Raw genomic sequence first — 57,671 nt, 5'->3', positions numbered from 1 at the left:
AGCTGAAACTGGTTTTGAAAAACAACCAGCTGGCGACATGGAAATTGATGAGCAAGAATTCTACGACCACGGTATCTTCCTAGTAGCAATGATCAAAGCCGGTGTTGAGCTTGCATTTGAAGCAATGACTGCATCAGGTATCATCGCAGAATCTGCATACTACGAGTCTCTACATGAAACGCCACTTATCGCTAACACAATCGCTCGTAAGAAACTTTACGAAATGAACGTAGTTATCTCTGATACTGCTGAATACGGTTGTTACTTATTCGACCACGCTGCTAAACCACTATTAGCAGACTTCGTTAAAGCGATGAGCCCAGAGTTCCTAGGTAAGCCATTAACAGTTAAAACTAACTCTGTTGATAACGCTCGCTTAATTGAAATTAACGACGAAATTCGTAACCACCCAGTAGAAATCGTAGGTAAGAAACTACGTGGCTACATGAAAGACATGAAAACAATCGTTGAAGCATCTAACTAATTAGAAGCATCTAACTAACCTTTAGTTAAAACGATATTGTTATTAAGCCAAGCTAAATGCTTGGCTTTTTTGTATCTGCGATTTACGAATGAAGCGACGCTTATGACCACAAGACCTAAAAAATCCTTACATCTTTTGACTTTGGGGCGCTGGCTTTAGCCTGCAGAATTTGTGTGTTGAATTTAAAAAGATAACCCTATTAAGCCAAGTATTTAGCTTGGATTTTTTGCATCTGCGATTTACGAATGAAGCGACGCTTATGACCACAAGACCTAAAAAATCCTTACATCTTTTGACTTTGGGGCGCTGGCTTTAGCCTGCAGAATTTGTGTGTTGAATTTAAAAAGATAACCCTATTAAGCCAAGAATTTAGCTTGGATTTTTTGTATCAGCTATTGATGAATAAAACGCACCTATGCTTAAAACACAAAAGATATAAAAAAATCATTACATGATTTTGACTTTGGGGCGCTGGCTTTAGCCTGCAGAATTTGTGTGTTGAACTTGGAAAGATAAACGTTATTAAGCCAAGTATTTAGCTTGGATTTTTTGTATCTGTGATTTACGAATGAAACGACATTTATGCCAAAAAGACCTAAAAAATCATCACATCTTTTGACTTTGGGGCGCTGGCTTTAGCCTGCAGAATTTGTGTGTTGAACTTGGAAAGAGATCAGAAATAAATATAAGCTTAGTGCTCAAAAAGAAAACACACTGTAAGCTAACAATAGGACTCTCAGAGATCCTCTGCATAAACGACACAAAAAAACTGCAAGCTAAAAACAGGACTCGCAAAGCTCCTCCGCTCAGAACACTAGGCTTTGCATAATTCGCCATGCACCCCGAAGTCAAAACATACAAACGAAAAGCTCAAACGTACCATAACTACATAAGTTAGCTAATCTAGTATCAAACCAACGTCGGTAATAACGAACGAATACCGTCAATAAACATTTGCACAGACATAATAAGCAATAACATTCCCATTAACCTTTCTAATGCCGTTAAGCCTTTTTCTTTTAAGAGTTTATATAAATAAGGAGAGCAAAGCAGAACAACAGCAGACATGCTCCACGCAAGTAAAAGAGAAAGAAACAATGCGCCAGAATGCTCAGCATTAGTTTTTGCTAATACTAAGAGTGTTGCTAAAGCTGCAGGACCTGCAATCATAGGCACAGCAATAGGAACGATTAATGGCTCATCACCTTTTTTCATCACAAACAGATCTCCACCATCAGCACTAGGAAAAATCATTTTTAAAGAGATAACAAAAAAGATAATCCCACCGGCAATGGTGATAGCTTGAGTTTGTAAATGAAATAAACTTAAAAATTGCTCTCCAAAAAACAGGAAAACAATCAAAATTAATAAACCGATTAACATTTCTCGAATAATTATTTTCGAATGCTTCTGCTTATCTATATTTTTTAAAATGCTTAATAACAAAGGTACATTACCAAGAGGATCTAAAATAAAAAAGATTAAAAAAGCAGTTGAGAATATCGGAAATGTTGCATCCATGGAAACAAGCCTTAACAGTTAATGTATTGGGTTCAAAAGTGCTTTATATTGTAGGCAGTAAAATAAAGAGAGCAATGGGTTTCTACTTTATCCTTTCAATATAGGAGAGAAGCGCAAAGATAAGCTTACGTTTAGTATGATGAGGTACTAAAAAATAGATAAGTAAGTTGATTTAAAGAAACTCAAATAGAGCAATAAAAAGGAAGTGGACAGAGAAATAGAAGATAAAAAAGCAGTCAAATAGTAAGTGCCTTATAAATTCATATAAGCACTTACTATTTGACTGTAAAAACTAACAAATCGTAATAAATTATTGAGAGTAAACCCTAGACCAATTAACTTAAAGTTAACTAACCTTAATTTAACTAACCTTAGTTAAATAGAAGTTAAAAGAAGTCCCCTTACCAATTTGGCTCTCAACGCTAATATCTGATTGTAATAAGCGAAGTAGTTTTTGCGTAATCGCTAACCCTAGACCACCATGCTCTTTACTATCAAAAATTGCATTACTAGCGCGATAACGAGCATCAAAAATATACGCTAATTCATTTTCGTGAATGCCTGTACCATTATCGATAACAGAAATGTTCAATCGACTATTTTCTTTCTCATTAACTTGTATCGTAATATTTCCACCAACATCTGTATGTCGAATCGCATTATCAATCAGGTTACTCAATACACGTTCTAACTTTCCAATGTCGGTATAAACCATGAACTCGCATTGCTCAGGTAAGATATTTAAAACCAGTTTCTTTTCTTGCAACCTATGTTGAAATTTAGCCACAATATCATGCAGTAACTCGGCAAGCGGAAATGTTTCAAGATCCAATGTTACCTGTCCACCATCAAGATGCGCTAACTCAAATATTTGGTCGACTAGCTTTTTAAGTTGATTGGCATTTTTAAAAGCAATATCAATAAAACGTTCATGCTGCTCTTCACTTAAGGTATTACCTTTAAGTTGAATCGTCTCAAGGTAACCTTGTAAAGCTGCAAGTGGCGTACGTAAGTCATGAGATAGATCTGTTAACATTTCACGTCTGGTTTTATCTATTGCTTGTAGCTGCACTAATTGATAATTAATTTGTTCAGCCATTTCATTAAATGCCTGACCTAGCTCATGAATTTCATTGTTTTTAGCAGCTGGCCAATCACGTAGTTGTACTTTGTTTTTTTCAAACCCTGCTTTTTTAAAAGCACGAATATTTTGAGTTAATTGTTTCAAAGGCTGCGTAAAAATGCGTAATAACGCGATTAACACTAAGAAAAAAGCAACCACAACCCCCAATAAAAACACTAACGATTGTGAAAGATGTTGATCAGACTGAACCGCTTCAAAAATTGAATCGTAAGTTTCGCCGCCAATAATGACATAAAGGTAACCTTGAAGGTTTTCATCATTATAGATAGGTGAAGCTGAGAATATTTTCTGCTCATTATTATCACGTGGATCATCACCATAAATAGGTAATGCTTTTTTTAGATTAATAAAATCAACAAGCGGTGCAATATTTACTTTTTCACGTTTCACTTTACCTGGTTCAGCAGAATAACTAAGAATATTGCCATTGGGTGCAACAAAATAGAATTCAAAACTAGGGCCTAATATCATTAAACTATGAAAAAGATTTTTGAGTGCACTTTGGTCATAGACGCCCTCTTTTAATAAAGGGTTATCTCTGCCCAAATGTTCGGCTAAATTAAGATGTAAACGTTGTTCAGCTTCGTGTCGAGATTCAACCTCTAACTTTGCAGACCACCATGAAAAGGTACAAGCGATAGCAATAAAAAGTAACACCAATGCGATTGTCATTCGCTGATATAAAGACACTCTCATTAAACAACACCTTCAGGGCTAAATTTATAACCCACACCAAACACGGTTTGAATAATATTCGGGAAGACTTTATGCGTCGAGTCAGGTTGTCCTGCCACTAATTTGTTACGTAGACGGTTGATATGAGAGTTCACAGTATGTTCATAACCACTGTGTTGATAGCCCCATACTTTATCTAATAATTGTGTACGTGAAAAAACTTGGCTAGGGTGTTGAGCCATAAAACACAATAGGTCGAATTCTGTTGAGGTAAGATCTAAACTTTGGTCACGTAACACAACTTCATGCGTGCGTTTATTTATCATCAATTGACCATGACAAACAATGCCTGTATCTGTTTCTGTTGTTTCTTGTTTATTATTTTTTAATAAATGAACACGACGAAGCAATGCATGTATACGCGCTTGTAATTCTCTCACGCTAAATGGCTTAGCCATGTAATCATCAGCACCTAATTCAAGGCCAACAACACGATCAATCTCTGATGTTCTAGCTGTTAGCATTAAAATAGCTTGTTCTGGTTTAACTTCTCTTACTTTTCGGCAAACTTCCAAACCGCTACATCCTGGTAAATTAATATCCAGCATTAATAGAGAAAAGTCATTTTCTAAACCTTGTTTAATCGCATCTTCACCATTATCACAATGGGTGACTTCAAGCCCAAGATCTTGCATGTTCACTTTTATTAACTCTGCAATATCCTGATCATCTTCAACAATTAAAATACTATCTGTCATCTTTCAGCTTCCTAAAAGGTGGCCTGTTAATAATTGTGAATTAAGGGGGTATCACAAAAAATAACAAGCCATAATGGTTTATCTGGTACGAGTAATAGTAACAGACATAACTGGGTTATCGAATTTTTGTTGATAAGTTAACACTGACGTAGTTAAGCCGTCGTCAGCACTGACAATACCAGGGTGCATAGTCACTATATCGATGTCATCACGAATTGGATTACTTGCTTCACCACCAGCTGCTGGACCAGGTACAGTCTCAGCACTTTCAGTATTAGCTTCAGTACCTGCATCATAAGCAACAGTACTAAATGTTAATGAATCATTAACCGCTAACTCACTTAAATCAACTTTGTTAAGGCCTGTAAATGCATCGTTAGAATTACCTAACATACTGGTAAATGACAAATAATTAACTTGAGCAGTATGACTAACGGTTACCGTAGCAGTTTCGCCATAAACAATACCACCAGTAGCACTTGCAGAACTTAAAAGAAAACTAGTTTCATCAAGTATACGGCTAGCATCACCAGATTCAGCTAATAGCTCTAGTGCTTCTGAAGCAGGTTCTCCTACTTCAAACAATTTACCCGTATCGTGTAATATTAGTAATGGAGCTGAAATAGGCTGTCCATTGGTTAAGTTTTTTAGTAAAACTTCATATTCAACAGGTGTGTCAATTATAGTCACTGAATCGGAGTCATTGTCTCCACATGCAACTAATGTTAGCGCTGCAGCCGTAGCAATAGCGACTTTAGAAAATTTAATCATAAAGCCTCCTTATTCAACAACGATAGTCAATTTTGCAACAGGGTTTAACCAACGATGAGCACTATTATCTAAATCACTGATGCCGCCTTCTTCGTCATCATCACCTAATACACCGGGGTGAATGTGAACATTCGGGTTACTAATTTCTTCTGTAACACCAGAAGCGCCAGTTGCTGTAATACCAATTGGATTTGGTATATTAGCAATGATTTCATCATTCGCTTCTGTACCTGCATCATATGCATTGAGGTAAACAGTATAAGTACCCGCTTCAGTTGGTATTTCCCAACTATCTAAACCAATGAAACCATCATTAGTCGGTAACATCATTGCTGCAACAGATAGATAATCATTACCGCTGTTATTACTTAGAGAAAAATTTGCAGACGTTGCAGGTGCTAACAAGCCACCAGCTGGGTTTTCATTAACATCAGCATTAGCAACAGATAACAATCCACTTACGCCAGAAATATCACCGCCTTCAGCTAAAGCTTCTAGTTCTGCACTTGCAGCTTCTGTTGTTGTAAATATAGCAGTATCAGCATCATGAGCAGCCGTAATAACCGGTGTGAAGTATATACCATGTGTTAAATTCGTTACTGTTATTGTTAAGTCTTGCGCTTGGCTAGTTGCAGAAAATAAACCGAATAGGCCTACAGCAATAAGATGTTTTTTTAACATGAAGAAACTCCCTTTAATTCGAATAATAAATAGTTGTTAATAAATTTGTTGTAATTGTTTTACAAAAAACAGTATGAACGGGAGTTATCACGAACTTATCACGTAATATTCACTATTTGGTTGTGATGCCTTTTATTTTTCATTTTTTACCTTAAATAGAGACGTTATGAGCTTAAATAAACAAGATAATGATCAAATATGTGAAAAATCATGAATAAAACAAATAATAAAAAATTAAACAAGTAAAAAAGATTGTTTTTATATTTCCTAGATTCACATAATAACAGCAAGTATAATCGCGCCTTTCAAAATGAATAAGAGTAAAACCATGAACGAACAATACGAAAACCGCTTTGGTGGTATCAAACGCTTATATGGCACTACAGCATTACAAAAATTTAAAGATAGCCATATCTGCGTTGTAGGTATTGGAGGTGTTGGCTCTTGGGTTGTTGAATCATTAGCGCGTTCAGGCATTGGCCAAATCACCCTAATTGACATGGATGACTTGTGTGTGACCAACACAAACCGTCAAGTTCATGCGTTAGCAGATACCGTCGGACAACAAAAAATAGAAGTGATGGCGGCTCGTTGTAAGCAAATAAACCCTGACATCATTGTTAACTGTGTTGATGACTTCATCGATAAAGAAAACTGTTTTGAATATCTTACAAGTGACATGGATTACATCTTTGATGCCATTGATAGTATTCATGCAAAAGTAGCGTTAGTGGCGCATTGTAAGCGCAATAAATACCCGTTGTTAACATGTGGTGGCGCAGGTGGACAACTTGATCCAACACAAATACAAGTTACTGATTTAGCAAAAACCATTCAAGATCCGCTAGCCGCAAAAGTACGATCAGAACTCCGTCGTCACTTTAATTTCAGTAAAAATCCTAAACGAAGATTCCATGTTTATTGTGTTTTTTCAACTGAGCAATTAAGTTACCCAGATTTAAACGGCGAAGTGTGTAGGGAAAAAGCTGAATCAGACGGTAATATGAAGATGGATTGTGCCAGTGGCTTTGGTGCATCGACCATGGTAACCGCAAGCTTCGCTTTTATCGGTAGCGCATTTATCCTTAATAAAATAGCCGAAAAAGCCAAAGCAGCGAGTGGTAAAGAATAAAGCTTATAAATTGATGTTTGATGTTTGATGTTTGATGTTTGATGTTTGATGTTTGATGTTTGATGTTTGATGTTTGATGTTTGATGTTTGATGTTTGATGTTTGATGTTTGATGTTTGATGTTTGATGTTTGATGTTTGATCAGCGAATTAAAAACATAAAATCTATACGCCTCAAAGTTAATTTTCATTTAGGGGCGCTGGCTTTAGCCTGCAGGATTTGTGTGTTGAATTTGGAAGAATAGAATGGGTAAAATCAAGATTCGTATCAAAACACACAAACAAAAAACTGCAAGCTGAAAACAGGACTCGCAGAGCTCCTCCGCTCATAACACTAGGCTTTGCCTAATTCGCCATGAAACCTAAACCAAAACATAATAACTTTACGCTTCGAGATTAGTTTTTTAGGGGCGCTGGCTTTAGCCTGCAGGATTTGTGTGTTGAATTTGGAAAAATAGAATGGGTAAAATCAAGATTCGTATCAAAACACACAAACAAAAAACTGCAAGCTGAAAACAGGATTCGCAGAGCTCCTCCGCTCATAACACTAGGCTTTGCCTAATTCGCTATGCGCCCCGAGGTCAAAACATAAAAAAACCAAAAAAAATAGCGATGTTGATATCAACATCGCTATTTAAAATCGAGCGTTAACGTGAGGTTTATTTAGCTTTTAGACAGATCCAATAACTCCCTTAACGCTACCTGACACATACTAAACTCAGGTAAGCTTACGGCAGATAATGACTCTGTCATCTTGTGCCAACGATCCGCTAGGCTCTGATGCTGCACTTGCCAATCTAAATACGCTTTTTCTACGTCTTTATCATGCAAGGTCAATAACACAGCTCGAGTGATACGTTTTTGCTGCCACTCTAAATCATCACGCATAGCTTCACGTGCTAATGACTGCCAATGGCTATCGACTGGCAATAGATTTAACTGCGTTGCAATATCAGCTAACTTTAATTTCTCTTCAGAGTAGAAATACACATGTGCTGCTAATTGAGGATCGACCTTCAATTTACTGGCTACATCAATGATATTTAATAAAGCATAAGACTGCTCTGTATTACTGAGTTTCTCAGCAAGTGCGATCGGTACGCCCTCTTCTTTTGCATTATCTAACTCTAATTGACGTTCCTGTAAACTACGTTCACTCAGCAACTTAGGTAGATTCGCTTTCACTGCATGTAACGAGGTTTTGTATTTCTTAATTAACGTCGCGCAATCTAACTGCTCTCTATGACTTCTAATAAACCAACGAGTCGCATGACGTACCATACGCATTAACTTATTAATTAGCTCAGTTTGAACTGCACTATTAATCTGATTATCTAATGATTCAATCTCAGCCAATAACTCAGGTAGATTAAAGATATCACGCGCAGCCACCCATGCTTTAGCTAAGTCTAAGAACGAACAACCTGTACTAGACATAATACGATAAGCAAATGTAGCGCCCATGACATTAAATAAGTCATTACTCACTTGCGTCGCAACAATTTCAGATAACAACGGATGCTCATGAATTTCAGTTTTGTAAGATTTAACTAACTCACCCGGGAATATTTTCTCCGCTTCTTTTGCTAAATAACCATCCTCAGCAATACGCGCTTTAGCCAACTCTTCTTTCATTTCATTTTTAGCATAAGAGATCATCACCGAAAGAACAGGTCGTGTCACACCTAACCCTGCATTTTTACGTTCCGTTATCTCTTCATCACTTGGAATGAATTCTAAGCTCCTATTTAACTTACCTTTCTCTTCTTGGCTATTGACTAAACCACGAAACTCTTCAATGCCTTTATGGCCTTGCAGATAAGATAAACTAATACTTTGCGCTTGACGGTAATTATTATGCAATACCAACTCAGAGACTTGTCCGGTCATATTTTGTAACCAAACATTACGCTGTTTAACGGTTAAATCACCTTTTGACACTAACTTGTCTAATAGGATTTTAATGTTAACTTCTAAATCTGAACAGTTCACACCCGCTGCATTATCAATCGCATCAGTAAAGCATTGACCGCCATGTACAGAGAACTCAATACGAGCACTTTGCGTCATGCCTAAGTTACCGCCTTCACCAATCACTTTACAACGTAATTCAGAACCATTAACGCGCAAGCTGTCATTGGCTTTATCACCCACATCAGCATGGCTCTCTTTTTCGCTTTTAACATAAGTACCGATACCGCCATTCCATAACAAATCAACAGAGGATTTCAGTAATAATGAAATAAGGTCAGTCGGTGTGACTTTCGCTTGTTTAATACCAAACGCTTTAGCCATTTGAGGCGTCACCACAATCGATTTTGCAGAACGCTCAAAAATACCGCCACCAGCTGAAATCAACTTAGCATCATAATCCTTCCAACTTGTTCTTGGTGTATCAAATAAACGCTGACGCTCTTCAAAACAAGCCTCTAAGTTTTCTGGATTCGGATCGATGAAAATATGCAGATGATTAAACGCAGCCAACAGTTTGATTTTCTTAGAACATAGCATGCCATTACCAAATACATCGCCCGCCATGTCGCCAATACCGATCACTGAAATTGGTTGTTCTTGGACATCAACGCCTAGCTCTCTAAAGTGACGCTGTACACTAATCCAGGCACCTTTAGCTGTGATCCCCATTTTCTTATGGTCGTAACCATTACTGCCGCCTGATGCAAATGCATCGTTTAGCCAGAAGTTACGATCTGTCGCTAATTCGTTAGCAATATCAGAGAACGTCGCCGTGCCTTTATCCGCAGCCACCACCAAATACGGGTCATCATTGTCGTAACGCACCACTTGCTGAGGTGGGATTAAATTACCCGCTTCAAGGTTATCGGTAATATCTAATAACGCGCTAATGAACATTTTGTAACAGGCAATACCTTCTTGCATAAAGGTATCGCGATCCATTGTTGGGTTAAGGTACTTAGCAACAAAGCCGCCTTTAGCACCAACAGGTACAATCACAGAGTTTTTAACTTGCTGTGCTTTCACCAGCCCTAGCACTTCAGTACGGTAATCTTCACCACGGTCAGACCAACGTAAGCCACCGCGAGCAACACTACCGCCACGTAAATGCACACCTTCAAAACGAGGAGAATAAACAAATACTTCGTAACTTAAGCGCGGTAATGGAATTTCGCCTATTTTTTTATGGTCGAACTTAAAGCTAATGTAATCTTTAAACTCACCCTCTTGTTGTTGGAAATAGTTACTACGAATCGTTGCCATAATCAGTTCAACGTATTTACGTAATACTCTATCTTCATTGAGGTTACTGACATCGTTAAGAGATTCTAAAATAGCGTTTTCTAGCTCTGCTTGTTTCTCTAAACTCACCTGTTTTTCGGGGTTAAAACGAGCATGGAATAAATTAACAATCTGTTTTACAAACCCACTGTGGTCTAACAAGGTTTTAGCAATAGAGAAATGACTGAAACCAAAACGAATTTGTTTTAAGTATTTGGCATAAGCACGCAACATGGCAATATCACGCCACGCAATGCCAGCCCCTAGAATCAATTTATTGAATGGGTCGTTATCTGCCTGTGCATACCAAATAGCAAGGAACGCATCAGAGAATAAATGACGGTAATTTTCAGGGTCAAAACCATCATCGTTAACGTATAACAACGTGAAATCATATAACCAAAATACACTCTCACCTGAAGGTGATACTTGGTAAGGGTATTCTTGAGCGACTTTTAACCCTAAGTTTTCTAAAATAGGAATTAAGTCTGATAATAATAAAGCCCCATCTTGATGGAATAACTTTAATTTCAATCCACTATTATTCGCTTCAATAGAACGGTAGAAACGCAAGGCCATTGAGCGATCTGGTGATAAAAACAATGATTCAATACGGTCAATATCCGTCACAGCAACACGAGAACTAAAGCTATCTTGGTAACTCGTCGGGAAAGCAGATTCATATTTACGCGCTAATTTAACAGCCGTTTCTTCACCATGATTTTCAATTAATGAATCTTGTAGATCTTCATTCCATGCTTTAGTAATTTGCTGCATACGCAATTGAATAGCATCAAGTTCTAACTCGCCTTGAAGCGGCTTATCAAGGTGAATCACCAAACGTAAACGTGCAAGGTTAGATTCACTCAAATAGGTTTGGAAGTCACTGTCTACAATGTCCATAGTGCGTGATAACAACTCAACAAACTTGAGTCTTACTTTAGTATTATAAAGATCGCGAGGTACATACAGTAAAGCAGTAACAAAACGTTTATTACCATCGGTTCTTAAAAAGAGTTTAAGCTGCTTTCTTTCCTGTGCATGTAAAACTTCTACCACATTATTAAGTAAGGTTTTTTCATCACAAAGTAATAAATCTTCAATGGCATAGGTCGATAAGATTTGCGTTAACTCTTTATAATAGTGCCCACCTAAACTCAGACCAGACTGCGCTAAAATATTATTTATTTTCTGTCTAACAACTGGAATACCTAATGGACTGCCACTATAAACAGAAGAAGTGTAAAGACCGATAAAGCGTGTACCGCCAATCAACTCACCTTGTTTATTGAACTGTTTAACATACACCACATCTGGATAAGCAATTCGATGCACCATCGCACGTTGCGACGCTTTACTGAAATGCAATAAAGACGATTCTTGTAACTCATGTAAACAATCGAATTGTGTTTTGTCATGCATAAATTCTTTATGCTTTAATAAACCTAATTGGCTTTTTTCAACAATACTAATCATGCCGTCTTTTACGGTAAATTGGTCACAGGCAAGAAAAGTAAAATGATCGTCTGCCATCCAATCTAAATAAGTTTGTTGTTCTGCAAAATCTGCTTTTGAAGTAATCGCAGTCACTTCTTTTTTACTGACTTTAATCGCATCTTTTACTTTGTCGGCCATGTGAGAATAATCATCAACAACCAAAGACACATTACCTAATGCTTTCTCTAAACTATTTTGAATTTTCAATCGTTCAGAAGAAGAACTAGTTTGATCGATTTCAATATAAAGCAATAGTTCAGTGTTCGAATCATTCGCATTAACAATATCTGAGTTAAGTGTTTTTAATTTACCAGAAGCATTACGTTCACTGTTTATTTCACTGTAGAAAATACGATGAAGTTTAGTATTATGCTTATTTAGGGTGATTTTGACTGTATCAATAATAAAAGGAATATTACGGCTTAATACACTAATAATTGAATGCGTTGATTGCCATTCATCTTGCTCAACATCAGGGTTAAATACTTTGACCTTAGCGACTTCCCCTTTCCATTGATGCACTTCACGCCATAAAGAAACCGTTAAACCTGCTAAATCGTCAGGACTAATGATCGCGAGATCAACAATACTGACATCGCGATAAATGGCATTAATAAAATTTTGTAATAAAGACTGTTCACGCACAGGAAAATGCGCTTTTAATTGAGAAAAGATTTGTTCGAGGATGTCTGATTTCTGGTTCGTTTTTATATTCATGTAATACCTACCTAGTGGTAAAAATTAACGGCTCAGCTTAAGGCTAAGTTAAAAAAATAAATAAACAATACAATAGATTAAGAAGCGCTTATTAGCACACAAAAATATTGAAAATAGAGTAATTAATCAATTGAATAAACAAATATGTTTTTCTGATAATTAAAGAGAAAGGCTAACTGTTTTTTTAATTGCTTTTAATCTGATTTTTAAACACCTCCAACAGAGATAAATTTGAATTAGGTTTTATTTGACAAAATATAATTCAAAGTCCACTATCGCAAACAAGTAAACAGATCTGTTCACCACCATTTACTTATCGTTAGTACTAACAATAGGCTGACTCAATAATCATTTTAAATAGCTATCAATTAAGCGATTAACTAAACAACCAATGTTGAGAAAATAACATGAAAATAATTTATAAGTTTCTTATTTTACTTACCGTATTCACAAGCCCTTTAACCTTTGCAGAACAAGCCGTTTGGCCTGAAACCACCTATTATCGTAACGTTAACGTCGACGGAAATAATATTTTTTATCGCGAAGCGGGTAATCCAGACAACCCTACTATTCTGTTTTTACACGGGTACCCTTCTTCTTCACACATGTATCGTCATCTGATTCCACTACTATCAGGATCGTTTCATATTGTCGTGCCAGACAACCTAGGTTCAGGTTACAGCGATAAACCCGATCCTAAGAAACACCCATACACATTTGACCTATTGGCAGATGTGATGGACGGGTTTGTTAAAGCACTTGGCATTAAAAATTACACCGTATACATGCAAGACTTTGGCGCACCCGTTGGCTTTCGCTTAATGATGCAACAACCAGATCGCGTGACAGCGTTGATCACACAAAATGGGAATGCTTATTTAGAAGGGTTAACACCACCACGCCAAGCATTTTTCAAAAAAGCACATGAAGATACATCTCCAGAAATGTTTAAAAAGCTTTATGACTTTACTGGCGTACAAGGTATTAAAGATAAGCAATATTTACGTGATGTTAAAGGTAAAGAAGAGATCATGAGCCCTGATAGCTGGACTCACGCACTGCACTTTTTAGAGACCGAACAACAACGCGTTATCCAAGTACAGTTGCTGCAAGATTATTACAATAACTTATTAGCTTACCCAAAATGGCAAGCATTTTTACGTGAGAAACAACTACCGACGTTATTGGTTTGGGGCAAAAATGATCCCGCCTTTATATCAGCAGGCGCAGAAGCTTACTTAAAAGATCTACCCAATGCAGAGCTTCATTTAATCGATGCAGGTCATTTTGCGATGGAAGAAAAACCAGTTGAAATTGCAAAATATATTATGCATTTCATGAAAGAACTTAATAAATAATTAGCATTACAAAGCTCGCGAAGACTTTCAATAAAGAAAGTCAGATCAACAATGTGAGTTTAAAAACACAATATCAGTAAGCTATTAACTATCAGTAATCTACTTGTACTAGCTTACTGATAATTAGCAACTTACTGATTTTTTATTGCAACAAAATCGCCTCATCATTCACAAAGCGTAACGCCAAACAATCACTGTCTTTACTAATAATCATCGACGAATCCACTCGCAAACAACTACCTGCATACTTACCTGCTGCAGTGAACGTACAAACTTGAACGTAATAACCATCAACCAACGGTAATGGAAATAGCGATTGGTAAATATTGTCTTGATGGGCAAACTGTCCGTCCGTTGCATCCAACACATCTTGCGCGTAGTCAACTAACTGAATATTCGCTCCACAACGGCCAACAATCGGCTTGCTAACATAACCGCTGGCTTGTAAATCTTCATTTAATTCAAAGTCAGCATGTAACAATAATGGGTGATTCGGAAATAATGACCACAACACCGGTAATATCGCTTTATTGCTTGGAATTAATGTCCATAACGGCTCAAAAATCATAATGTTTTTATGCAGTAACACATCAGCAAGTCGTGGCGTTTTACCTTTTTTAGATAAAGGCTCAAAGCTCTCGGGCGACGCATCATCTGATTCACATTCTAAGCGAATTTGGTCCAGAGCTGTTTCCCATGACCAAGTTTTCCAAACCCAATGCAATACCTCGCCTTGTGCATCAACCACATTGCCTGATTCATCCCAAATTAAAGAATCAATTCCTTCAATCAAACGACTATCAATACCTGCCGCTTTTAAGGTCTGTTGAATAAATAAAGCATGATACTTCTCTTCAGGATCATCATCATGAAGAATATGTATCAACCCTTTTACCTGACTTTTTTGCCATGCTTTCACCAGCTGATTAAACAGATCTTTACCTGCATCTTCACCTTCATGAACGCCATAATGATCTGCCCATTTTCCCTGAATTTTAGCCCCTTCCATATAACATGACGCAGAGTCACAGTTATATTCATAAACCTTCAAACCTTGCGTTGTCATCGCGAAATCAAAACGACTGGTGATCAACTGGTTTAAACGGTTATCCCAGGATTGGCGGATCTTAGCTAATAAAGCACGTGGTAAATTAAATTTGTCTAATAGATGTTCGTTATCAAGCACATAATCCGTGGCATGCATAAATAAACCATGCAGCTCATTGGTCGCTCGGCGTAAAGCATCTTCCGCTGTTTCAGACAAAACATAATAGCGATATTCATCAGCAAACGCGGCACTTAACTTATGCCCCTGCAATGCTTTGACATAAGCCGCTTCATCTTTGTTGGCGACATTTAACCAAGACTTCTTTTGCCCTGAGACAGGCTTGACATGATGGCTAGATAAAGAAAACAACTGCTTATCAGTTTCTTCACGTATTTCCGCATCAGTGTCATCGTCAGTTTGTATCATCCACCCTAAAATCAACGCATCATTAAATGAACAAGCCACCCAATATTCGCCATCTTCACTGATCGTCGCCGCTAATTCACGGCTATAGTTCTGCCCCTCAGGCCACTTAACATGGTCAAGGTTTTGCTCTGCAATACGGATTTTATCGGCGAACACTTCAGTGACAATGGCAACATGCCCTGTTTCTTCAAACTCGCCACCTTGCTCCCAAATTAACAAACAACCCGGTTGCGGGTGACGTTGACTGCCATTGCCAAAAGCTTGTAGTGGCAAACGTGTATTAGACGCAATATCGCGTACCGAACGTAAATTGAATATTTCATAAGCCATCGAAACATCATCAAAAATATAACCACAGTTTTGATACATCCAACGACGTGCAAATTCAACGCATTGCCACTTATAGCCCATATAAATGCCATCCACATAACTACGGAAAGCACTACGTTTAGGATACTCAACATCACTAGCACTATCATAGTCACTAGAATACGCAGCAACACCACCTGGTGCATAGCCAAGTAAGGTACCAAAAGAACAAGAGATTGATTTATTAGACAAGATTGTCATCCAATTAAAGGGAAAAGAACGATTTCAATATAGACAAGAATATAGCGATTAGCAATGACTGTATTTAATAAAAAGATAAATAAATAATGCTTATAAAAGAGGGACTAATAGCGATAATTTAAAGTTGGTATTTGAGGAAAAAAGGCATCAAAATAAAAGAATGACACTTGGCTTTTATTGGATTTAGTTTGGTAAAGACTAAGAGAATTTTTATAATCGCCAGTGTTTATTTCTGCTTAGGTGTAACAGTTTAATAACGAAAAGTATCAGGTTTATTATGTGAGATTGGGGCTAAAGCCGTGAGTCACTTTCGCCCCCAAAGCGACTTAGAAATGTATATCATTGATCATAATTTAAAAGTCCGCTGTGAGCCTAAAGCCGACGTTAGATATTGTGAAGCGATGACAATTATTGGGTGCATATTCTCCAGATTTTTCTGCTAGCTGTGAGGCAGTTTTAAGCTCATTCCTGCCATTGTTAATACTTTTAATGAGCGCTAACTACGGTTCTATAGTCATCATATAACCATCTCTTGTCTATCTTACTTGGGGGCGTGGGCGTTTTCGACTTAGCTTTGTAAGTCGCTTTACATCAAAAAGCGCCCTAGGAAAATGATCCATTTCTCTCTGAATTATTGACCAAAATCACTGGCCGCTACACTGACAGAAGCTTCCTTTATAAATATGTACCCATAATACATTTTATTATCAACGTTTGTTGCATATTGATACTTTTACAAATGCACATTTAGACTTCACCTGCGACTAAAACTATTTCCTAACTAAGTGAAATCACTGAACAAACTGCTTTATCAGTGCATTTGTGTTATATAAATAAAAGATGAAACGTCAGTGTTCCCTTAAGATGGACTTCCTATTTATATTATTGATAAAAGGTGAAAGTAGTTTGAGTTTAAATAATGCACATGAAGGGTATGATTACCAAGATTTGATAACAAGCTACTTTATTTTAAAAGAAATTTTAGATGGTAATCTCGATAGTATTTTTTCAATAGATAAAAAGAACACGACAGGTAGTATCCCTGATAGGTTTGATGACTTAGTCATTACTAATGGTGCCGAAATACAGCGGAAGCAGATTAAGTACAGTAATGACACAGTATCAAAAATACTAATAAAAGATTACCTTTCAGGTGATACTCATTACAAAATAGCAATCCATAAATTATTTGAAACGTGGAAAAACCTTAAAACCCCTAATACTGAATTTAGATTATGCTTGGCTTGGGACGAACCAGTTGACCAAGACATTACAAGAATTTTAGAGGTACAGCTTGACAGGTCATCATTCAATAATTTTCCAACAAAAGTTTTCAAAATTAACCTTGACCAATTATGGGAAGAAAATCAAGAAAATTTTAATCGCTGGAATAGCCTAAAAACTTATGTAAAAGATAACGATATAAATAGGGCCGACTTTAATTATTTTTGTAATGATTTACTTATTGAGGTCAACTTACCTAAAGCAAGTTTAAAATTTAATAGACCAAGTCAGTTAGAAGAAATACTAATAGAACAAGCTCAAAAATTAGGTATAGAACAATATCCAAATGATGATATTTACATCTCTGATTTTCTAGAACGATTAGCTAAATTAACAGGAGTGTGTAGAACACGCTCAGCTCAAATTTCAGCAAAAGATATACTTATTGAACTACGAGTAAGAACCGATTTTGGTCGAATAGAGCAAAAATTCGAAGTTGACCAAAATAAAAACATTACATCAGATGAAAAAAATAGTTTATTTCTTGAAAATGCTATTACTAACAATAAAACGTTATTGCTCGGTGAGCCCGGTGCAGGAAAGTCATGGTTCTTAACCAACTTAATAGAGTATTTGACACGAAATAACCATGCTGTAATACGACACTATTGCTTCACGAGTACAGAAGATCCCTTGTTTGATAAGAGAGTTAGTTTAGATGTTTTTTTTGGTAACCTAATAAGTGAGATTGGGCAAAAATTTCCTGAATTAAAAAAAGAAAAAAATAATGTACTAGCAGCTAACTTAGAAGAGTTAAATCTATTACTTTCTGCTATTGAGGAGCCAATCATAATCATAGTAGATGGTTTAGATCATATTAATAGAGTTTTGAAAAATTCAGTTACTTTATCTAAAGAAAAGACAAAAATTATTGAGTACATATCGAAGATCAAACTACCTAATAATGTCAGTATTATATTAGGTTCTCAGCCAACGGATGAAGTTGCCGTTTTAACAGAAAGTTATGAATTTATAAAAGTACAATTACCTAATTGGGATATAGAAAATACTAAAGAACTGATGGACAGGTTTGAATGTGAAGACATTCAAATTAATGATGAAAATCTATCGATTCTACTTCATAAAAAAAGTGAAGGGAGTCCACTATATTTGACTTACATACTAAAGACTCTTAATGATTATCAAGCTATTAATGAAGAGCTTATCGATAGCCTGCCTAAATATGATTTAGGCCTAAAAAATTATTATGAATATTTAACAAGTCAAATAGGCAATAATACAACGTCTGAAATATTATCTTGCTTAGAGTTCGCTGTTAGTAAAAAAGAACTCAAAGAAATAATACCGATGAAGCGTCATTTTAATCCTGACATGAAAGTATTAGCCCCTGTTATATCTGAAAATAGCTCTAGGGGGGGAGTAAAGTTATATCATGACAGTTTTAGAAGGTTTAACATTGAGAAACTGTCTTCTATAGAAGACATAAAAGAGATATATGAATATATAGCAAATTGGTTGATTAATAATGACTTCTATGAAAATGATAAATCTTACAGATATTTATTAAACTACTTAATACTTTCAGAACGGTATGAAGACGCGAGTGCGTATGCAGAGAAAAGCTTCTTATCCAAAAGCTTATATTACGGTCATTCAGAGACGTTAATAAAGAATAACTATGAACATTTCTTATACATAGCAGAGAAATTACAAGACTGGCCTCTATTTATTTATTCAGGGGAGTTGCATCGAGCTATATCAACAACAAACTCTGAGAAAAACCATAGTCAGTTTTTAGATAATTTCGAGCTATATTTTGAAGCAATTTGTTCTATCTATGGAACAGAAAAAGCTAATTCATTTTTATTTTTTAATAGCGAAAAAAACTATAGTGACAGAACTACAGCTAAAGGTTTTACGATATTGCAAGAATATGGATACTCACCACATTGGGAAGAAGTAAAAGGTTTATTTGAAAGTGGCGTTGCATTTGATGATTTTAAATATTTCATTTGTTATCAAATTCAAATAAATAGTCCATTAGATAAAATCTTCAATTCTGTTTTATCTGATAAATACTCTGATTATCTTAGAGTTTTTATTGTAGAAGTATTTAAGAGTAAAGGTTTTGAGGTGATACTTCATCATTGTAAAAGTGTTAATGACGATGAAGACAAAACGATCGCAGTTAGAATTAATGCTGCTCTAGAGAGAACAAATTGCGAACAAAGAATTTCGATTGCAGATGACAAACAGCCTTCTGAAATAGAGCCTTTGGATTTAAAATTTATAGGTGAGCCTATAAAAAACAATGAATTAGACAAGTTTTACTTTAATGTTGAACGATATGCTCAGTCCGATATTGAAGCATTAATTGAGTTTGAAAAAGGAATGCCCTCACACAATTTCGTATGCAATTGGATGAAGTATTTTATTCGGTTATTTATAATTGAAAATACTTGCGCTGATACAAACAAAGAAAAAGCAATCCTAGAAAACATTAAATTTTTAGCTAGCGATACAGATCGCTTTAAAGGAGAACCAAGAGCAGTATATTTTATTGATACCCATAGTAGTCTAATTGAGCTTACTATTGAGCGATCTTTACGATATATAGTCTCAAAGGAGTCATGGGAAGTCGCGATCTCAGATTTAATGAGAATACCACTTCAAATACTGCCCATAATAGAAAAAAAATTTCTAAATGATAAAAATATTCACTTGATTATTGATGCCTATGAGCAGTTTGATAAAGCGGAAAGCAATGAATATTATGAACATGCAGACTATTCATTTAGGAAGTCCATTTATTATGGAAAAGTCGGAATGATTAATGAAGCAAAAGACGAACTGGAAAAGGCTCTTTTGCTGATCACGAGTTACACCTCTCGTAAAGATACAACCCTGACAGAAGTCATTTACCCATTACCAGCTATCAATAGAATTAATCAAGAATTTACTTTGCAATACTCTAAGAAGTTAAAGTTCTTAACTGATGCTGTAATGAAGCATACAGAAGATGGTAAAGATACTCGATGGTTGACTATTAGTTGGTTTGAGCAACTTTTGAATGTTAATTATAAGTTAGCCTCTATGTACTTATGTAATGAGTTTTTAACGAATGAGTATTTTTGGAAGCTTGATTACATGTTTGTTGCATACCTACAACAAAGTGATTCTGTAGATCCTATAATTCTTAATTTTCTATATAAATTGTCCCCAACAAATATAAATAATAATTACCTGAATGGATTTTTGAGTGTAATTAATAAACTAGGAAGTATAGATAAAAAGCTAGGAGAACTATCTTTAATTAATTTAATTAGTAGGGGGTTAAGCCATTCAGATAGTGATGTGACTTATAAGATACTTACTAAATTTAATTCATTACTAAGTAAATTTGGTTTGAACGTCCCCAATAGCTTAAAAGAAAATAATAAACAATCTCTTATGGCACATATTAATGAAACAGAATGTGATTATTTAACAAGGGTAATTTGTAAACCTACAGCTTTAAGCGATAAAACTAAGATTCAGTTAATTCAAGAAAATAGTAAAAAATTCAGTTTAAGTTATGCGGATTTCGATTATCTTTATTTATACCTTTTTGGAAACAATGATGAAAAACTTTCAAAAGAATTATTGATTTCACTTATTACAAAAAAAATTAGAGGCGAAACGGATGAATTCTATAAGTCAATTCGACTTATTATCAATCAATTATCTTTATCGAATGAAATTAAAATTTTTCTTTTAATAAATAATTTTGTTTACTCTAGGGATGACTCTCTTTTTAGTTTTTTTGACAAAGAATCACTGAAAGATGCCATAGAAATTAATAAAACCGACTCTTTGAAAATCTTAGCAAAAACGCTTCGTAAAATACTAACTTCTGCTAATTACTTATATAAATATACTTCTAACTTAATTATTGCATTTGAACATGCCGGTTTAGAAGATGAAACTATTTTATCAATGTACAAAAATAGTTTTGACTTTATTGAAAATAGATTACCGGATAAAAATGATTTTAAATGGGAAAGTGTAGAGAGCATCGAATTATCAGATATGAATCATGATGAACTAGCTATAGTAGTAATTCTTAGTAAAACAAAAAACTTAGATGCCTTTATACAAAAGGATATCATTGTAGCTATTAGCTATCTCATGCAACACAATGATACATTATTAATAAAACCCTTTAGATGGTTTTTTAATAATATAGAGCGTTTTCATCAATTGTCAGTTGCAGCTTTATTAGAACTTTTTCTAGTCGAAATAGATAACCACTCTATATTTTTGAATGAGGTTAAACTTGAATTAAAGAAGGCTCTTGTTATTGAAAATTTATATATCCACAACACTCTACAAGATATTTTAGATGGATTAGATCATGAATGAGCAAATTTTAGCTAGCATAAGTCGGAACAAATACCTTGTTTATTTAGACAATGTTGGAATTGATATTGATGTAATAAAAGAGGAAATAATAAAAAATGTTAACGAAAATGAAATGGGATTTTTTGTCAATCGTTCTCATCAACGATTGTCTCCTAATGTGTACATAGATAGCTTAGTATTTAAATACGTATGCAAGCATTTATATGACGAATATAAAAGCTCTCTGATTTTTGAAAGTGAAATAAAACTAGATATAAAAACAATTATTGCCACTTCTAAGTCCTTAATCCAAAGACCCATAATACGAAAACCTTCTGATGTAGTGATGGGCTTTAAAGAGCCTGATTATGAAGAGGGTTTTAGAGTGATCTCAAGATTTGAAAGAGAATTAAGTGAAAATAATTACGGAGAAAGAGAGAAAAGCAAAGGTGGTATAATATTTGAAGGTTTACTTCCATGTAAAATAGAAATGAACCCTTTAGTTGAGAAATATTCGTCTAACCATATTTGGGAAAACAGCTACTACCTTGGAGAGATTTTTATACAGGGCTTTAATGCAAGTATTAATAGCATCGAATCTCAATACGTTTTATGGATGAATAGTAAATTATTGAACATGCTTGAACTAAAATTAGATAATTACAATGAAGGTCTAAGGGCATTAAATAGCAATGATGAAATCGTTTTACAATTTAGATGTTGGAGAGAACGATTAATTGGTAATGGCTCTTCATTTGTTGGGATGGACTCAAATATTGCAAAGCTTGAAGGTTGTGATTTGATATTAAGAGAGGACTATTTCAATAAACTTAAAAAAATAATCCCTGATGTAATTTATTACAGTGAAGTTATTTAGAGTGAAAATAATAAATAACCTTCAGCAAGTTGGTGTTTAATGCATTGCTCTGGTGACTTTGTTGCCAGCTCTTATGTATACGAAGTTAGAATAAAGGCAAAGACTCCTGCAAGCTCATTGCCTTTATTGGTATTTAATGACTAAATATTAACTTTGAGGCTGAAGTAGTCATTAGTAAAGGCAATTTAGAATGCATACTCAATTTCCTTTAATACGTCATCGAAAATATATATAAAAGAGTGCTCAAATTCATTATATCACTTCTTGCCATACGGCTAATGTAAGGTAAGCATATCTCGACATACCTTGGGGACGCATATTTCAAATCATTATAAATCACAAAAACCATTTAATTGACTGTCTTTTTGAATACATTTAATAGCCAACCATTTAATTACTGGAATTGATATCGCCATATTATTTACTTCTTCTGAATATGGTTTAAATATAGCTACCTCTTTGTTATTACGACTTTTTTTAGAGTGAATAACAGCGCACCTGATAGAGTAGAACCAGATTGAGAGCTTGCGAACTAAATTTGATTTTGTCTTAATATCTAACCCTTTAATACTAACTGTTGAAGAGGTTTTTATTTCATTTTCAATAATAGAGTTAAACTCAGGACTTTGTAAGGCAAAGAAATCAGTTATAGATTGTTCAGTAACGAGCCAAGATAACACGCATTCTATCTGCTCTTTTTCACCTATAGCTTTTCTATTCAAGATAATTGGTGCTTCTTCAAAGTAATACTCTAGAACATTATAAAAGCCGATAAAATTCAATAAGGGATTAACTTCTTTTAAACCAGAAAAATAATAAGGTAATAATATAGGGTTATATTTTTTATCAAGATAAACGGTTTCTATTGGCAATTCAAAATCATTAACACTTTCAATTTCAGATCTGAGTGTTACCCACCCTTGATCAGGTTTAATATCTCTTGACCCAAAGCCATACTCAAATTGACTTGCTTGATAATAATCGATTAACCCATCATCACACTTTAAAAGACGCATTTTACCAAAGTAGCCGTCACGATCTTCTGTAGGTAACATTTGTACTAATAACTTTTTATCTAGTAACTGTGATAAAGCACTAACATGGTTTTTAATCATATCGTCACTATAAGCTTTAACTAAGCAATAATCATGAAAGTAATACTTAGGCTCTCCTTCAAGAGATTTAATACTTAATATAGAGGTATCATTTAATTCATCTAGCAATAAAGCTTGAGTATTAAATTGATCATATAAAGGATAAATTTCACTGAAATGGCTGTGTGAATATTTAAAATTGGTAACTTTAGTATTAACCTGCGACTCATCATGAATAACACTATATTCAAATAAATAATTATCTAAGATGTACTCAATTTGATTATCATTTAAACGAGGAACTCCAGTTTCAAAACGTATTTCAGCTACGGATTCCATTTGTTCTAAGTAATAAAAACCTTGTGAGGTTAGTATTGGATCTCCGTGAATAGTGGGATGTACTACTACAGAAAACTCTAAGCCATGAAATACAATTGCTTTTGATAACCCTTTACTCATTGATAATTGAAGCTGTAAGTTTAACGCCATGAATAACCTTATTTTTCCTAGTCTGATATATCAACAATATCATAAGGGTATTTAAAGTTCTTTCATCAGCTTTAAATTACACTACCAAGACAAACTAAGTAATGAATGGAGCTGGGATTAGTTAATTTGAATGACCTAAATGGTGGCTTAGTTGCCTATCAAGATTAGGAAACTCTGAATCTTCTGAATGTTGTAAATCGGGCCCAAATTATTAATTCTAATGTCTGCTTTGTCGGAACAGCTGACGTTATATTTTATAAACACACACACAAATTCTAAGTCGCTTTGTGCCCCATAGCGACTTAAAACATAGTGATTATTTGATAGAAAAAAGAAAGTTCAACTTTTTGACCTTTAGGTTATTTATACAAAATAATTAATATTATTCCCAGTTATCAAATACAAACAAACTTCTTTTTAAACAAATGATGCGCTAGTCGATTTATGCCATTAAAAAACAGAACATCATGTAGCACGTCTAAAGCGAAATGAATGATTAAGCTCTTTATAAGACAGACGTTGTGGTTAAGGTCAGCCCAATCATCAGGGTCATCTTTGATTTATTGGATAACACTCGTTATCCATGACCCCATTAACTTAGAAGCGTCTAAAATAATAGAAAAGTGATTTGCCTCCTCAATGATTTTTATTTCTTTATTTGCTTTCGGTGCACTATTGTCTTTTGCAAACTGAATAACTTTTTCGGGATCAAACGCTTCATCTTTGTTTCCAATCCACAGTCCGAATTGCTGTAATTTAGAGAGTTGAGTATCAGGAGAGTAAGGCGTGACTGCTTTTGACATATTGACCGTATTAAATGTGACTATTTTAGGGTTATTTTCTAAAATACTATCAGGGTAATTAAATTTAACCGCCTTTGAATGACCTAAAAACAGCCCACCACTCATGCTATTTATAACAAAGTCTGAAACATTTATGCTAGAAAATTCATATCCATCATTTTCAGCTTTATCGTAACTAGTTTCTGAACGAAAACCAAAATAAGGGGCAAGAAATACATAACCATCGATAACGTCTCTTTGCTCCCAACTGGAATAATTAAGTGCAAGGCCAGCTCCTGCAGAGTGACCGCCTATAAAAAGAGGCAAATAAGGATACTGACTTCGAGCATGTTTAACCATTGTATTAATATCTAACCAAACTTGTTGATCACAGGGCGTATCACCTCGTGGTCCATCAGAGCTTCCATGTCCCCTTAAGTCTGGCATATACACGGCAATATTAAACTCATCACGTAACCCCACACCAATATGATTATAGGAAAGTCCGCTATGAGCACCTGCCCCATGGAAAAATATTAATATCGCGTTAGCTTGCAGTGGCAGATAAGAGCGAAACGCCAAAGTGGTATCATCACTCGCCTGTGTATATTGCAGAGGCGTTAACTCTTTGCTATCTGCATTTTTTATCTCTTTAAGAGAAAAGAAGTTATTTGATGGTTCTGCCAATTGATTTGCATGTGATTTTTTGATTTGAGCAAAGAGTGGAAAAGCGACCATAAGACTTAATAATACGAAGCTTAATTTCATCATAACTCCTTAAGTTTATTGGTAATATTAAAAAACAATTTTGGACTATTACTTATGAAACAAAAAAGCTCACCGAAGTGAGCTTTTAAATAATATAAACAGCAATGCCATTCTGGATAGCAGAAATTGTTTAATTCAAGGCGCTTTGTCCGCGACGTTTAGTGTTTCTTAAACGAGTGGTAAAGCAACGATGAAGTAGACGATTTATGCAGTCAGAATTACATCATACCACCCATTCCGCCCATATCAGGCATAGGCGCAGCTGGTGCATCTACTGGTAGGTCTGTGATCATACATTCAGTTGTGATCATTAGGCCTGCTACTGACGCTGCAAACTGTAATGCGCTACGTGTTACTTTAGTTGGGTCAAGAATACCCATTTCTAACATATCGCCGTATTCGCCAGTTGTTGCGTTGTAACCGTAGTTTGCAGTGCCTTTTTGTACGTTGCTTGCGACTACTGATGCTTCTTCACCACAGTTAGCAACGATTTGACGTAATGGAGATTCCATTGCACGAAGTGCAACACGAATACCTACGTTTTGGTCGTCGTTGTCACCTTTAAGATCTTTTAATAGACCAGCAACACGTACTAGTGCAACACCACCACCAGCAACTACGCCTTCTTCAACTGCTGCGCGCGTTGCGTGTAATGCATCGTCAACACGGTCTTTTTTCTCTTTCATTTCTACTTCAGTTGATGCGCCAACTTTAATGACCGCAACACCGCCTGCTAATTTAGCAGAACGCTCTTGAAGTTTTTCTTTATCGTAGTCAGATGAAGACGCTTCGATTTGTTGTTTGATTTGGCTAACACGTGCTGAAATAGCATCTTGTTGACCTGCACCATCAATGATTGTTGTTTCGTCTTTATTGATAACGATACGTTTAGCTTGACCAAGATCTTCAAGTGTTACTTTCTCAAGGTCTAGACCAATCTCTTCAGAGATAACTGTACCAGCTGTTAGGATGGCAATATCTTGTAGCATTGCTTTACGACGATCACCGAAACCAGGTGCTTTAACAGCCGCTACTTTCACGATGCCACGCATGTTATTAACAACTAATGTTGCTAGCGCTTCGCCTTCAACGTCTTCAGCAATAATTAATAATGGTTTTGATGCTTTAGCCACTGCTTCTAATGTTGGTAATAATTCACGGATGTTACCGATTTTTTTATCAACGATTAGAATGAATGGGCTATCTAGCTCAACAGTACCTGCTTCTTGGTTTGTCATGAAGTAAGGCGATAGGTAACCACGGTCGAATTGCATACCTTCAACCACTTCTAGCTCAGTTTCTAAGCCTTGCCCTTCTTCAACAGTGATAACGCCTTCGTTACCTACTTTTTGCATTGCTGTTGCAATGATTTCGCCAATTTCTACATCAGAGTTAGCAGAGATTGTTCCTACTTGTGTGATTGCTTTAGAGTCAGAACAAGGTGTCGATAGTTTTTTCAATTCAACAACAGCTGCTTTAACTGTTTGGTCGATACCACGTTTTAGGTCCATTGGGTTCATACCGGCTGCAACCGCTTTTAGGCCTTCAGTGATGATTGATTGTGCTAGTACTGTTGCTGTTGTTGTTCCATCACCAGCTGCATCATTAGTTTGAGAAGCCACTTCTTTAACCATTTGTGCGCCCATGTTTTCAAACTTGTCAGAAAGTTCGATCTCTTTAGCTACAGTCACACCATCTTTAGTGATTTGAGGAGCACCAAAACTTTTGTCGATAACCACGTTACGGCCTTTAGGACCTAGTGTTACACGTACAGCATTGGCTAAAATGTTTACGCCATCCAGCATTTTGATTCGAGCATCATTACCAAATTTAACTTCTTTAGCAGACATTATATTTTCCTTTTACTTTTCTTTAATTTTTGTTTTCAAAACAAGAGAATAAACAGTAATTGTTAGCGATGATTCGACTATTCAACAATCGCTAAAATGTCATTTTCACTTAAGATCAGGACTTCTTCACCTTCAATTTTTTCTGTTTTTAAGCCGTAGCCTTCACTGAAAATAACAGTATCACCTACTTTTACATCTAATGGTCTTACTTCACCATTTTCCAAAATACGACCTTTACCCACGGCGATAACTTCACCACGAGTTGATTTTTCAGCAGCGCTACCAGTTAAAACGATACCACCAGCAGATTTAGTTTCTTTCTCAGTACGCTTTAAAATAACGCGATCATGTAGAGGACGAATAGACATTATGACTTCCTTTGATAGTTAACAGATTAAGTTGCTTATAGTTGGTTATGTGATGGGGTCAAAAAGGTACGATTCAAGTCAGTTTAGAAAAAAATTATTAAAATAATTTTCTCACCAACATAAAAACCAACAAGCGGCGAAGAAAACCAACTCTTCATTGCAATCTTCGGTAAGGACTAGTCATTGCTAATATGTTGCGCCTAACGACTGAACAAAGCACCTTGAATAGTAACCGGTATATATTTAATGTTTGAGAAAAAGAAAATCAAGGTGTGGTTAAAAGTAAGGAATGATTAAAGCTTAATGGGCCGTTATCACTAAAGGACAGTTATGACGAAGAAACCATTAAAATGACAAACAGATTATGCAGTAACGACTTTTGGGTGAGACAGCTCTAACACCATTTTATTAATTTCGCTGACAGCCATTAAGACTTTCTGTTCTGCAATTAAATGTTTGTAGGCAACAACTTTTCCATCAACGACTCTAAAGCGACCTAACCCTGCTATAAAAATACGGCCATTAAAAAAACCTTTAGCAAATTTTGCAATTTGACGTGGTTGGTATTTTTTAAATACTCTTAAAGTACTAGGACGAGTAATTTTCATCATTTTACCTTTTATTATTATTTTTTATTTTGATGTTGCATTGATGTTAGCTATTAATCTAATGTATTAATAAACAGCGCATTAATAAACGATGCACGTATATTACGCAAACTATATGACAATTTTATTAAAAAACATTTAGATTAAATCACAATATTTAATCTATTTTTTTATCTTCCTTATGTTCAAACTCACCTTCAATCACTGAATCATCATTTCTAGCGGTTTGGCCAAAACCTTGGCTAGAAAACCCACCCATTGAAGATTGGGGTGCAAATTTAACATGTGCTAATAGGAATTTAGCAATGCCTGCACGAAGAGTCGGTTGTAATAATAATAAACCACATAAGTCAGTCACAAAGCCTGGAGTAACTAATAAGATCCCAGTGATAATTAACATCATCCCTTCAATTAATTGTTGTCCAGGCATTTCACCTGAGGCCATGCGTTCTTGTAATTTTTGTACTAGTTGTAAACCTTGACTACGCACTAAGGCTGAACCAATTAGCGCGGTGATGATCACTAATAAAATAGTTGGCCACGCACCTAAAAAACCACCAACTTTAACTAATACAAATATTTCTAGTAATGACACACCAGTAAAAATTAAAAACAACCGTGCAAACATAGAGACCTCAATTAACAGAATGAATACACATATAAAATGGGGATTAATTTGTTTATTTCAAGGTATTGGAGGGTAAAAGGCTTAATAAGTTCATGCTCAACCTCTCATGTATGAATAATGAGAGGTTGAATTTAAATAAGGTTTGATAAAGTTTAGTCACATTTCCATTTTTTTAATAAGAAAAATACCGGCAGCATAATACACGCCATCCATATAAAGATGGTGCTGTCTTGAGGGGCATATATCCAACCAGAGATGAATGTGAGTAACGCCATCACTAACCCTAAACCAACACTTGAGTATAAGGTTTGATAACCGACCATTAAATGTTCTTCCTGCATCGCAATAAAACGCATTGCCGCTAAGTGAGATAATGCAAAAGTAAAAGCATGGAATGTTTGTGCCAATATCAATAACGTCATATCGGTGGTTTGAGATAAGACTCCCCAACGTATTATTCCCGCTATTAACGCTAAAAGACACATTTGCTTAACCGACCAACTACCGAACAATCTGTCGTTAAAGCGCATTAACAGGACTTCTGCAGCCACACTAATCCCCCATAATAATGCAATATTAAACTCAGAAATTCCCATTGAGTTCCAATACAAAGCACTAAACGCATAATAAGCGGCGTGACTACCTTGTATTAGCCCCATCACTAAGATGAAATAAATAACTTTCGGCTGTTTAATTAATGACATGAGATTGTTATTAATATGTTTTTTCGGCGTTGTTTGTTCTTGTAATTGTGGATTTAATTTAATTAGACTTAAGCAATAATTAAAAAAGACCGCAATAATAATTAACCATAAAATGCTTTCATGACCAAACTCGCCGATTGTCCACCCTACAAAAGTAGACCCCACAATAAAACTAACTGATCCCCATAACCGCACTTTTCCATAATTAATCTGAATTTGTTTAACTAAACGTGTGCCAATGATATCGCCCAAAGGAATCATGGGTGCCAATAAAAAATTAAGCAATAATGTCGCAGCAGCTAAAGCATACCAACCTTGAAAATAAATCAATAATAACAAAGACATAAGAGCGAAAAAGGTGAGATAACAGACCATTGTCAATGGCCCTTTAGCTGTTTTTAAACGTGGTAATAAACCAATATTACTGACAAACCGTAATACGAGGCCTAAGGAAAATAGCGTCCCTATTTGTTCTGGACTAACTCCTTTCTCTGCTAACCAAACGCTCCAAAAAGGTAAAAAGACGCCCCAAATAAAAAAGAAGCAAACAAAATAAGCAGTTATCCATGATTTAGCGGCGATATTCAATACGGTGACTTCCTTGTGAGTTGATAAGGCTATTGTATCGACTTTTATTAATTAATCAGTATTAAAAAGATAAGATTTTAATAATAAGATGGCATTTAGTTCAATAAAGTTACTTGATGAAGTTTTATATAACGAACTGAAAGTTATAGTGAAAATACAATCGCTCAATGGATTTGGTTAATCTTTATTGGTGTATTAGTTTTAACAGGCAGGATTACCGTATTGATTTTCTATTGGTGCCCTGACTTTAGTCTGCAGAGTTTATATTGTTTTTCTATCGGGGCGCTGACTTTAGTCTGCAGAGTTTATATTGCTTTTCTATCGGGGCGCTGACTTTAGTCTGCAGAGTTTATATTGCTTTTCTATCGGGGTGCTGGCTTTAGCCTGCAGGATCATTTGTGTGTTGAATTTAGAAATGTGAATTGAATGGCAGTAAAATCCTCATTAAAAAGCAAACACAAACAAAAACCTGCAAGCTGAAAACAGGACTCGCAGAGCTCCTCCGCTCATGACACTAGGCTTCGCCTAATTCGCCATGCGCCCGAGGTCAAATCATCATAGTATTTATGCTAAGCGATAGTTTATTTTTAGGGGCGCTGGCTTTAGCCTGCAGAGTTTTTTTGTGTTGAATTTAGAAATGTGGATTGAATGACTGTAAGCTTTGCATTAAAGAACACACATAAAACCTGCAAGCTGAAGCATACGCCCCGAAGTCAAAACATAAAACACACGAAATAGTCAGATTAATATATGTAATTTAAAAACAAGACTCGCAGAGCTCCTCCGCTCATGACACTAGGCTTGGTCTAATTCGCCATGCGCCCTAGGTCAAATCATCATAGTATTTATGCTAAGCAATAGTTTATTTTTAGGGGCGCTGGCTTCAGCCTGCAGGGATTTTTGTGTTGAATTTTAAAAGGTAATCAAAAATAAGAACAAACTTTACATTAAAAGCACACACAAAACCTGCAAGCTGAAAACAGGACTCGCAGAGCTTCTCCGCTCATGACACTAAGCTTTGCCTAATTCGCCATGCGCCCGAGGTCAAAAGAAAATGACCACATGCAACTAAACTTTACTGATACTCAGTTAAATTCGCGATTGCGTACCTGTATCTGCGTTGCTATTTGATAACTGTATTCGCTGTTTTCGACGAGTTCGCCAGTGATAGTGATTTGAATGCTACGTAATGTCACTTGTGTATCAGGATTAGTATCAGATATTTCTGTAAAATTTAACTCTGTTATCTTTAAAAAATCAGGATCAGTTAAGTTAACCCAGTAACCTCCATTCAAACAATTAATGGCTTGTCGATCAACATTTCTACCAAACTGGATACTTTCATTTATAGCTGAGTAGCGAAAAGCCATCACATGAGATGAGGTTGGTGTTGCTGCATCATTATAGTTATACGAATAAACGATACATTTTTGAATACTACTATTACTTGAATCCACCATTTTTCCTTGGTCTAAGCCAACCATAAATTGATCCCCACCATAACCTGCTCGACGGATATCATTTTCAATCACGCCCACTAATGCTTGTAGATCAGTTCGTAAACGTGACATTTGAAGCATTTTTGTACTACCAGTAACATTAGTGATGTAGAGACCTATAACCATACTTAATAGTAACGAACCTAATACTAGGCATATCAATACTTCAACAAAGGTAAAACCTGCTGCTAAATGCTTAGTGGCTGTTGCGTTATGTGTGGTGTTAGGTATTGTCTGAGCTCTTAATTCGCTTCTTATTTTAATCATCGCAGTCAACGTTAACATTGCTTGTACCCCAAATAGGCTTCATCTGGAGCGCAGACTCTTAGCCTCATCGCACTCTGTATCACTGACAGCCTTTTATTATCTTGATTAGTTAAAATTACCGATCCCGTTTCTACAGAAAAACGCAGTGGCCCATAAGATGCTTGATAACCTGTAAAATTTATGTCGTTTTCATCAATAAATATTCTCTCTCCGTCTGCTAAATCTTGTACTTTTTCTATGCCATCTAATTGACATGAATTAGCACTAAAGCAATCACAACCTGAAAAGTTACTCATTCCCATCTTCCAAACGGATTGTTGTTTGCAGAACTGAACATAAATTTTTTGATTACGCTTAACCGCTTCTGTTTTAGCTAATTGGAGTGTGTAGTAAACCTGACTAGCAGCCTTCGACAAAGCTTGATCTGCGATTAAATTTTGAAAAGATGCGGTTGATATAGCAATCACAATCCCCAAAATAACAAGCGTGATCATGAGTTCTATCAAGGTAAAACCTCTATGATTTAAAATAAACATACCTCTCCCCTAACGTTTAAAATCATCATTAAAGACAAAATAAAAAGTTTGATTAGAAAGCATAGAACAAAAGGTTATTTCTAACCTTACGACTAATTAGGTAGAAAAAGTGTAATTAAAGTAAAACACAGATGTCATAAAATTGTCATATAGTCACTTTATTGTATTCACAGTAACAAACACACTGGTACGTAAAATTAAGGATATAACATGCAACAAACTCAGATGAATGAAGTAGACATGAATATAGATAATTTATACGCAGTTCCAGCAAAGCGTAGAGCTAAACCACGTAAATGGCGTGAAATTGAAAATGCTAAAGCGCAACTCTCGTTAGCTAAAGAGCTAAAAGAAATCGACCCTTCCTTTAGTTTTTCTCAATCTGAATTAATGTAGAAGAACTAGTACTACTCTTAGGCAGATTCAACCTTGAAGTGCATAATAGCTCTATTTAACTGGTTAAAATAACTTATTTTTTCGTTATAAGTTTCGCAAAAGAAACAACTATCAAAGAATTAATATCTTTTAGTTAATTCTCAGATAGACGATTAACGAAGTTAATCTTCAAAAGGTATCAACTGACGCCTAAAACTAACGTATTAAAAACAAAAAACGCATCCATTGGATGCGTTTTTATTTAATACTAACTATTATTTTTAAAGACAACACTTAATACCAATCACAATAAATAGCTTATCTATTTTACTTGTTAAAACAGCCCACTTCCTCGTTGTGAATTTCTCTAAGGAACAGCCATTAAAGCATTAACATCTTTTGGTTAATTCTCCGATAGAGGATTAACTAAGTTACTTTTCCTGCGCAAAGTTTAGATCACCTATTTAATGTAATCGGTATAACTATTTTTAAACGTTACTTTTAGGTGTTAAGTTAATTAGGCCTGAAATAAAGATTCAATTGATAAACCTTGCTCAGATAACACCTCACGAAGCGCTTTTAATGCTTCAACTTGAATTTGACGAACACGTTCTCGTGTTAATCCAATTTCTTTACCTACATTTTCTAAGGTATCTGCTTCATAGCCTAATAAACCAAAACGTCTTGCTAATACCTCACGCTGTTTGGGATTTAGATCTTCCAACCAGTCTACAATACGTAACTTCATATTATTGGTTTGTAGGGTATTTTCAGGAGTTGATTCATTACTATCAGGAATGATATCTAATAATTCAGTATTTGAACTTTGACCGAGCGGCGTATCAACTGAACTAATACGTTCATTCAACTTTAAAATTTTTGACACTTCTTTTGCAGAAACATCTAATTCTTTTGCAATATCTTCAGGGGTTGGTTCATGGGCTAGTTTATGTGCTAAGTCTCTTGCGGTACGTAAGTAGATATTTAATTTTTTAACAATATGAATAGGTAAACGTATAGTGCGACTTTGATTCATAATGGCACGTTCAATAGTTTGACGTATCCACCAAGTTGCATAAGTTGAAAAACGAAAACCTTTTTCAGGGTCAAATTTTTCAACCGCTCGAATTAACCCTAAATTACCTTCTTCGACTAGGTCGAGCAATGATAATCCACGATTATTATAACGGCGGGATATTTTAACAACGAGTCGTAAATTACTTTCTATCATACGTTTACGGGCAACTTCATCACCGCGCTGTGAGCGACGAGCATAATAAATTTCTTCGGGAGCGGTTAATAAAGGAGTATAACCAATCTCTCCGAGATAAAGTTGAGTCGCGTCCATAATTTTATGACCAGTGCCAGCACTAAATTTTTCAGCAGTGGCGCCTTTGACTCGAGATGTATTTGTTTTGACAACCTTAAATCCTTGTTGGTTATCATCACTAACGACATGATTACTAAATTGGTCTGTTCTAAGTTTTTCTACCTTAATTGCGGCTGTTCCTACCATGGTTAACACTCCCTTTATACCGATTAATCTTGATGAACTATTAAAATGCACTATATTAATCTCTTCATTTTTCAGAGAATTAATAGTTCGCTGCATTTATAGCATCATTACCTCTTTGGTAAGTAACGCAAAGGATCAACAGATTTTCCACGGTAGCGAATGTCAAAATGTAAACGAACGCTATCCGTTCCACTATCCCCCATTACAGCTATTTTTTGTCCTATTTTAACGTGCTCATTTTCTTTTATGAGTAGTTTGTCATTGTGTGCATAAGCACTGAGGTAATCATAATTATGCTTAATAATGATTAGATTTCCATATCCTCTTAACCCACTACCCGCGTAAACAACTTCACCTGAAGCAGCAGCATATACTGACGAACCACGAGAATTTGAAATAGATATTCCTTTCATTCCCTGAGTTGAACTTGCAAAGGATTTAACTAACTTACCTTTACTTGGCCATTGCCAATCAGTTACTTTTGCACTTACCTTTTCAGGTGTTTTTTTCTGAGTTACTTGTTGTGTCACTTTCGGCTTTTTGGTCACCTTTTTGTCAACAACATTCTTAGAGTAGACTTTTGGCTTTACTTTAACAACCCCTAATTGGTTATTTTTTTTACATTTTTGATTTGAACAACTTTCAGAACTCTCTTTTTTTTGACCTTGTGAATTAGAGGCGATTTTAGGATTTGATGTCGCTTTAGTACTACTGTTACGTAACGTTAATACTTGCCCACTTCTAATTATGTAAGGTTTTTTTAAGTTATTGCGTTTTATGAGTGTATTTACATTCACACCTGCACGCCATGCGATGGAATAAAGCGTGTCGCCGGTTTGTACTAAATATTTTTTTTGCCCTTCCTTAATGCTTTTGCCACTTGCAACATAAGGGGTTGATTTTGATTTAACATCAGATACGGGAGCACGGCCACCTGGCGAAGAGCAAGCAGATAAGAAAAGCAAAGAGATGAATAGTAAATATTTCACAATAAATTAATGCTTCAAGGTGAAATATAAAATAGCAGCAGCAATAATCGTCATCCAACCTAGTGCATCGATATACCGACTTAATTTAGTTTCCATTTTTTCTCCACCTAATACCATTAATCCAGCCACCAAAAAGAAACGTAAACCACGCCCAATAAATGCAGTTAATATAAATGGCCAAAATACCATCCCCATCACGCCTGCTGTTATAGTAAACACTTTAAATGGGATCGGTGTAAAGCTAGCAATGAAAATAACCATGATTCCCCATTCAATAAACCATGATTGTGCTGTAACCATTTTACCTTGATACCCCATCGTTTCAATAAACGGTAACACCACAGGATCATATAAAGCACTACCAAGATAATAACCAGCAGCACCGCCTAATACGGAAAAGATAGTTGCCCCCAATGCAAATCGCCAAGCCAGATGACGTTTTGCTAACGCCATAGGCGCTAACATGATATCAACAGGGATAGGCCAAAAAATAGACTCAATAAATGCAGTAAGGTAAAGATAAAATGGTGCATTTTTATGCCTTGACCAGCACATTACTTTTTCATACAAAGGGGCAAAAATTTTCACAGTATTTCTCTTTGATAGGTTTAAATGCCTAAACTTTTAACAGCGGTGTTTAACTATAATTGTTTAACTATGTTGTTTAACTATATTGTTTAACCGTTTTATTTAATCGTTGCATTTAGCCATTGTTCTAAAATAGGCAATTGTTCCGTCGCTGTTAAATCCACTTTAAGTGGTGTTATCGAGACATAACCTTGTTCAACCGCGTTAAAGTCGGTTCCTTCGCCTGCATCTGCAATATTACCTGGAGGGCCAATCCAAAATATTTCTTGTCCTCTTGGGTCAACGCTTTCTATAACCGACTCTGCTTGATGACGCTTTCCTAAACGAGTTATTTTCACGCCTTTAATTTGCTCATAAGGCAAGTCAGGTACATTGATATTAATCACTTGGTGTTGTGCTAAAGGTGATGCTAACAAATGTTCAACAAGTTGCTTTGCATAGCGAGCTGCGCTTTCATAATGTTCAGTACCATTAAGTGAAACGGCTACGGCAGGCAATCCAAGAAAGCGCCCTTCCATTGCAGCAGCAACAGTGCCTGAATATAAAACATCATCGCCCATATTCGCACCAGCATTAATACCAGAAACCACTAACTTAGGCGGTGTTTCACAAAATTTATATAACGCTAAATGAACACAATCCGTTGGGGTACCATTAATTGATATAAAGCCGTTCTCTAAGGTTTGTCTTCTTAAAGGTTGTTCAAGTGTCAATGAATTGCTTGCACCACTATGATTTCGTTCAGGCGCAACCACCATTGTTTGTACATCTGATATTTGACTTAGATGTTGCTGTAACGCTAATAAACCAGGGGCAAGTACACCATCATCATTACTAATCAATAACATCATCCGCTTATCTCGATAAGTTCACGTACTACACTGGTTGCATAACAGCCTGATGGTAAATAAAATTCAATGCGCACTGATGAGTCATCTAACCATTCATAACTAAACTGTTCGGGTACTAACAACAAAGGGCGTCGTTCTTGTTTTAAACCTTCTTTCGCTAATCCTGTCTGTAAGTCTTCAAATTCTGCTAAGCAATCTAATTCATACTGTTTGGCGTCTTCAGTAGATGTTAATTCACCAGCACCCCATAATGGAGCTGTTAAACAGACCTCACGAGTCGTTAAACGTTGCAATGTTTGCTCAGATAAATCAGGTAAAGGAAAGAAAGAGCGATTCGCTACAAACTGAACACAATCCCCTAACAACGGAGAAGATTGTAAGTTATCGCTAATGCGTTGTGATATCACTCGATTAAATAGATAACTTCGTGCTGCACTAAGATACATGCCACGTTTAAATCTATCTTTAATTTTTCTGCCATTAAACAGCTGTAGAGCAGCATTCACATTATGGCCATCAAAACCAAAACGTTGATTACCAAAATAGTTAGGTACGCCATTTTGTACTTTATCTAATGCTATTTGTAGAGCACTTTTATCTGACACTTCACGTAATACGATGGCAAACTTATTACCGTCAAGGCAGCCAGTACGTAGTTTTTTATTATGACGAATCACTTTTAAAATGGTCACGCCTTCAGATTCGAAGGTGCTGAAGTCCGGTGTAATTTTACCTGGGATATAAAGCGAGAACCATTGGTATGTTTCCGCATGGCGATCTTTAATACCTGCGTAACTGACATTCTTAGCTGCAATGCCAGCAAATTTAGCAAGCTGTCTGGCTAAATAATCAGTATTTTCTCCAATTTTCTTTACCCATAAGCAAACGTGCTCACCTTCCCCTGTTAATTCAAAGTCTAAGTGCTCTTCTACTCTAAAGTCTTCACAATGTTGTTTAAATCGAGCAGTACAGGTTGGTTTGCCATACAAGTAATTAAAATCTAATGAATAGATTTTCTTTTCAGGCTGAGTCTCACTCATTGTCCTTCCTTCAATAAAATAACCACAGCATGGCTTGCAATACCTTCTTTACGTCCCATTGGACCTAGCTCTTCGGTTGTTGTCGCTTTAACATTGATATTGTTTTCATCAGTCTCTAATAATCGCGTTAACTCAGCACACATTTGATCAATAAAAGGGGCCATTTTAGGGGCTTGCGCAATAATGGTAATATCCGCATTACCTAAGCGGTAACCTCTTTCTTTTACTTGTCCATATACGTTAACCAATAACTCTCGGCTATCAATACCTTTAAAAGCATCATCATTATCAGGAAAGTGGCGACCGATATCACCGAGCGCTAATGCGCCCAATATTGCATCACAAAGTGCATGAATAGCAACATCGCCATCTGAATGTGCTAATAATCCTCTGTCATGAGGAATCTTTATACCTGCAATGGTAATTGGGCCTTCACCGCCAAATTTATGTACATCGTAACCATGTCCGATACGGATCATATTGTTTCCTTAATTTTGAGAGCTAAACTTTAAGTGTTAAATTTTAAGAACTAAATTTAGACAGATAAAATTCTGCTAATAACAGGTCTTCAGACTGAGTCACTTTTAAGTTATCACTTCGCCCTTCAATAATAGTGACGGAACCGCCAGCAAGTTCAATAGCAGAAGCTTCGTCGGTAATCAGATGTTGTTCATCACTATTACAGATAGCGGTAATCAGTTGTTTATTATTAAACATTTGTGGTGTCAACGCATGCCACAAATTTTGTCGTTCAACAGTATGTTCTATTTGGTTGTCTTGATTGGTACGTTTCATTGTATCGCGTACTCGAGAAGCTAACATTGCCCCCGTTTTAGTCGCACGAGCATGAGAAATTAACTTATCGATGTCACTTGTTTGTAAACAAGGACGAGCCGCATCATGCACCAATACATAATCATCATTTGGTAACATTTTTAATGCATTAAGGACTGAATCGACACGTTCCTTACCGCCTTCCACTATGGTCAGTTTAGGATGTTGCGCAACCTTTAAATGTTTAAACCATTGGTCATTTTTAGCGACAGAAACAATGACTATATTAATATCAGGGTGGGCAAGAAAAGGGGCAAGACTATGTTCAATGATGGTTTTATCTAAAATAGTTAAATATTGTTTAGGAATATCAGCACCGACACGTTTGCCAATGCCTGCTGCGGGTATGACAACAGAAAAAGAAAGTTCACTCATCTAGTTATCTTCCTTTGGAACAATGCGGAAAAAGGTTTCACCTTCTTTAACTAAACCTAACTCATTACGGGCGCGTTCTTCTATCGCTTCGGTGCCTGTTTTTAGATTATCGATTTCTGAAAACATCATTTGATTGCGCGTTGTTAGCTCTGTATTACCAGCAGTCGCCAATGCGACCTCTTTAGAATATTCTCGATTATCCTGCAGTCCATTCTTTCCAAACCATAAATGGTATTGCAATAATGAAAATATAAAAATAAAGATAGCTAACAGTAAGCGCATGATATTTAAACTCAGTATTAAAAAAGTTAATCATCCCACATTAAACAGAAAATTAAAATCAACTCAAACACACTAAATTTAGTTGCGTAGCATTAGGCTGAATAAAACTTATTTCTTCCAGAAAAGCAGTTTGCTTTCTAATTGCGGGAATAATGGATGAATAAATAATTTATGGGACATAATACATGCCACAATCATTTTAATAACAACCATTTGATCAATGCCTAATAAATAATAAGCATAACCACCAACGAAAGCTGATATCCACATAAAAAATTGGAAAAGTCGTAATTTTTTAAAACTGAGTGCCGTTAAAATAATAGCAAAGTCTGCCCACGTTAATAACAGTCCCAATGACGGATTAGCTAGATAATTATTCACAGAGAAGTACGTTGCATACAATAGAAAAGCAACCATAATAATTAATATTAAACGCGTCATTTTGCGAGAGAAATGAGTAAAGTCACATAAGTAACGATATAAAGTAACACTACCGACAACCAGATTTAGCAATACTTTAGGCATAACTCCTATCATCACACCCCACATAACATCATTAATCACAGAGAGAAACGAAGCAAGTCGCACATTCTTCATACCATTAAAAATCATTAAAAAGACGTAAAAAAAGACACTTGTCCAACCAAGTATATCAATAAGAGAAGGCATCACAGCTCCAAAGGGGATTCATATAATTTAAAGCGCGCATTTTACGCTGAGTTACTTAAATAAGATATGCTCTAACACAATGTTAAGTGAATTTTACTTTTGTATAATCAAGCCCCAACATACAAATAAAGAATCGAGGGAATAGCGTTATTTTTAATGCTCATCTTTATCTTATTTTGTCCTATCAACACCAACACACAAAAATGCAGGCTAAAGCCAGCGCCCCAAAGTCAAAATAAAACCGACATTGCAAAGTAGCCATAATATCTTAAGTACTCTGCAGCTTATTTCCTAACTCAATAAATAATAAGAAAAAACAGGCAAAAAAATCCCCGCCGAAGTGAGGATTTATAAATCAAAGTTGAATATTTTTCCTAGCCGAACTTAAGATTAAATATTACTGACCTTTAACTTTTTTAAGACTGAAGTTAATGAGGTGCAGCTGCGCCTAAAACAACTTAGCGATGTGGAAGTTGGTTGCCCGAAATTAATATTACGCAGCTAATAAAGTGCTGCAACACGGTCTGAACGGCTTAATGTTCTTTCGCCAAAAAACAGGCAAAAAAAATCCCCACCGAAGTGAGGATTTATAAATCAAAGTAGAATATTAATCTTAACCTAAGCTAAGTACTAATATTACTGACCTTTAACTTCTTTAAGACTGAAGTTAATGAGGTGCAGCTGCGCCTAAAGCTTCTTAGATACGTAGAAGTTGGTTGTCCGAAATTAATATTACGCAGCTAATAAAGTGATGCAACACGGTCTGAACGGCTTAATGTCCCTTCACCAAAAAACAGGCAAAAAAAATCCCCGCCGAAGTGAGGATTTATAAATCAAAGTAGAATATTAATCTTAACCTAAGTTAAGTACTAATATTACTGACCTTTAACTTCTTTAAGACTGAAGTTAATGAGGTGCAGCTGCGCCTAAAACAACTTAGCGATGTGGAAGTTGGTTGCCCGTCGTTAATCGGTCTGAACGGCTTAATGTTCTTTCGCCAAAAAACAGGCAAAAAAAATCCTCACCGAAGTGAGGATTTATAAATCAAAGTAGAATATTAATCTTAACCTAAGTTAAGTACTAATATTACTGACCTTTAACTTCTTTAAGACCATTGTAAGGTGCAGCTGCGCCTAAAGCTTCTTCGATACGTAGAAGTTGGTTGTACTTAGCAACACGATCAGAACGGCTCAATGAACCTGTTTTGATTTGGCCTGCTGCAGTACCAACAGCTAGATCAGCAATTGTTGAATCTTCAGTTTCACCAGAACGGTGAGAGATAACAACAGTGAAACCAGCATCTTTAGCCATTTTGATTGCAGCTAACGTTTCAGTTAAAGAACCGATTTGGTTAAACTTGATTAAGATTGAGTTAGCAATACCGTTGTCGATACCACGTTTAAGAATCTTAGTGTTTGTTACGAATAGATCGTCACCAACTAATTGGATTTTATCACCCATTAGTTTAGTTTGGTGTGCGAAACCATCCCAATCAGACTCGTCAAGACCGTCTTCGATAGAAACGATTGGGTATTTTTTAGTCAAATCTTGTAGGAAGAAGTTAAATTCTTCTGATGTGAATTTTTTACCTTCACCTTTAAGATCGTATATGTTTGCTTCTTTGTCGTAGAACTCAGATGCAGCACAATCCATCGCTAATGTGATGTCTTTACCTAATACGTAACCAGCATTTGCAACTGCTTTTTCGATTGCAGCAAGTGCAGCTTCGTTAGACTCAAGGTTAGGAGCAAAACCACCTTCATCACCAACAGCAGTTGAGTGACCGTCAGCTTTAAGTACTTTAGCTAGGCTATGGAATACTTCAGCACCCATACGTAGGCCTTCACGGAAGTTAGGCGCGCCAACTGGTTGGATCATGAATTCTTGGATATCTACAGAGTTATCTGCATGCTCGCCACCATTGATGATGTTCATCATTGGAAGAGGCATAGAGTAAACACCAGAAGTACCGTTTAAGTCGGCAATGTGAGCGTATAGAGGTACTTTTTTAGAGATTGCAGCAGCTTTAGCAGCAGCAAGAGAAACAGCTAGGATAGCGTTTGCGCCAAATTTAGCTTTGTTTTCAGTACCGTCTAGGTCGATCATGATTTGGTCAAGTTCAGCTTGTGCAGTTGCATCTTTACCAGCTAGCGCTTCAGCGATTGGGCCGTTTACAGCTGCAACAGCTTTAAGAACGCCTTTACCTAAGTAACGAGCTTTGTCGCCGTCACGTAGTTCAAGAGCTTCACGAGAACCAGTAGATGCACCAGAAGGTGCAGCAGCCATACCGATAGAACCGTCAGCAAGATGAACTTCAGCTTCTACAGTTGGGTTACCACGTGAATCCATGATTTCACGACCAAGTACTTTAACTATGTTTGACATGATTATTCCTTTGTTTTAATAAAAATAAAATTTTAAAAATTCTTTGTAACGAGTTGTTAATAACTTCAACAACGTTTTATTGTGCAATTTTTTAACAAAATAACGTGACCTGGTCAACAAAAACTATGAAAAACGACCTTGTTGATGATCTATCGCAGCTTTTATAAACCCTTTAAATAATGGGTGACCATCACGTGGTGTTGATGTGAACTCCGGATGGAATTGCGCAGCAACAAACCAAGGGTGATTTGGATTTTCAATTATTTCTACTAATTTTTTGTCTTCTGACAAACCAGTAATTTTCAAACCTGCTTTTTTAATCGCCGGTAATAAATTGTTATTAACTTCATAACGATGACGATGACGTTCAAAAATTTCTTTACTACCGTACATTTCTAATACTTTAGATTTGTCCGCTAAATGACATTTTTGAGAGCCTACGCGCATCGTACCACCAAGATCGGAGTCTTCAGTACGTTGTTCAACTTCACCTGATTTATCGATCCATTCAGTGATTAAACCAACCACTGGATATTTTGTTTCAGTATTAAATTCTGTTGAATGAGCATTTTCAAGACCAGCAACATTTCGTGCAAACTCAATAAGCGCAACTTGCATACCTAAACAAATACCTAAGTAAGGAATTTTGTTTTCACGTGCATATTGTGCAGCTAAGATTTTACCTTCTACGCCACGCTCACCAAACCCACCAGGAATGAGGATTGCATCAATACCTTCTAATACGCCTAAGCCTTTAATTTCAACATCTTGTGAATCAATATATTTAATCTTCACTGTTGCAGCATTTTTTAAGCCGCCATGTTTCAATGCTTCATTAACTGATTTGTAAGCATCTGGTAACTCAGTGTATTTACCAACCATGCCGATAATAACTTCGCTGGTTGTATTTGCTTCTTCAGAAACCACTTTTGCCCATTCGCTTAAATCTGCTTCAGGACAATCTAAACCAAAACGTTCAACACAGATTTGATCTAAACCTTGTTGTTTTAATAATGCTGGAATTTTGTAAATTGAATCTACGTCACGCAATGAAATAACTGACTTCTCTTGCACATTACAGAACAATGCAATTTTTGCACGTTCGTTTGCAGGAAAGCTCACTTCACTTCGACAGATAAGAATGTCAGGCTGAATACCTAAGCTACGCAACTCTTTTACAGAATGTTGTGTTGGTTTAGTTTTAATTTCGCCAGCTGTTTTCAAGTAAGGCAATAGAGTCAAATGCATGAACATTGCATTTTCTTGGCCTACTTTTAAACCTAATTGACGAATAGCTTCAATGAAAGGTTGTGATTCAATATCGCCAACCGTTCCACCTAGCTCAACTATCGCTACATCATGTCCTTCACCGCCAGCAATAACACGCGCTTGAATTTCATTTGTAATATGTGGGATAACTTGAATAGTTGCCCCCAGGTAATCACCACGACGTTCTTTAGCAAGTACGTCAGAGTAAATACGACCTGTTGTAAAGTTATTACGTTTAGTCATTTTGGTACGAATAAAGCGTTCATAATGACCTAAGTCTAGATCCGTTTCTGCGCCATCGTCGGTTACAAATACTTCACCATGCTGAATTGGGCTCATAGTCCCTGGGTCAACGTTAATATATGGGTCAAGTTTCAGAATCGTTACGTCTAAACCACGCGCTTCTAAAATTGCGGCAAGAGAACCTGCGGCAATACCTTTACCAAGTGATGAAACCACACCACCCGTTACGAATATATATTTTGTTGTCATAATAACCCTGAGCCATTAAGAATGAGAAAAAAGAATCCTAATTTCACTGCCAAATAAAAACACCACACAGCAAAAAAACTCAACTTATAAATAAGTAAAGTTAGGGTCTTGAAGTGTGACCGTTTTATCAAAATGGAGAAAATTGAGCATTTAGATGGGACAATAGTATAACAAGGTGCGCTATTTTCGACAAACGAAAAAGCACTTTATTAGTAATAAAGTGCTTTGATGGTGATTGTTAGACCTTAGATGGGGTCTAGTTTAAGACGGGATTTTCTTTATCTGATTCCAAATTGAATCTAACTCATTCAATGTGCAATCACCCATCTCTTTACCCAAAGATTTAACATGTTGTTCTACAAGCTTAAATCTTGATGAAAACTTTTGGTTTGCTTGATTTAATACTTGTTCTGGATTGGCCTTTAAATGACGAACAAGATTAACGTTAGCAAATAATAAATCACCTAATTCATCAACAATTCTTTCTTTTTGTTGCGCTTCAGTTAAATCAGTTCTTTTCACTTCTACTAAAACTTCATCAATCTCTTCATGGATTTTAGCAATAACAGGTTCTAATTCAGCCCAATCGAAACCAACACTCGCGGCACGTTTTTGAATTTTATAAGCACGTGTTAATGAAGGTAAAGCAAGTGGTATGTTATCTAAAATACTTTCTTCTGTGTTTAAAGACTTGGCTTTTTTAAGACGCTCTTTTTCTTTTTCAGCTTCCCAATTCGCATTGATTTCTGCATCAGTTGTAAACTCTGAAGTAGAAAACACATGAGGATGCCGACGGATCAACTTTTCGTTTAACACTTCTAGGATGTCATCAAACTCAAACAAACCTTGCTCCTTAGCTAACTGAGCATAAAAAACAACTTGGAATAATAAATCCCCTAACTCCCCTTTTAAGTCATCAAAGTCTTTATTCGCAATAGCATCTGCCACTTCATAAGCCTCTTCAATGGTATGAGGTACGACACTATCAAAGGTTTGCTTTAGATCCCAAGGGCAACCTGTTTCAGGTGTACGTAGTTGCTGCATGATTGATAATAGTTGCGTTAAGTTTGCTGACATAATAGTTCCTAAATAAATACTTAGAAGAAAAACGGATTTAATTAATAGCCTAATCGATACTTTGATTTAGTTGAGAGTCGACTTAATCACCTAAAAGCTCAATCACCTTTTGTAATGCATCGACAAACACCTTGGCTTCATCCAGTGTGTTATAAACAGAAAAAGACACTCTCACCGTCCCATTACAATTTAATACTGACATTAATGGCATCGCACAATGCGTTCCACTTCTAACAGCAATACCCTGTGCATTTAATAACATGGCAATATCTGCGCTGTGCTCACCTTTCACAATAAAACTGATGGCACCTGACTTTGTTAATCCTTTGGCAAATAGGTTTATTTCAAGCATCTCGCTTAGGGCGTTTTCAGTATATTCAATTAAGCTTTGTTCATGATTTTGACAAAATTCAGTGTCTAGAGCATTTACAAAATCAATGGCTGCGGCTAGGCCAATAGCACCTGCAATATTAGGCGTACCCGCTTCAAATTTGAAAGGTAGCTGGTTGTAGGTGGTTTCTTCAAAGGTGACAGTTTGAATCATTTCACCGCCGCCTTGCCATGGTGGAAGTTGATTTAATAAATCTAGTTTTCCATACAACACACCGATACCTGTTGGGCCAAATAATTTATGCCCAGAGAAGAGGTAAAAATCACAATCAAGTTGTTGTACATCTACATCAATATGCGCAACAGCTTGTGCCCCATCTATAATCACTTTAGCGCCTTGTTGATGTGCTAATTCAATCACTTCTTTAATGGGATTAATAACGCCAAGTGCATTGGAAACATGCGCAATAGAAACAATTTTAGTGCTTGATGAGAGTAAAGATTGAAAGGCCGTTAAATCTAAACAATGCTGTTCAGTTAAAGGAATGACCTTAAGCACTGCACCTGTTTTTTTAGCAAGCATTTGCCAAGGTACTATATTGGCATGATGCTCTAAAGCACTAATAATAATTTCATCGCCAGCCTGTAACTGATCTGCAAATACATTAGCTAATAGATTAATGCCTTCGGTTGTGCCTTTTGTCCAAATGATTTCTTCTGAACGTTGTGCATTAATAAATGTTTGTACTTTGACTCGACTTTGTTCAAATAATGACGTTGCTTGGTTACTTAAAGCATGGCTAGCTCGGTGTACATTGGCATTACTGGTTTGGTAATAATGACAGATAGCATCAATGACGGATTGTGGCTTTTGCGTAGTAGCGGCGTTATCAAGATAAACAAGCTGATGCTCATTTACTTGCTGATCTAAAATAGGAAATTGGGTTCGTAACTGCTCAATATAAAGATCTGAACTCACGTGACACCTCTACAACAGGGAATTAAACAATAGATATATTATTATTAACTTAAGTAGGCTTAAGTATGAAAGCAGAAGAATAAGCATTGATCATTCTGTTCGATTAATGCTTATTCTTAGTCAAACTAAGACTTATAAGTCGTTTATTAAGATAGTTTATTAAGATAGCTTATAAACTACGGCCTATAAATTGTAACCTATAAACTGTGATTACGACCTTCAATCATTAAACGCTTCATCTCACTCACTGCAACAGAGAAACCATCCACTAATGCACGTGCGACAATAGCATGTCCAATATTAAGCTCAATAATTTCAGGTAAAGCAGCAATAGGTTTAACATTGTGATAATTCAAACCATGACCCGCATTTACTTTAATACCGACTTGATGACCATAGGTTGCCGCTTTAGCAACACGCGCTAACTGTGCTTCTTGAATCTCTTCAGTTTCAGCATCAGCGTATTGACCTGTATGTAATTCAACATAAGCCGCTTTCATTTTAACGGCAGCATCAATTTGTGCCGCTTCAGGGTCAATAAACAAACTAACTTGGATATTCGCCGCATTTAAACGACTCACTGCATTTGCTATTTTATCGTAATTACCCACCACATCTAAACCGCCTTCAGTGGTGAGCTCTTCACGTTTTTCAGGCACTAAACAAACAAATGTTGGTTTAGTTTTTAACGCTATTTCAACCATTTCGTCAGTCACTGCCATTTCAAGATTCATGCGTGTTTGTAAAGTTTGAGCTAGCACGGCAACATCACGATCATGAATATGACGACGATCTTCACGTAGATGGATGGTAATACCATCGGCACCTGAAGTCTCTGCGACAGCCGCTAAATGTGCCGGCTCTGGGTAACATGTACCACGTGCATTACGAAGTGTTGCAACATGGTCGATATTCACACCTAATAAAATTTTGCTCATGTTCTTTCCTTTATGCTATTACTGTTACAATTTTTATTGTTATTATTAGTTTTTTTGCTATTGATTTGGCTTACTTATTTGCTTTATTTATTTGGCTTAGTTATTTAGCCGCAAATAACGTTCGGCTATGTAACGGTTTATCACCTAATAAATTAGCCAATGCTTGACGGCAAAAACGTTTTGCCATTTTCAATGTTGCTTCACTATCGAGTTCACGTTGCGATAAATTAATAATATCCTGTCCATCATAAACCTGTTCTGGTTTACAAATAGCTTGTTTAGCAAAAAAACCAAGTTGCTGTTGATATTGATATTGAAAACCTGACTCAATAATTTCATCGCTATAAACATCATGGTCGAAGTTAATACCGTAACCTAATGTTTCTAGCAATGTTAATTCAAACAAACGTAGTGCTTTTTGTGGGTCGTCATCACGGGCAATACTAATAAGAGTACGTTGATAACATTCAAAAAGACCATCGCAGGCGGTCTCAGCTTGCAATAAACGATATAGCAGCTCGTTAACGTACATCGCAATATATAAACGTTGCCCATGTAATGGTACAACTTGAGTTTGCGCCTCTAGAGACTTAACCGTTTTTAAACTACCACGGCCAAAATAACTGGCGAGCAATAACGTGAATGGCTGAGCCATGCCGCGTTTCATGCGAGTACTACTACGACCGCCTTTAAAAATAAGGCTTACTTTACCGACGTCTTGGCAAAACAGGTCAACAAGTTGACTCGTCTCACCATAAGGACGACGGTGAAGTATAAAAGCATTGTGGCACTCAATAGACATTAAATAGCCTCTATAAGCAGAAAATAACCATTATGAAAAGTCAAAGCTTGCCAGCAAAAGCCTTAAGCAAAGCCCTATTAATGTCTATTAACCGTTATAATCATCGCCGTAACCCAATGAACGTAATGCACGATCGTCATCAGCCCAACCAGATTTAACTTTAACCCAAATTTCTAGGAATACTTTAGAGTCAAATAACTCTTCCATATCAATTCGCGCTTGCATGCCTATCGCTTTCAGCTTTTCGCCTTTATTACCGATAACCATACGTTTTTGACCATCACGCTCTACCAAAATCAGCGCATTAATATGCAAAATACCATTAGCTTTTTGTTTAAACTGTTCGATTTCAACGGTCACTGAATACGGTAATTCATCACCTAAAAAACGCATTAACTTTTCACGTACAATTTCAGACGCCATGAAACGTGAAGAACGGTCGGTAATGTAATCTTCTGGGAAATAAAACTCAGATTCAGGTAAAACGCCTTTAGCCCATTCACGAATTTTTTCAACGTTATCACCAGATTTAGCTGACATCGGCAAAATATGTGCAAAGTTATAAAGCTTACCGATCTTCTGTAAATGCGGTAATAATAATTCTTTATCTTCGACGTTATCAATCTTGTTAACGGCTAAAATAACAGGGCATTTTAGGTATTCAAACTTTCTCAATACCATTTCATCATCAGCAGTCCAATGTGTCCCTTCAACTACAAACACAATCATTTCTACATCATTGATTGAGCTTGATGCGGCACGATTCATTAAACGGTTAATGGCACGTTTTTCTTCAATATGTAATCCAGGTGTATCAACAAAGATGGTTTGATAATCACCATCAGTATCAATACCAAGAATACGGTGACGCGTTGTTTGTGCTTTACGTGAAGTAATACTTACTTTTTGACCAAGCAATGCATTAATAAGCGTTGATTTCCCTACATTAGGACGCCCGACGATTGCGACTAAGCCACATTTTTGTGTCATTATTTAGCTCCTAAATAGATGAAAGTTAAAGTTAATAATACAGGTAAATAAATAGCATTAAGAAGTAACATTATTTGTCACCTAACAATGCGGTTAACATAGTTTGTGCAGCAACTTGCTCAGCTTTACGGCGACTTGTCCCCTTGCCTTGCACTTGTTGCATTCCTTCAATTTCGCAGCTCATAGTAAATTGCTGATTGTGCGCTTCACCTTTAACATCAAGCACTTCATAAAGTGGTAAAGGTTGTTTACGAGATTGTAAATGCTCTTGTAAACGCGTCTTAGGATCTTTTTGACCGATACCTGGTTGAATAGTATTAAGGCGGCTTTCAAACCAGCTTAATACCAATTTATTCACCACATCGATATTAGAATCTAAAAATACAGCACCAATAATCGCTTCAACGCCATCGGCGATAATTGAATCGCGGCGGAATCCACCACTTTTTAATTCACCAGGACCTAAGATCAAACAATCACTCAATACAAATTCACGCCCTACTTCTGAGAGCATTTTTCCGCAGACTAAAGTTGCACGCATACGGCTTAAGTCGCCTTCATCAACTTTAGGAAAACGTTTATATAAATCAGTTGAGATAGCAAAACTTAAAATCGAATCACCTAAAAACTCTAAACGTTCATTATGTAAACCAAGCGCGCTTCGATGCGTTAATGCTTGTTTTAATAATGAAAAATCTGAAAATTCGTAACCAATACGCTTTTCTAAACGCTTTAATTCTTGTTCTTTCATCTTCATTTGATACTACCTATACGTTCAAAACGTACATTACTTGGCACCCAACTAGGTAAAAAGTCACTCGCATCGCGGTCAAATTCAAAACTAATCCATTTAGCAACGGCTTTACCAACTAAGTTACGCTCAGGTACAAATCCCCAAAAACGGCTATCGCGACTATTATCACGGTTATCACCCATTACAAAATAGTTCCCCTCAGGCACAACCCACTCATAGGTTGCCGTTAATGGTTCTTTTTGTTGGTAATAAGCTTGTGTTTGTTCTCTGCGTAAAGGATTAATCAATAGTTGATGCTCAGCATCGCCTAATACTTCAGAGTAAACTTTTACGGTGTTGCTTTCATGTTTGAAGTCTTGATTACCGATGAACGAGGTATCTAATTTCTTGTAATCACCACAGCTTGCTTCACCACATGCAGGTACAATATATAATTCTTTATCTTTATAAACTATCTTATCGCCCGGTAAACCAACAACACGCTTGATGAAGTCTACACGTTGATCTTCAGGGTATTTAAATACCGCAACATCACCGCGTTCAGGGTGACCGGTTGGGATTAACGTTGTTTGCCAAACCGGCTCTTTAATACCGTATGAGAATTTTTCAACTAAAATAAAATCACCAACGAGCAGCGTTGGCATCATTGAACCCGATGGAATTTGAAACGGTTCATAAATAAAAGAACGTAAGATAAAGACGGTTGCGATAACTGGAAATAAACTACGTGCATTTTCAATAATTGGATTTTCAGGCACCATTTTAGCAAGTGTTTTATCGTCTAACTCAATCTCAGATTGAGCTTGTAAATCGGCATAAGCCTGCTTACGTTTTTTAGCCCATTTAATTTTATCGAAAACCCAAACCAGACCGGTTACTAAGGTCAAAATTACTAATATCAATGCAAATGAATTTGCCATTTTTTTTCCTATCCACTTATAAATCATATTAATTAATGGATTTTAACTAATATGACTCGTTTAAAATACAAAATGCGCGGGTTATACACCAGCGCATTAACATTCTTTAATTACTATTTTCTATCATCAAACTGAGAAGAATTAGTAATCAAACACTACTTATCTTTACCGATATGTAACACCGCTAAGAAAGCCTCTTGAGGAACATCAACGTTACCAACAGACTTCATTCGCTTCTTACCTTCTTTTTGTTTCTTCAACAGTTTTTTCTTACGGCTGATATCACCACCGTAACATTTTGCCAATACGTTTTTAGTTAATTGCTTAACCGTTGAACGGGCAATAATTTTACTACCAATCGCAGCTTGTATTGCAATATTAAACATTTGACGAGGAATCAATTCTTTCATTTTTTCTACTAATTCACGTCCATAACCTTCTGCATTATCACGATGTGTGATCAATGCTAATGCATCAACACGATCGCCATTGATCATGACATCAACACGCACCATTTCAGCTAATTGGAAACGAATGAAGTTATATTCCAATGACGCATAACCACGGCTCGTTGATTTTAAACGGTCAAAGAAGTCCATTACTACTTCACCCATTGGGATCTCGTAAGTTAATGCGACTTGGTTACCGTGATAAGCCATTTTAGTTTGTACACCACGTTTGTTAATACATAAAGTGATTACGTTACCTAAATAAGCTTGAGGTACTAAAATATTACACTCAGCAATTGGCTCGCGGATCTCTTTAATATCATTTGTTGCTGGTAATTTAGCAGGGCTATCTACGTATTCAATTTCGTTGTTATTTTTTTCAACTTCATAAATTACGGTCGGTGCCGTTGTAATCAAATCAATATCGTATTCACGCTCTAAACGCTCTTGAATGATCTCCATGTGTAGTAAACCTAAGAAGCCACAACGGAAACCAAACCCTAGTGCCGACGAGTTCTCTGGTTCATACAATAATGACGCATCATTAATACTTAATTTACCCAGCGCATCACGGAAGTTTTCATAGTCGTCAGAGCTTACTGGGAATAAACCAGCGTAAACCTGTGGTTGAACACGTTTAAAACCAGGTAATGCTTTTGGTGATGGGTTATCAGCAAGTGTTAAGGTATCGCCCACTGGTGCGCCTAAAATATCTTTAATACCAGAAATAACATAACCAACTTCACCGGCTTTTAAAATACCAGTTTCTTTCTGTTTTGGCGTAAAGTAACCCACTTTAGTCACTAAATGAACTTGACCTGTGGTCATTACTTTCATTCTATCGCCGACTTTAATTTGACCGTGCTTGATACGTACCAATGAAACAACACCTTGGTAGTTATCAAACCATGAGTCGATAATTAATGCCTGAAGAGGACCATCCAAATTACCTACTGGCGGCGGGATCATGCGAACGATTTCTTCTAATACTAAATCAATACCTAACCCCGTTTTAGCAGAACAACGAACCGCATCCGTTGCATCGATACCAACAATGTCTTCAATTTCTTCAGCAACACGATCAGGTTCTGCAGCCGGCAAATCGATCTTATTTAAGATAGGGACAACTTCTAAGTCCATTTCTAAAGCGGTATAACAGTTTGCTAGTGTTTGCGCTTCTACGCCTTGACCGGCATCAACAACTAATAAAGCACCTTCACAAGCCGCTAAAGAGCGTGATACTTCATAAGAGAAATCTACGTGTCCTGGTGTATCGATGAAGTTTAATTGGTAAGTTTCACCGTCTTTCGCTTTATAATCTAACGTGACACTTTGCGCTTTGATGGTAATACCACGTTCACGTTCTATATCCATAGAATCAGTTACTTGTGCAGCCATCTCACGCTCAGTTAAACCACCACATGTGCTGATTAAACGATCTGACAATGTTGATTTACCATGGTCGATATGGGCAATGATTGAAAAGTTACGAATATTTTTCATGAATACTTTTAATACCTTGTTAGTGACTACATATTGCATTGCGATACAGGTTGATCATTGTTTGATTACCACTTTATCGCAGCTAACTTAAGCGTCATTTACGCTACGCTTTTAGTAACTTTAATGCTTACTTTTGATGTCTAGTTTTAACACGCCTAATTTGCGCATCTTAATTGCCGTGCATTCTAGCGAATTTCTGTTTTAATCTCCATCTTTAAACACCTATAGTCGTAATGCTTTAGCAGTTAACTCTGTGTTATATTTTTTGTCAGAATAAAAAGTAAACATTTAGCTTTAAAAAAACATTTAGCACAAAAAATCAGCATCAAATGGTCACATTTCCCTCACAAACAGCGAGGCTTTCCTCACATTTTTAACTTTTCTTCAACAAGATCAAAGATGATCAAGCAATCTATTAACGCTAATTAGTTTTTTTGACATACAATAGAGCTTGCTTTTCATGGATTGATAATGGCAGGGATTATGCCACCATTCTCAAAAAAAGCATTATGAGCTGTTTTCGAGATATCGAATCTACGCTTACGTTTCTATTTCTTTTCTTTTATTATTTTTGAGGTTATTAAATTATGAAGTCAAACACTCCAGTGTTGCTTTCTGTTGCAGTTGCCGTTATTGGTGCAGCTGCCATCACTCTACTTTCAATCAGCTTAAATGGCGCAATGTTATTCGCCGCTGGTGCTGTGATAGTTGGTTTTCTTATTCAATTTGCCAATACAAGCAAAAGTACTGCAACAGCAACGGCACCTGAAGCTGATTTTGCAACCACAACGCTATACGTTGGTAACTTACCTTACCGCGCAAACGAAATGGCTATTCGCACATTATTTGCAGAACACGGTAAAGTTATTTCAGTACGTTTAATGAAAGACAAACATACGGGCAAACGCCGTGGGTTTGGTTTTGTTGAAATGCCTGAAAGCGATGCAGCAAATGCAATTGAAGCATTAAATGAACAAGAGTTCCAAGAACGTTCATTAAAAGTACGTGAAGCAAACGAACGTACTCCACGTGAAGATTCAGTTGAATAAATTTTTCAGCTAGCATAAAAAAGCTCGAGCGCAATTTATTGTTCTCGGGCTTTTTTGTTTTTAAGCGTTTATTATACCAATCACACTCATTAATTAGCACTACCTATTTTCTATCCAGGATCACCTTACAAGCCACCATTCTGCCTAGCGATTTTATAATGCCTCTCTCTAACTATTTTACAAGGGCACAATCCACTGAGTAAATTAATTTTTTCTATCTAAAGCAGCTAAAAAACAACTTACTTTGTGTGGTCGAGCAACCAAGAAACTAAGATGGGTAATGATAAGTTGTTAGATGTTTTTGAACTTGCCAAATAATAACCTTTACCTGATTTCACCTGTAACGGGTGAGGCATAACTAACGCACCGGATGCCACATCTAACGAGGCTAATACGACATCACCAATGCTAATACCAAAACCTTGTTTGGCAGCACTCACGGCAACATCTAAAGTCGCAAAATGTTGATTATGTTTTGAAGTTAATGAAGTACTACCGGCATCGGCTAACCATAAAGACCAATCACTTTGCTGCGGTGTTGAATGTAACCACGGCATATTTTTCATTGCTGTAATACTGAGCTGATTTTTTCCTTCTGATAATAATGACGGTGCACATACGGGTGTTAATACCTCCTCAAATAATAACTCACTGATTAAGCTTTTATCTTTTATTTCTGTGCAATAGCAAATAGCGGCATCAAAGGACTCTGAGGAAAAATTAGTATCATGTTTAATGGAAGATGTCAGCGCGACTGTAATGTCGGGATAGGCTTGTTGAAAGGCCATTATTTTTGGTAATAACCAAGTCGTAATACAACTAGGTGCTTTTAACTTAATGAGGGGTTTTATCGTTGAGACTTGCTCGACAGCGCTTTTCATTTGTTGAAGTACTTGTTTTATTAAAGGCAAAAAGTGTTGCCCTTTCTCGGTTAAACTTAATCCTCTCGCATGTCGATGAAATAAAGTGATATCGAGCTTTTTTTCTAACGATATAATTTGTCGACTAACCGCTCCTTGTGTCACGTTCAAGACTTGTGCTGCAGATGTAAATTTCAGTTTCTCCGCAGTGACAATAAATGCCTGCATTTCTTTAGTGGAAGGTAAACGATTATTCATTATTGTCTCATACTGACTTTTGCAAATAGAGCGAACAGGTTAACCTCGATTCCAAATAAACAAATAGATCCAGAAATGAGATTAGTTATGCTTCTCAATACATAACTAGCTATGATTTTTATTCATAGCTAGTATACCTATTTTTCGTTTCACCTTTCAATGAAGATTTGTTTAAATCGAACCAACAAAAATATGAATAATTATTCGACTTTAAAGCGTAAATATTCAATATTTTTATAACGGTGTATTTTACTTAAATTGGAAGTTGGTTAATGCAATCATTAGCATCAAAATTAGTCCCTAGCGCAGTACAAAAACTTATTCCTTATCAATCGGCCCGTCGTCTCGGCGGCAATGGTCATTTATGGTTGAATGCGAATGAACTTGAAACCTGTAATCAATACGGTGACTTAAGCCAAGGTAGCAATGATCACTATAACCGTTACCCTGACTTTTTACCTCATGATACGGCACAAGCTTATCTCAACTACTGCCAACAACAATCAGGGAAATTAGATTGTGAAATAGTCGCAGTGCGCGGTGCAGATGAAGCCATTGATTTATTGATTCGTACTTTCTGTAGTCCAGGTAACGATCAAATTATTATATGTCCCCCTACTTATGGCATGTATGAGTTCTGTGCAGATTCATTTTCTGTAAAAACCTGTAAAGTACCGTTGTTAGCAGACTTTCAACTTGATGTAGAAAACATTAAACAACAACTACCCAGCAGCACCTTATTATTTTTATGTTCACCGAATAACCCAACGGGCAATAGCATTAATGAAACTGATATTATTGATCTGCTAGAAGCCAGTAAGAATTCTACGTTAGTGGTAATTGATGAAGCTTATATTGAATTTTCAAAACATAGCAGTGCATTACATTTAATGCATAAATATCCGCACCTTATTGTAATACGTACATTATCGAAGGCTTTTGGTTTAGCTGCTATACGTTGTGGTTTTTTATTAGCAGATACGAGTGTCATGTCTTATATAAACCGCCTAATTGCACCTTACCCAATTGCAGATCCGACGGCAGAAATTGCGCTAAAAGCATTGTCTCAAAATGGACTACACCTTATGCAACAACAAACAAGTCAACTCATACAAGTACGTGAATGGTTTAAAGGTCAGCTGATGTTATTAGATTCTGTTCAGCATGTATTTGGTAGTGAAACCAACTTTGTTTTGATTCGATTTAATAATAATTTAAACAGTTATCAATACCTTATTGAACAAGGCATTGTAACGCGAAATCAAATCCATGAGCCTGCCTTAAATGATTGTATTCGTATTACGATTGGATCTAAAGAAAGCATGCTTGAAACCTTAAACGCGCTAAAAAATTTAAATTAGCCATTGATAAAAATTTACAATTAACTATATATCTAAAAGGAACTTACGATGAAATCGTTAAAAATAGCAGTACTATTATCATCAACATTGCTGTCATCAATATTTATTACCCCATTACAAGCAGCAGAATCAAAGACAGTTCGTTTATCTTCTGATTTTACTTACCCACCCTTTAATTACAAAAACTCAGATGGCAAACCTGTCGGTTTTGACATAGAAATTGCGGATGCGTTATGTGCTCAAGCAGCATTAAAATGTGAATGGGTCACACTTGCATGGGACGGTTTAATCCCGGGGTTATTATCAAGAAAATCAGATGTGATCATGGCTTCTATGCGTATTACAGAAGAACGTCAAAAACGCGTACTGTTTACTGATAAATACTATCAAACACCTGCTAGCTTTGTAGCAGCTAAAACAGCAACCTTTACCATTGATAAAGCAGGTTTGAAAGGCAAAGTGATTGGCGTTCAAGTTGGTACAATACATGATAATTATGTAACCGATGTGTACGGTGACGTTGCGGAAATTAAACGTTATACAGGACAAGATCAAGTTTACATTGATTTAGAAAATGGCCGTTTAGATGCAGCATTCGCTAACTCAGATCAGTTAGTGTTAGCTTTCTTACAAAAAGACAATGGCGCTAACTTTGCTTTAAAAGGCAAATTAGTAACAGACAAAGCTTATGTTGGTGAAGGCACTGCATTAGCATTACGCAAACAAGATAAAAAATTAACGGAAAAATTCAATGCAGCAATAGCTGAAATCCGTAAAAATGGGACTTACGATAAGATAGCATCAAAATACTTTAGCTTTGATATTTACGGCGAGTAGGTAGCTGGCTAGCTAAACAAACTGACTAAATAAAAAACTGACTGACCAAAACGGTAAGTCAGTTTTTATGGAGTATTTTACTTCAACAATACATTCATTTATTCAACGCTTTCATTTAGCATCTGATCTAAACAACTCTTTATTCGTTAACTTCTTAACTAGGGTCTGTTGATCTTTCGAG

Annotated in this window: 45 protein-coding genes (1 of these 45 running past the window's edge); 9 read left to right on the top strand and 36 right to left on the bottom strand. The window is 36.2% G+C overall.

Annotated features, from left to right (window positions below):
- Window positions 1-484, top strand: the 3' portion of a protein-coding gene (gene ilvC / locus GQR59_RS03800; protein ID WP_137298003.1) for a ketol-acid reductoisomerase. It extends 1,001 nt beyond the left edge of the window; only the last 484 of its 1,485 coding nucleotides appear in the window; the start codon falls outside the window, past its left edge; the stop codon is at window positions 482-484.
- 909 nt (window positions 485-1,393) lie between these two features.
- Here ilvC and GQR59_RS03795 read toward each other — a convergent pair.
- From GQR59_RS03795 to GQR59_RS03775, 5 genes are all read right to left on the bottom strand, one after another.
- The gene (locus GQR59_RS03795; RefSeq protein ID WP_160060766.1) at window positions 1,394-2,005 is read right to left on the bottom strand and encodes a MarC family protein; all 612 of its coding nucleotides are present in this window, start codon (window positions 2,003-2,005) and stop codon (window positions 1,394-1,396) included.
- Window positions 2,006-2,366: 361 nt separating this feature from the next.
- Window positions 2,367-3,845: a sensor histidine kinase gene (locus GQR59_RS03790; RefSeq protein WP_160060765.1), complete on the bottom strand. Its 1,479-nt coding sequence runs from the start codon at window positions 3,843-3,845 to the stop codon at window positions 2,367-2,369.
- Window positions 3,845-4,582, bottom strand: a complete 738-nt coding sequence (locus GQR59_RS03785; protein WP_025565652.1) for a response regulator transcription factor — start codon at window positions 4,580-4,582, stop codon at window positions 3,845-3,847. The genes GQR59_RS03790 and GQR59_RS03785 overlap by 1 nt, the downstream gene beginning before the upstream one ends.
- 78 nt (window positions 4,583-4,660) lie before the next feature.
- A complete protein-coding gene (locus GQR59_RS03780) occupies window positions 4,661-5,353 on the bottom strand; it encodes a spondin domain-containing protein (protein WP_160060764.1) in 693 nt (230 codons plus the stop codon).
- A gap of 9 nt (window positions 5,354-5,362) precedes the next feature.
- Complete coding sequence (locus tag GQR59_RS03775) at window positions 5,363-6,034, bottom strand: spondin domain-containing protein (protein WP_160060763.1); 672 nt, start codon at window positions 6,032-6,034, stop codon at window positions 5,363-5,365.
- Window positions 6,035-6,362: 328 nt separating this feature from the next.
- Here GQR59_RS03775 and tcdA point away from each other — a divergent pair, with 328 nt between their 5' ends.
- Window positions 6,363-7,166 (top strand): tRNA cyclic N6-threonylcarbamoyladenosine(37) synthase TcdA, encoded by an 804-nt coding sequence (gene tcdA / locus GQR59_RS03770; protein WP_160062376.1) that lies wholly within the window; start codon window positions 6,363-6,365, stop codon window positions 7,164-7,166.
- Window positions 7,167-7,827: 661 nt separating this feature from the next.
- Here the strand turns inward: tcdA and GQR59_RS03765 are convergent.
- Window positions 7,828-12,633, bottom strand: coding sequence for an NAD-glutamate dehydrogenase (locus GQR59_RS03765; protein ID WP_160060762.1), 4,806 nt, complete (start codon window positions 12,631-12,633; stop codon window positions 7,828-7,830).
- A 407-nt stretch (window positions 12,634-13,040) separates the two neighbouring features.
- Between GQR59_RS03765 and GQR59_RS03760 the strand changes: the two genes are divergently transcribed.
- On the top strand, window positions 13,041-13,991 hold the full coding sequence (locus tag GQR59_RS03760) for an alpha/beta fold hydrolase (protein WP_160060761.1): 951 nt from the start codon (window positions 13,041-13,043) through the stop codon (window positions 13,989-13,991).
- 142 nt (window positions 13,992-14,133) lie between these two features.
- On the opposite strand, the gene gss is transcribed toward GQR59_RS03760, so the two are convergent.
- Complete coding sequence (gene gss / locus GQR59_RS03755; RefSeq protein ID WP_442966174.1) at window positions 14,134-16,026, bottom strand: bifunctional glutathionylspermidine amidase/synthase; 1,893 nt, start codon at window positions 16,024-16,026, stop codon at window positions 14,134-14,136.
- 915 nt (window positions 16,027-16,941) lie between these two features.
- Between gss and GQR59_RS03750 the strand changes: the two genes are divergently transcribed.
- Window positions 16,942-21,681, top strand: a complete 4,740-nt coding sequence (locus tag GQR59_RS03750; RefSeq protein ID WP_201288012.1) for a hypothetical protein — start codon at window positions 16,942-16,944, stop codon at window positions 21,679-21,681.
- On the top strand, window positions 21,674-22,537 hold the full coding sequence (locus GQR59_RS03745) for a hypothetical protein (RefSeq protein ID WP_160060759.1): 864 nt from the start codon (window positions 21,674-21,676) through the stop codon (window positions 22,535-22,537). Before GQR59_RS03750 ends, GQR59_RS03745 begins: the two co-directional genes overlap by 8 nt.
- Before the next feature lie 329 nt (window positions 22,538-22,866).
- Here the strand turns inward: GQR59_RS03745 and GQR59_RS03740 are convergent, their stop codons facing one another.
- The 9 genes from GQR59_RS03740 to GQR59_RS03700 form a co-directional block, all read right to left on the bottom strand.
- On the bottom strand, window positions 22,867-24,120 hold the full coding sequence (locus GQR59_RS03740) for a hypothetical protein (RefSeq protein ID WP_160060758.1): 1,254 nt from the start codon (window positions 24,118-24,120) through the stop codon (window positions 22,867-22,869).
- Between the two features lie 560 nt (window positions 24,121-24,680).
- Entirely contained in the window at window positions 24,681-25,670 is a 990-nt protein-coding gene (locus GQR59_RS03735) for an alpha/beta fold hydrolase (protein ID WP_160060757.1), read from the bottom strand.
- A 218-nt stretch (window positions 25,671-25,888) separates the two neighbouring features.
- Window positions 25,889-27,520: a chaperonin GroEL gene (groL, locus tag GQR59_RS03730; protein WP_025565177.1), complete on the bottom strand. Its 1,632-nt coding sequence runs from the start codon at window positions 27,518-27,520 to the stop codon at window positions 25,889-25,891.
- A 77-nt stretch (window positions 27,521-27,597) separates the two neighbouring features.
- Entirely contained in the window at window positions 27,598-27,888 is a 291-nt protein-coding gene (locus tag GQR59_RS03725) for a co-chaperone GroES (protein ID WP_025565176.1), read from the bottom strand.
- Window positions 27,889-28,250: 362 nt separating this feature from the next.
- Window positions 28,251-28,496 carry a DUF1107 family protein gene (locus GQR59_RS03720; protein WP_160060756.1) on the bottom strand — a complete coding sequence of 82 codons (246 nt, stop codon included), beginning with the start codon at window positions 28,494-28,496 and terminating at the stop codon, window positions 28,251-28,253.
- A 157-nt stretch (window positions 28,497-28,653) separates the two neighbouring features.
- Entirely contained in the window at window positions 28,654-29,124 is a 471-nt protein-coding gene (locus GQR59_RS03715) for an FxsA family protein (protein ID WP_160060755.1), read from the bottom strand.
- Between the two features lie 152 nt (window positions 29,125-29,276).
- Window positions 29,277-30,416 carry a 3-phenylpropionate MFS transporter gene (locus GQR59_RS03710; RefSeq protein WP_236546639.1) on the bottom strand — a complete coding sequence of 380 codons (1,140 nt, stop codon included), beginning with the start codon at window positions 30,414-30,416 and terminating at the stop codon, window positions 29,277-29,279.
- A gap of 1,085 nt (window positions 30,417-31,501) precedes the next feature.
- Window positions 31,502-32,200, bottom strand: a complete 699-nt coding sequence (locus GQR59_RS03705; RefSeq protein ID WP_236546638.1) for a PilW family protein — start codon at window positions 32,198-32,200, stop codon at window positions 31,502-31,504.
- On the bottom strand, window positions 32,194-32,718 hold the full coding sequence (locus GQR59_RS03700; RefSeq protein ID WP_160060754.1) for a GspH/FimT family pseudopilin: 525 nt from the start codon (window positions 32,716-32,718) through the stop codon (window positions 32,194-32,196). The genes GQR59_RS03705 and GQR59_RS03700 overlap by 7 nt, the downstream gene beginning before the upstream one ends.
- 210 nt (window positions 32,719-32,928) lie before the next feature.
- Between GQR59_RS03700 and GQR59_RS03695 the strand changes: the two genes are divergently transcribed.
- Entirely contained in the window at window positions 32,929-33,114 is a 186-nt protein-coding gene (locus GQR59_RS03695; protein WP_201288011.1) for a DUF3545 family protein, read from the top strand.
- A gap of 496 nt (window positions 33,115-33,610) precedes the next feature.
- Here the strand turns inward: GQR59_RS03695 and rpoS are convergent, their stop codons facing one another.
- The 19 genes from rpoS to lepA all read right to left on the bottom strand — a co-directional run bounded on the left by rpoS (window position 33,611) and on the right by lepA (window position 53,125).
- Entirely contained in the window at window positions 33,611-34,609 is a 999-nt protein-coding gene (gene rpoS / locus GQR59_RS03690; protein WP_160060753.1) for an RNA polymerase sigma factor RpoS, read from the bottom strand.
- Between the two features lie 107 nt (window positions 34,610-34,716).
- Window positions 34,717-35,598 (bottom strand): peptidoglycan DD-metalloendopeptidase family protein, encoded by an 882-nt coding sequence (locus GQR59_RS03685; protein WP_160060752.1) that lies wholly within the window; start codon window positions 35,596-35,598, stop codon window positions 34,717-34,719.
- Window positions 35,599-35,604: 6 nt separating this feature from the next.
- The gene (locus tag GQR59_RS03680) at window positions 35,605-36,186 is read right to left on the bottom strand and encodes a YqaA family protein (protein WP_201288010.1); all 582 of its coding nucleotides are present in this window, start codon (window positions 36,184-36,186) and stop codon (window positions 35,605-35,607) included.
- A gap of 98 nt (window positions 36,187-36,284) precedes the next feature.
- A complete protein-coding gene (gene surE, locus GQR59_RS03675; protein ID WP_160060751.1) occupies window positions 36,285-37,037 on the bottom strand; it encodes a 5'/3'-nucleotidase SurE in 753 nt (250 codons plus the stop codon).
- On the bottom strand, window positions 37,034-38,077 hold the full coding sequence (gene truD, locus GQR59_RS03670; RefSeq protein WP_160060750.1) for a tRNA pseudouridine(13) synthase TruD: 1,044 nt from the start codon (window positions 38,075-38,077) through the stop codon (window positions 37,034-37,036). Before truD ends, surE begins: the two co-directional genes overlap by 4 nt.
- The gene (gene ispF / locus GQR59_RS03665; protein WP_160060749.1) at window positions 38,074-38,556 is read right to left on the bottom strand and encodes a 2-C-methyl-D-erythritol 2,4-cyclodiphosphate synthase; all 483 of its coding nucleotides are present in this window, start codon (window positions 38,554-38,556) and stop codon (window positions 38,074-38,076) included. The genes truD and ispF overlap by 4 nt, the downstream gene beginning before the upstream one ends.
- Before the next feature lie 43 nt (window positions 38,557-38,599).
- Complete coding sequence (gene ispD, locus GQR59_RS03660; protein WP_160060748.1) at window positions 38,600-39,286, bottom strand: 2-C-methyl-D-erythritol 4-phosphate cytidylyltransferase; 687 nt, start codon at window positions 39,284-39,286, stop codon at window positions 38,600-38,602.
- Complete coding sequence (gene ftsB, locus GQR59_RS03655; protein WP_160060747.1) at window positions 39,287-39,568, bottom strand: cell division protein FtsB; 282 nt, start codon at window positions 39,566-39,568, stop codon at window positions 39,287-39,289.
- 108 nt (window positions 39,569-39,676) lie between these two features.
- A complete protein-coding gene (locus GQR59_RS03650; protein WP_160060746.1) occupies window positions 39,677-40,237 on the bottom strand; it encodes a phosphopyruvate hydratase in 561 nt (186 codons plus the stop codon).
- A 1,086-nt stretch (window positions 40,238-41,323) separates the two neighbouring features.
- A complete protein-coding gene (gene eno, locus GQR59_RS03645) occupies window positions 41,324-42,622 on the bottom strand; it encodes a phosphopyruvate hydratase (protein WP_160060745.1) in 1,299 nt (432 codons plus the stop codon).
- Window positions 42,623-42,745: 123 nt separating this feature from the next.
- Window positions 42,746-44,383 (bottom strand): CTP synthase, encoded by a 1,638-nt coding sequence (locus GQR59_RS03640; RefSeq protein ID WP_160060744.1) that lies wholly within the window; start codon window positions 44,381-44,383, stop codon window positions 42,746-42,748.
- 261 nt (window positions 44,384-44,644) lie between these two features.
- Window positions 44,645-45,460 (bottom strand): nucleoside triphosphate pyrophosphohydrolase, encoded by an 816-nt coding sequence (gene mazG, locus GQR59_RS03635; RefSeq protein WP_160060743.1) that lies wholly within the window; start codon window positions 45,458-45,460, stop codon window positions 44,645-44,647.
- Window positions 45,461-45,542: 82 nt separating this feature from the next.
- On the bottom strand, window positions 45,543-46,769 hold the full coding sequence (locus GQR59_RS03630) for an aminotransferase class V-fold PLP-dependent enzyme (protein ID WP_160060742.1): 1,227 nt from the start codon (window positions 46,767-46,769) through the stop codon (window positions 45,543-45,545).
- Between the two features lie 197 nt (window positions 46,770-46,966).
- Window positions 46,967-47,707 carry a pyridoxine 5'-phosphate synthase gene (gene pdxJ, locus GQR59_RS03625; RefSeq protein ID WP_160060741.1) on the bottom strand — a complete coding sequence of 247 codons (741 nt, stop codon included), beginning with the start codon at window positions 47,705-47,707 and terminating at the stop codon, window positions 46,967-46,969.
- A gap of 100 nt (window positions 47,708-47,807) precedes the next feature.
- On the bottom strand, window positions 47,808-48,509 hold the full coding sequence (gene recO / locus GQR59_RS03620; protein ID WP_160060740.1) for a DNA repair protein RecO: 702 nt from the start codon (window positions 48,507-48,509) through the stop codon (window positions 47,808-47,810).
- 87 nt (window positions 48,510-48,596) lie between these two features.
- The gene (gene era, locus GQR59_RS03615; protein WP_025562911.1) at window positions 48,597-49,499 is read right to left on the bottom strand and encodes a GTPase Era; all 903 of its coding nucleotides are present in this window, start codon (window positions 49,497-49,499) and stop codon (window positions 48,597-48,599) included.
- 70 nt (window positions 49,500-49,569) lie between these two features.
- Entirely contained in the window at window positions 49,570-50,256 is a 687-nt protein-coding gene (rnc, locus tag GQR59_RS03610; RefSeq protein WP_081695326.1) for a ribonuclease III, read from the bottom strand.
- On the bottom strand, window positions 50,253-51,173 hold the full coding sequence (gene lepB / locus GQR59_RS03605; protein ID WP_160060739.1) for a signal peptidase I: 921 nt from the start codon (window positions 51,171-51,173) through the stop codon (window positions 50,253-50,255). The genes rnc and lepB overlap by 4 nt, the downstream gene beginning before the upstream one ends.
- Window positions 51,174-51,328: 155 nt before the next feature.
- Window positions 51,329-53,125 (bottom strand): translation elongation factor 4, encoded by a 1,797-nt coding sequence (gene lepA, locus GQR59_RS03600; RefSeq protein WP_160060738.1) that lies wholly within the window; start codon window positions 53,123-53,125, stop codon window positions 51,329-51,331.
- Between the two features lie 587 nt (window positions 53,126-53,712).
- Between lepA and GQR59_RS03595 the strand changes: the two genes are divergently transcribed.
- Complete coding sequence (locus tag GQR59_RS03595; RefSeq protein ID WP_160060737.1) at window positions 53,713-54,174, top strand: RNA recognition motif domain-containing protein; 462 nt, start codon at window positions 53,713-53,715, stop codon at window positions 54,172-54,174.
- Between the two features lie 239 nt (window positions 54,175-54,413).
- Here GQR59_RS03595 and GQR59_RS03590 read toward each other — a convergent pair whose 3' ends face one another.
- Window positions 54,414-55,292: a LysR substrate-binding domain-containing protein gene (locus GQR59_RS03590; protein WP_160060736.1), complete on the bottom strand. Its 879-nt coding sequence runs from the start codon at window positions 55,290-55,292 to the stop codon at window positions 54,414-54,416.
- Window positions 55,293-55,564: 272 nt separating this feature from the next.
- On the opposite strand from GQR59_RS03590, the gene hisC reads away from it, so the two are divergent.
- Window positions 55,565-56,653 (top strand): histidinol-phosphate transaminase, encoded by a 1,089-nt coding sequence (hisC, locus tag GQR59_RS03585; protein ID WP_160060735.1) that lies wholly within the window; start codon window positions 55,565-55,567, stop codon window positions 56,651-56,653.
- 48 nt (window positions 56,654-56,701) lie between these two features.
- Window positions 56,702-57,490, top strand: coding sequence for an ABC transporter substrate-binding protein (locus tag GQR59_RS03580; protein ID WP_160060734.1), 789 nt, complete (start codon window positions 56,702-56,704; stop codon window positions 57,488-57,490).
- Window positions 57,491-57,671 lie beyond the last annotated feature (181 nt).

The organism is Psychromonas sp. L1A2 (genome assembly GCF_009828855.1).
In the GTDB taxonomy this organism is placed as follows: domain Bacteria; phylum Pseudomonadota; class Gammaproteobacteria; order Enterobacterales; family Psychromonadaceae; genus Psychromonas.
Note: the sequence above shows the minus strand (reverse complement) of the source record. Positions and strands in the feature narration are given on the sequence as shown.

Coding starts and splice junctions, on each gene's coding strand:
- GQR59_RS03795 (WP_160060766.1), bottom strand. CDS start 2,005: ATGGATGCAACATTTCCGATATTCTCAACTGCTTTTTTAATCTTTTTT.
- GQR59_RS03790 (WP_160060765.1), bottom strand. CDS start 3,845: ATGAGAGTGTCTTTATATCAGCGAATGACAATCGCATTGGTGTTACTT.
- GQR59_RS03785 (WP_025565652.1), bottom strand. CDS start 4,582: ATGACAGATAGTATTTTAATTGTTGAAGATGATCAGGATATTGCAGAG.
- GQR59_RS03780 (WP_160060764.1), bottom strand. CDS start 5,353: ATGATTAAATTTTCTAAAGTCGCTATTGCTACGGCTGCAGCGCTAACA.
- GQR59_RS03775 (WP_160060763.1), bottom strand. CDS start 6,034: ATGTTAAAAAAACATCTTATTGCTGTAGGCCTATTCGGTTTATTTTCT.
- tcdA (WP_160062376.1), top strand. CDS start 6,363: ATGAACGAACAATACGAAAACCGCTTTGGTGGTATCAAACGCTTATAT.
- GQR59_RS03765 (WP_160060762.1), bottom strand. CDS start 12,633: ATGAATATAAAAACGAACCAGAAATCAGACATCCTCGAACAAATCTTT.
- GQR59_RS03760 (WP_160060761.1), top strand. CDS start 13,041: ATGAAAATAATTTATAAGTTTCTTATTTTACTTACCGTATTCACAAGC.
- GQR59_RS03745 (WP_160060759.1), top strand. CDS start 21,674: ATGAATGAGCAAATTTTAGCTAGCATAAGTCGGAACAAATACCTTGTT.
- GQR59_RS03740 (WP_160060758.1), bottom strand. CDS start 24,120: ATGGCGTTAAACTTACAGCTTCAATTATCAATGAGTAAAGGGTTATCA.
- GQR59_RS03735 (WP_160060757.1), bottom strand. CDS start 25,670: ATGAAATTAAGCTTCGTATTATTAAGTCTTATGGTCGCTTTTCCACTC.
- groL (WP_025565177.1), bottom strand. CDS start 27,520: ATGTCTGCTAAAGAAGTTAAATTTGGTAATGATGCTCGAATCAAAATG.
- GQR59_RS03725 (WP_025565176.1), bottom strand. CDS start 27,888: ATGTCTATTCGTCCTCTACATGATCGCGTTATTTTAAAGCGTACTGAG.
- GQR59_RS03720 (WP_160060756.1), bottom strand. CDS start 28,496: ATGAAAATTACTCGTCCTAGTACTTTAAGAGTATTTAAAAAATACCAA.
- GQR59_RS03715 (WP_160060755.1), bottom strand. CDS start 29,124: ATGTTTGCACGGTTGTTTTTAATTTTTACTGGTGTGTCATTACTAGAA.
- GQR59_RS03705 (WP_236546638.1), bottom strand. CDS start 32,200: ATGTTAACGTTGACTGCGATGATTAAAATAAGAAGCGAATTAAGAGCT.
- GQR59_RS03700 (WP_160060754.1), bottom strand. CDS start 32,718: ATGTTTATTTTAAATCATAGAGGTTTTACCTTGATAGAACTCATGATC.
- GQR59_RS03695 (WP_201288011.1), top strand. CDS start 32,929: ATGCAACAAACTCAGATGAATGAAGTAGACATGAATATAGATAATTTA.
- rpoS (WP_160060753.1), bottom strand. CDS start 34,609: ATGGTAGGAACAGCCGCAATTAAGGTAGAAAAACTTAGAACAGACCAA.
- surE (WP_160060751.1), bottom strand. CDS start 37,037: ATGATGTTATTGATTAGTAATGATGATGGTGTACTTGCCCCTGGTTTA.
- truD (WP_160060750.1), bottom strand. CDS start 38,077: ATGAGTGAGACTCAGCCTGAAAAGAAAATCTATTCATTAGATTTTAAT.
- ispF (WP_160060749.1), bottom strand. CDS start 38,556: ATGATCCGTATCGGACATGGTTACGATGTACATAAATTTGGCGGTGAA.
- ispD (WP_160060748.1), bottom strand. CDS start 39,286: ATGAGTGAACTTTCTTTTTCTGTTGTCATACCCGCAGCAGGCATTGGC.
- ftsB (WP_160060747.1), bottom strand. CDS start 39,568: ATGCGCTTACTGTTAGCTATCTTTATTTTTATATTTTCATTATTGCAA.
- GQR59_RS03650 (WP_160060746.1), bottom strand. CDS start 40,237: ATGCCTTCTCTTATTGATATACTTGGTTGGACAAGTGTCTTTTTTTAC.
- eno (WP_160060745.1), bottom strand. CDS start 42,622: ATGTCAAACATAGTTAAAGTACTTGGTCGTGAAATCATGGATTCACGT.
- GQR59_RS03640 (WP_160060744.1), bottom strand. CDS start 44,383: ATGACAACAAAATATATATTCGTAACGGGTGGTGTGGTTTCATCACTT.
- mazG (WP_160060743.1), bottom strand. CDS start 45,460: ATGTCAGCAAACTTAACGCAACTATTATCAATCATGCAGCAACTACGT.
- pdxJ (WP_160060741.1), bottom strand. CDS start 47,707: ATGAGCAAAATTTTATTAGGTGTGAATATCGACCATGTTGCAACACTT.
- recO (WP_160060740.1), bottom strand. CDS start 48,509: ATGTCTATTGAGTGCCACAATGCTTTTATACTTCACCGTCGTCCTTAT.
- era (WP_025562911.1), bottom strand. CDS start 49,499: ATGACACAAAAATGTGGCTTAGTCGCAATCGTCGGGCGTCCTAATGTA.
- rnc (WP_081695326.1), bottom strand. CDS start 50,256: ATGAAGATGAAAGAACAAGAATTAAAGCGTTTAGAAAAGCGTATTGGT.
- lepB (WP_160060739.1), bottom strand. CDS start 51,173: ATGGCAAATTCATTTGCATTGATATTAGTAATTTTGACCTTAGTAACC.
- lepA (WP_160060738.1), bottom strand. CDS start 53,125: ATGAAAAATATTCGTAACTTTTCAATCATTGCCCATATCGACCATGGT.
- GQR59_RS03595 (WP_160060737.1), top strand. CDS start 53,713: ATGAAGTCAAACACTCCAGTGTTGCTTTCTGTTGCAGTTGCCGTTATT.
- GQR59_RS03590 (WP_160060736.1), bottom strand. CDS start 55,292: ATGAATAATCGTTTACCTTCCACTAAAGAAATGCAGGCATTTATTGTC.
- hisC (WP_160060735.1), top strand. CDS start 55,565: ATGCAATCATTAGCATCAAAATTAGTCCCTAGCGCAGTACAAAAACTT.
- GQR59_RS03580 (WP_160060734.1), top strand. CDS start 56,702: ATGAAATCGTTAAAAATAGCAGTACTATTATCATCAACATTGCTGTCA.